Raw genomic sequence first — 57,671 nt, 5'->3', positions numbered from 1 at the left:
TCATTCAGCGAGGCACCCCCGAGCAGATTTATAAACAACCTGTAAACGAATACACCGCCGCCCTCTTCGGAAATTACAACCTGCTGCAAGGAGCAGCTGCAAAAGCAGTGGCCACTGCAACTGGCATCAGCCTGAACGGCAAAAACCTGCTGATCCGCCCCGAAAATATTCTTTTGTCAGCAGATGCTGCGGAGGGCGTGGCAGCTACTGTACAGCAGGTTAATTACTTTGGCAGCCATTACGAGGTGCAGCTACAGGTGGCAGGTACAGTTGTTACTTCCAAAACTACAGACCCGCACCACCAGCCAGGCTCCGAGGTATTTGTTTCCTTTTCGCCTGCCGATGTGTCGTATGTATAAGCGCTTATGCTATGCTGAGCACTTTTTCTGCCCCAACTGCTCCCGATAGGTAAATGGTAGGCAACTTTACCCAAAAAGACCCTTGACACTTTTTTCATGTAATTGCTTCTGGAGGCCATTTTCATTTGAATAATTGAAGTTACGCATACTGAGTATTGTCCCCCTTTGAAGGGGGTTGGGGGATGATTTACACATGTGATCAATTATTTTCAAATTGCAGAAGCATCAAGTTCATTGCCCACGTTTTTGCTAGTAAGTTTAACATCCCCCTACCCCCTTCAAAGGGGGACATTTTCTTCTGTAGTATAATAGTGCGTAACATCAGTGAATAATTGAAGTTACGCACTCAGTATATTGAATAAAATTTGTATTTCCTGCCCCTTTAATTATAGCTGCTGTTTCAGTAGCAGATGCTCGTAGCCCTTAATCCCAGTTCTTGGGTTGAGCGCCTTTGCAGGTTTCCGGTGCCGCGGGAGCGGCAGCCCGCTTGCGGGCAGGAAAGATGCAAAGGCGCTCAACCCAAGAACGAGGCCCCGCGGCCTTGAGCGCTCGGAGCAAAACAATGGAACATGCAGGGCTAAGGGCACCGAATGAAACTGTTACCATATGTATTAGAACCAACTTAAAGCTGCTACTTACCTGAAGGTGCGTAACATCATTTGAATAATTGATGTAGCCCTTCTGCTAATTAGAAGCCTCCTTCAAGATGTTCTTGAAACTTTTAGTAACAGTTGCATAAGTTACAGTTTTTGGGCTTCTAGGTAAGCAGGGTCTTGATTAGGTGATGATTAGCTTAGTAGCAAGACGCTCGCAGGTCTGTAAAACGTTGCGAGGTCTGATATTACTTGTAAAGGCGTTCGTTTTACCTGCTCTGGGAATAGTAGTATTTTGCTGGCGCATTAGTCCGAAGCTTTAGGAAATAATTTGGCACCTCCCCTAAAATTAAATTTCGAATTACGCTACCTGGCCTCCGCTGAAATTACCTGGCACCACACCTCTGTAGCGCCAGTACCTTTAACAGTATAAGCCACTAGCAACCTGTTTTCGCTGAGAGGTGAGATAACCGGGTAAACAGCGTTCAAAGTATCTGGTGTGATAGGTTTGGCGTGCAAAAAATCGCCGTTGCCATTTCGCAGCTGCAGGCCCACCTGGTGGTTAGGTGCTGTCTGCCGGGCCGCCTGTTCATCCCAAACAATGGCTAGGTTACCGCCTGAGAGTGCAGCCATTTGCGGATGTCGCGCTGCCGGTGCCTGGCTTACGACCTCCCGTTTTGTAAATGGTTTATCATTGGCTTTCCGGGCATAATAAACACCGTGGCCACCACCCATCGTAAACCAGGCAAAGTGCATACCGCCCGCTGTAGCAGCCATAGCCGGACCAGTGTGCGGGCAGCCATCAATCAGCCAGTTGTCTTCGCTGATGCGTTCCGGTTCCGAAAAGCTATTTCCTCCGTCTGCTGACACCATGTACATCATATCGCGGATTTGCCGGTTCAGAATTCCCCGGTAAGCCACGTGCAGTCTCCCCTCCTCGTCGAGGTAGAGGTCGGTGCGGCAGCATTGGCAGAGGTCTGAGTCGATCACTTTCTCCCCCACAAACCCTTCACGGCCTTTGGTGCGGGCAAAGTAAAGCGAAGAACCATGCGCCTGGTCCTCCTTCCGCGAGTCGAGCCAGATAGCGGCTACTTCACCGTCTGGCAATAACTCCATATCGAAATAGCGCTCATCTATGCTTTCCTGCGTATTGGTTGCCAGCTGCCTTGGCTCCGTCCAGGTGCGGCCCTTGTCAAACGACTGGGTATAATACACCAAACCGGCATAGCTGTTCTGTTCCCTGGGGTTGCTCACGGCAAACATAGCTATTATGTCACCATTCTGCCGGAACAGGATTTTCGACAGATTTTCATCATGAGGATAAACTCCTTTAGTAGTAGGTATGGGGCGAGGCGTTCCAAAAGTTTCATCACCGTCTTCTGACACGGCATAGGTTAGCAGGTAATTACCCAGCGAATCGCTTGCCTGTACCCAGCTCAGCACCACACGGCCTTGCTGGTCCTTCGTCAAGAAGGGGCACGATGCTGCCAGTCCAGCTTCAGAAATCCGGAATGGAGTTGGCGCAGTAACAGCATCTGTAGCTGAGGTTTGGCAGCCTGACAAAAGAAGCACCAATCCTAAAAATATGTAAGTAATACTATGAAATGAATAGGTTATGCCTTTGCTCATTTTGCTGTAACTGTTTAAAATTAATTAGCCTTTGCACTGAAGTTATAGGCAATACCGATGTGTGTGGTTCTGGGGCTACCCTGGCGGTAGCTATGGCCATAGGCATATTTATCGGCGGTAGTGGCGTAGAGTTGGTTTGTGAGGTTCAGCATGTTTATCCATACTTCAAACCCACTGATGCTGTAGCCCAGGCGGGCATTCAGCAGATCGTAGCCGCTGTAACGCTCGGTATTGGCAGGGTCCAGGAAATATTTGCCCAGGTGCTGCCATTCGAGGCTCATGCGCAGGCCGCTAACAAAGGCTGGTTTGTAAGTAAGCTCCGTATTGCTGATGAAGCGTGGCGCTGTGGCCATTTCTTTTCCACTGAAATCTATGCCGCGCTCTACAAAATCGAGGTACGTATGCCGGGCGTTGGTACCACTAAACCGAAAGGCAATCGCTTCTGCTGGCTGGTAACGCAGCGTGTATTCTACGCCACGGTGGCGGGTTTTCCCGGCATTCTGATTTTCATAGGAACCATCGTCCAGCCTCACCGATACAATTTCGTTTTGGCCATCGAGCTGGTACACACTTAGGTCGAGGTAGCCGGTTGCCTGGGCAAAACTGATCCAGCCGCCGGCTTCGTGGTTGTAGTAGCTGGCTGGCTTCAGAGTGGGCACCTGCACCCCACGGTAAAGCTCCGAGATCTGTGGCGGCGTAAACCCGGCACTGTAATTCCCATACAGGCCCATGCCTTTGCCAAGATCATAGGTCAGCCCCAGCTTGGGTGTCAGACTATTAAAGCCGTTTCGCTCATCTGGTGCACCAGAAAAAGCCCCTGGCTCCAGGTGGTTGTTAAAGTCAAAATCAAGCCGGTCGTACCGGATAGCAGCCAAAGCCTTTAGCCTGTTTACCGGGTTCAGCTCAAACTGGGCATAAGCCGCCGTGTTTAGTAGCTGCGCCTCATAATTGGTTAATAACACATCTGATTTGGCGTATTGTATATACTTCCCGGCATCATCCCGGTCTATGGCGATCTCCTCTGCCACGTAAGCTGCAGGACTATAGTCGGCGCTTAAGCCTCCAATTAATTGCGCATTCAGGAAAGAGAAGGATTTCCGGTGCTGGGCCAGCAAACCAAAACTCTGAAAGGCATCTTCGTTTATCTCGCCCTTCGCTATTAATGGGTTAGCGGCGTTGTTCCTGATGGCGTAAAAGGGATTCTGCCCAATGCTGTTATTTCTATAAAATGCCGTAACGCGTGTGCTGTTTGTTTGGTCCCAATCGTGCTCCAGGGTACTTCTGAGCCTGAAGGCATTTACTTTTCGGTAAGTAAACGTGTGCAGGCTGCTGTACTCTTTGGCATAGAAACGCTTGGAGTCGAGACCTCCGGTTTGTTCTGTCTCATAGTCGATCAGACTGGCAGTGCTTACTAGTTTGGTTCTGTCGCTGAGGGCATAGTCGGTGCGGAGGGTGAGCGCCAGTTTATCAAAATCGCTGTGCTCGATAATGCCGTTCCGCTGCGTTGCATAATAACCTGCCACGTATATTCCCAGCTTACCTATTGTATTCGATACACTGAAATCGGTCCTCCTGTAGCCTCTGTCGCTGGCTTCGGCCTGCAACCTGGCTGTAAAAACCTGCGATGGTGCCTGTGTTATAAAGTTAATGGCCCCTCCTATGGCCTCGCTACCATAAAGCGACGAAGCAGGCCCGCGTATTACCTCAATGGTTTTAAGGGAGGCCATGTTTATTTCGATGAGGGCGTTGTGGTTAAAATTACCCCCTGTTCTAATAGGAATACCATCTTCGAGGTACAGAAACAGGCTTTTGTAGCCGATAGGCTGCCGGATAGCCATGGTATGCTGCTCGTTGCCCAGGTTCACCATGTAAACCCCACTGACCTTGTTCAGCACCTGCTCCAGAGAAGTGGGCTTCGTCTCAAGTAGCACCTCCTTCGAAATGGCACTGATGGCGACAGGTGCATCGGTGCGTACCTGCGCTTCTCTGCTGGCCGACACCACCACCTGGTGCAACAGGTTTGAACTTGGTTGCAGCAACACAAGCCGCTGATGATTGGCAACGGCCACAGCCTTTTGTTTATAACCAACAAAAAAATAAACGACAGTATCTGTTGGTGTCGCCGCTGCCAGACTAAAGCTGCCATCTGGGTTTGTTTGTGTGCCGCTGAGGGCTTGTTTTACATGTATGGAAACCCCTGAAAGAGGCTCCTTTGTCTGTGCATCCAACACCTGGCCGCTGATGCCAGACTGTGCATACACCGTGGCCCCGTGCACCAGCAGGCACACGAGAAGGCAAAGCATCCGTTTCATAAAAAAGTATAGAATAAGTTAAACCAAAGCCAATAAATTACCCTGCAGCATGAGGCCGGGCAACTGTAACAGGCGCAAACACAGAGGTGTCTGCAAAGGAAAGCTTATACTATGCCTTGTGGTGGATGGAAAAAATCGAAGGATGGCCTGACAACGCTGCCAGCATCGAAAACGGCCACAGCAGGCTGAGAGGGTAAAAATATGCGGAAATCGAAGGAAAAGGTGTGCTGGCAGATCAGGTTTAGCTGAACTTCTTTTGCAACGTTCTGAGCACCACCTTGCTTTTCGGCATCATCTTGTTTTTTAAGCTGCTCTGAAAGGTGGCATTTGCCCTCGCACGCCAGTTCAGGCTTGTCGCGGTTAATGCAGAGGAACTCCATTATATACGCTTTGTTGGCCTGGTAATCCACGATGAGCAACACCTTGCTGAAGGTTTGCAGCACCATGATGGCCAGTAGCGATATAATAAAAATTCTATTCACGTATTTTACGTCAGGAATACCGAATACAAAGAATTTTTATTACTGATATCCATATTCCCAAATTGCGTCTACTCTTATAGATCAAGAATGATCAAAGGTATGGGGTAAAGTGATAATTATCAATTATGTGAGAAAATCTATTTTCCAGGGTGATAACTGGATAGATGAACCAGAAGCAGCAAAGTCTCAGGAAGGCACTTTTCATTTGAATAATTACTGGCTGCTGATTGTAAATTGTTAAATGGCTGGATGGTTGTTCTGGAGATTTGAAGATGAGTGAATGAAAACTCTTAACTCTTCACTTTTTAACTAATTAAAGGTCTAACATCTATAATCTAGCATCTAATATCTTTTTTGCCTTCGAATGGCCAATTTCATTTGAATAATTTAGCCGAAGGCGCAAGCAACCTAGCAAAACAATTCAAATAATTCATTATTAGCTGCTATCCATGACACGCTCACAGGTCTTGTAGACGCTGTGAGGTCATAAAAAAGCGGGAGCAATACCTGAACCCGGTAGTGCTCCCGCTATAAATTAAAGGTAAGCTGCTGTACTTAGTATAGCTGCCAAAACAAATCAGCAACTTCCACATGAAAAACTGATGGAAATACTTCTGTAAGGGCCATTAAAGCAGATTTTTCAATATTTCTGATTCTGAATTTGGCGAAGCTCCTTAAGCCGTAACCGATTCTTTTAGCTCGCTTACCACTTTTGCCATAGAAGATTTCGCATCACCAAATAGCATCAGGCAATTCGGGTAGCCGAATAACTCGTTCTCGATACCGGCATAACCGGCATTCATGCTTCGCTTGCACACAATTACGGTCCTGGCTTTGTCGGCGTTCAGTACCGGCATCCCGAAAATAGGACTACCCGGGTTCGTACGTGCTGCAGGGTTTACCACGTCGTTCGCGCCAATAATAAGCGCAATGTCAGTGTTGGCAAACTCATCGTTAATGTGGTCCATCTCCACCAGTTTGTCGTACGGAATATTGGCCTCGGCCAGCAGTACGTTCATGTGGCCCGGCATACGACCGGCCACCGGATGAATGGCAAACTTAACTGAAGTACCTCTCTTCTCGAGCAGGTCGGTGAGTTCGCGTACCACGTGCTGCGCCTGCGCCACGGCCATACCATAACCCGGCACAATAATTACGGACGAAGCAGAATCGAAGAGCATTGCCGTTTCTTCCACGCCTACTTCTTTCACTACTATTTCTTCGCCGCTCTCAGAGGTAGCACCGGCTTTTGTCTGCCCGAAACCACCGAGCAATACGTTAGTGAGCGAGCGGTTCATGGCCTTACACATGATCTGCGTCAGGATGATGCCGGAAGCACCTACCAATGCACCTGCAATAATCAGCACCTGGTTGTTGAGTACGAAACCTGTAGCAGCGGCCGCAATACCAGAATAGGAGTTCAGCAATGATATAACCACCGGCATATCGGCACCGCCAATCGGAATAACTGTCAGAATACCCAGCAGCAGCGCAATAACAATAACGCCGAGCATGTAAATTTCCTCGTTAGGCTCTAGTACCACCATTACCGACAACGCAATGGTCGATAGAAACAAAATAGCATTTAATGCGTGCTGGCCACCAAAGGTCACCGAGCGTCCGTTAATAATGCCTTTCAGTTTGCCGAAGGCAACCAATGAACCAGTAAGCGTTACAGCACCAATGATGATACTGATCACAACAGTTACAGACACAACCGCATCCATACTAACTCCAGCGGTATGAGCAAGAGCCCAGTAAGCCGAAGCAGCAACCAGCACAGAGGCCGCACCACCAAAGCCATTGAAAATAGCCACCATTTCCGGCATAGAGGTCATCTCTACGCGGCGTGCAATCACAGCGCCAATAGCAGAACCAATCAGAATGGTCACAAAAATCTCGGTCAGGCTAAGCACCTGGCTATCGAGGAGCGTTGCCAGAATGGCAATAAGCATGGCTACCGCAGACAGGCTGTTGCCCTGACGCGCTGTAGATGTTTTGCCAAGCATTTTAATACCTATTATAAATAGTACAGATGCTACTAGATAGGCAATTCGTATAAGTAAATCTTTCTCTAACATGCCTTATTTTTTCTTTTTCTTGAACATCTGGAGCATACGGTCGGTTACAACGTAGCCACCAACCACATTGAGCGTTGCCAGCAGCAAAGCCACAATGCCCAGGCCTTTGCTCATCGACCAGTCCTGCGGACCGGCAGCCACAATGGCACCTACAATGGTAATACCCGAAATAGCATTCGAACCCGACATAAGCGGAGTATGCAAAGTTGGAGGAACTTTAGAGATAAGTTCGAAGCCTACGAAACTGGCCAGCACCAGCACGTAGAGCAATACTAATAGCGTTTCTGCATTCATACTTTTTTAGCTAAAATTTCTTTCGTGAATTGATGTACCAGCTCTCCCTGGTGAGTGATAAGCGATCCTTTGGTCACTTCTTCTTCAAGCTCCCATTTAAAGCCATCTTTGTTGGCCAGGTGCAGCAACAGCGTGCTGGCATTTTTAGCGTATAACTCAGAGGCATTAACAGGTACCATCGCCGGCAGGTTAGACTCTCCGATAATAGTAACGCCATGTTTCACAACTGTTCTGTTGAACTCGCTGAGCTCGCAGTTACCACCCGACTCAACGGCCATATCCACAATCACAGAGCCTGGTTTCATGCTCTCCACCATCTGCGCCGTTACCAGCACCGGTGCTTTTTTACCAATTACAAGGGCGGTGGTAATAACAATATCCGCATCGGCAATGTGTTTGGTAATGAGTTGCTTCTGTTTCTGAAGATATTCTGCCGATACTTCTTTGGCGTAGCCTCCTTCTGTTTGCACACCTTCGGCCTGCACCTCCAGAAAACGGCCTCCCAGCGACTCAACCTGCTCCTTTGTTTCGGGACGAACATCGGTTACCTCTACCACAGCACCAAGGCGCTTGGCCGTGGCAATGGCCTGCAGGCCAGCCACACCAGCACCAAAAATGAGTACACGGGCAGGTGTGATGGTACCAGCGGCTGTCATCATGAGCGGGAAAATCTTGCCCAGGGCGTTTGCTCCGAGCAGCACGGCTTTATAGCCACCGAGGTTGGCCTGCGAGCTGAGGGCATCCATTTTCTGGGCACGCGAAATGCGTGGCACGGCATCCATGGCAAAGGCTGAAATTTTCTTCTGCACACAAATACTCAGTAACTCCGGCACCGTGTACGCATACAGAAAAGAAATAAAGGCGCTTCCGTCGCGCATCAGTTGCAGCTCCTCTGGTGTGGGGGCGTTTACCTTCAGCAGCACGTCTGCGTCTTGCAGCATGGGCGTTTTATCCGGAAATATAATGGCACCGGCATCTTCGTATACATTGTCGTAAAAACCAGATTCTACACCGGCTCCGCTTTCAATGCCACAGGTAAAACCAGCTTTGCTAAGCGACTTTACCACATCTGGGGTGAGAGCGACTCTCCTTTCAGGTACTTTGCTCTCTTTAAGAATGGCTAATTTCAAGGCTAAATTTTTAAAATGTCATCAGTAATTTAAATTATTCAGTTACTACCAGAGCAGTTTCTCCATTAAATTAGACAGGGTCGGGATCAAATAAAACATTAACTAAGGGTAGCTTTCATGATATTCATCATTTTTGCAATACCTTTTGAAAATTTGTAAAAAGTGGCAAAAATTAGAAAGAAATTATCAATATAAAAACCCTACCACCATATTTTTTGCAAAATATAGTAAAAACAGGCTATAATTGGGGCTAATCTGTTAAAACTGCCTTTGAACAAGTGCTAGTTTGCGACAGCAGAGGCAGTTGCGGAAGATTTTGATTGTTGGAGGAAGGCACTGTTTTTTCAGCTAATAGTTGTTATCTCCAATAGCTTGGCTTGCGTCTTACCTCTTCAGATCTCGAATTTGCATCTCTTATAGAAAAACGACACATGTGGCACGCCACACGATGCGCGACTTTTCTCACTTGTAAAAACAGTACAGTAAAGCCCGGTAAATTGGGTTGTCATCTGCAGCCGCAGTACAGAAGGCATAGCTGAAGGATGGTTGTATTTAATATATTCTGGTGATACGGATTGGTTGCCCAACCAGGCGGAAGTGTGGTGGTATCGCAAAAAGACTCGCATCGAAAACAACTTGTTTACCCTGAATAGTTAAAGTTGAAGGGAAGTCGCAAGGATAATAGCGCCTACTTTCTGTTTCGATCACATAGGTATTCCCCACTATTTCAACATGCCCTTCCACCTGACGCACCTCCTCTATTACTTCATCAGAAAAGCAGCCCATAATCGGTGCAGCATCATCTGCATCAGTGTTTTTACAGGAGAGCAACAGAAAAGGAGCTAAGGTTAGAAAAAGCTTTTTCATTGGCGAATAATAATATAACATGATGCTCTTTTCCTGTAAGACCCACAGTATAACCTGGTGGTTGCATAGTAGCTTTTGCATCTATAACCCTTGGATCAAAAACAATGAAAAACCTTCTGAAGGCCATTTTCATTTAAATAATCAGACTGGTTCTCCAGAACTAAAGTTGATAGTAGAAATTCAGGAACGCTAATAAAGAAGCCCCTGTAGGCTCTGCTCAAAAAAGTTGCTGGTTTCACAGCTAAGACAGGTAAATCTTAACGAGAAACCAGCAAGTGCAACTTCAGTGTAATTTCTAATTTCTATAATTTAGTGCTCCTCCAATTTATTTTTTGAATTATGTGCCCCTGTAAAAGAGCTTCAAAGCGGCCAGAGGCCGCGGAATAATCGTCAAGAGCAAGGACGCTCGCGCCATCATAATTTTTAATATGGCGAAGCACTAGGCTTTGGCTAAAGACCGTTCAATACCCATTTCGAGGCCGCGCAATTCTGCCAGTCCGCGCAGCCTGCCAATAGCAGAGTAGCCGGGGTTGGTCTTTTTGTGCAGGTCGTCGAGCATCTGGTGGCCATGGTCGGGGCGCATCGGTATGCTGATATTGCGCTGTTGCTGCAGTAGTACCAGCTCTTTCATTACGGCAAACATATCTACGTCGCCTTCCAGGTGGTTGGCTTCATAAAAATTACCATCTTCGTCGCGCTGGGTGCTGCGCAGGTGAATAAAGTTTATTCTGTCGCCGAACTGCCGCACAATGGCTGGCAGGTCGTTGTCGGCACGCACACCAAAGGAGCCGGTGCAGAAACAAAGGCCGTTGTTGAGCGAGGGAACCGCTTCTACCAGAGCCTCTACGTCGGCGGCAGTGCTAACCACGCGCGGCAGCCCCAGGATAGCGTACGGTGGGTCGTCGGGGTGAATGACCAGTTGCACACCTGCCTCGTCGGCTATCGGCACCACCTGCTGCAGGAAATAGATCAGGTGCTGGCGAAGCCTGGCGGCATCTATGCCTTTGTAAGTATCTAATGCCTGCTGGAACTGCTCCAGCGTAAAACTTTCTTCGCTGCCTGGCAAACCTGCGATGATGTTGCGCTGCAGCAACAGCTTTTCTTCGTCGCTCATGCTGTTAAAGCGTTGCTGGGCCTTCTCGAGTTCCTGCTGCGTATAATCCTTTTCGGCTCCCTTTCGTTGCAGCATCAGCACATCGAAGGCAACAAAAGCAGCTTTCTCGAACCGAAGCGCCTTGGATCCATCTTCTACGGTGTAGCTCAGGTCGGTGCGGGTCCAGTCGAGCACGGGCATAAAATTGTAGGTTACAATGCGGATGCCGCATGCTGCCAGGTTCCGTATAGATTGCTTGTAGTGCTCGATGTAGGTTTCAAAACCTGCTTTCTGAGTTTTAATAGACTCATGCACTGGCACACTCTCTACTACGCTCCAGATAAGGCCTTCCTGCTCAATAGCCTCTTTCCGCTTTTGTATTTCCGCTACCGTCCACACCTGTCCGTTCGGGATGTGGTGCAGGGCAGTTACAATACCAGTAGCTCCTGCCTGCTTAATATCCTGCAAAGAAACCGGGTCGTTTGGCCCGTACCATCTCCAGCTTTGTAATAACGACATATATTTTATGTTTTTGGGTTGAATCACTATTTCAGCTTCGCCTGCTCACTACATGCTCAGCTCATTGAAGTTATTAGATGCCAGATGTTGGCATATAGATATCTAAAATAGAGATAAGAGATTTATACTCTCTCATCCACTTAATCACTCATTCAGAACTTTTCCACATCAACAATTTAACAATCATCAAGCAACAACCTGCAATCGAATTATTCTAATAGAATTGGCCTTCAAAAGCATTTAGAGCAATTTAGTGTCAAGGGCAACATCTTTTTACACGCCACTGTAGGCGTTAAAGCCACCATCTACGAGTATGGTTTCGCCGGTTACAAAGCCGGAGGCATCGCTCAGGAGGTAAATGAGGGTACCGGCCAGCTCATCGGGCACGCCGAAACGCCTGAACGGGGTGTTGGCGATAAACTGCTCTGCCCTCTCGGTAAAGCTTTCGTCATCGTTCATGAGCAGGCTGTGGTTTTGTTCGGTAAGAAACACTCCGGGCGCAATAGCATTTACGCGTATGCCTCCACCATAGCGCAGCCCCATTTCTACGGCCATCCACTTGGTATAACCCTCCACAGCCGACTTAGCCAGGGTATAGCCCATTACCCGTGTCAGCGGCCGTTGCGCCGCCAACGACGATATATTAACAATAGACCCATGTCCTTTGTCGGCCATTACACGCCCGAATACATTGGTAGGAATAATGGTGCCGAACAGGTTCAGGTCAACAGCGCGCCGGGTATCATTTATATTAATGTCAAACAGGTTCTGGTTAGGTGATACTGTGGCACCCGGCATGTTACCTCCGGCCGCGTTTACCAGGCCATCTATGGTGCCCCAGGTGGTCAGGATGTGCTCACGGGCATCCAGCATCTGCTGCTCATCCAGCACATCGCCTAAAACAGCTATGGCCTCTCCTCCTGCTGCCTCTATGGCTTCTACCCGCTCCTCTGCCCGCTCCTTGTTCCGGCCCAGCACGGCCACCTTCGCACCGGCCTTGGCCACCGCCATGCAGAATGCCTCGCCGAGTACGCCTGTTGCTCCGGTTATTACAATAACTTTATCTTTTAATGAAAATAATTCTGTTCCAGCCATATAGTTATCAAAAATAAGGTGTTTAGGTAAGCATAATCAGGTTAAGGTAGCAGGCACTGGCATCGCAAACTGTAAACCAGGTATTGTCTGGTTCGCATTTATAGCTGCTCTGCTTGTTACGACAAAACAGAAAACACTATAACCTGCAAACGTTTGCATAAAGGTATAGGTTTTACCTGAATTCGCCTAATTTTTCTAACACCTGTAAGTAATTAACTAACATAAAGCTTTTGCCAAAAAGATAAAAGTGACCGAACAAGCTTAAATAGAAATAAACTATACTTTTATAATTTTAATTGATTTGATCTATATTTCAGGAAGCTATACTTTTGAATCATCAACCTGATTAAAAGCACAACCTATAGCCATGAGCGAAACAGAAAAAACTACCCGACTGACCACTGCCTCCGGCAGACCATACTTTGAGCACGAGAACAGCCTGACAGCCGGACCGCGTGGGCCGGTATTGCTGGAAGATTATATATTACACGAGAAGCTGGCGCACTTTAACCGCGAACGCATACCGGAGCGTGTGGTGCATGCCAAAGGCAGTGGCGCTTACGGCACTTTTACCGTTACACACGACATTACCCGCTACACCCGCGCCAAAGTTTTCAGCCAACCAGGCAAAGAAACCCGGGTCTTTCTGCGTTTCTCTACGGTAGGCGGCGAAAAAGGCAGTGCCGACAGCGAACGCGACCCACGTGGCTTTGCCCTGAAATTTTATACCGAAGATGGCAATTGGGACCTGGTAGGGAATAATACGCCTGTTTTCTTTATAAAAGACCCGAAAAAATTCCCGGACTTTATTCATACCCAGAAACGCAACCCGCACACCAACCGCAAAAGCGCTACTATGATGTGGGATTTCTGGTCGCTGAACCCCGAAAGCCTGCACCAGGTCCTGATTCTGATGACGGACCGGGGTACGCCACTCTCCTACCGCCACATGCACGGTTTCGGCAGCCACACGTTTTCGTTTATAAACAAGGAGAATGAGCGCCATTTTGTGAAGTTCCATTTCAAGACCATGCAAGGCATCCAGAATTTTACCGATGCCGCCGCCACCGAAATGAAAGGCCTTGACCCAGACCAGGCTCAGCGCGACCTCTACGATGCCATTGAGTGCGGTGATTTTCCGAAGTGGGCGGTAAAGGTGCAGATTATGACAGAAGCGGAGGCTGCCACCTACAAGTGGAACCCTTTCGACCTCACAAAAGTATGGTCGCAAAAAGATTTTCCGCTGCTGGATGTTGGCGTGCTGGAACTGAACGAGACACCCGATAACTATTTTGCCCATGTAGAGCAGGCGGCCTTTGCTCCGGCGCATATTGTAGATGGCATCGGGTTTTCGCCAGATAAAATGCTGCAGGGCCGCATACTCTCCTACCCCGATGCGCAACGCTACAGGCTAGGTGCCAATTACGAGCAGATTCCGGTGAACAGATGCCCCTTTGCTACCAACAACTACCAGCGCGACGGACAAATGCGTGTAGATGGCAACGGCGGCAGCCACCCAAACTATTTCCCGAACAGCTTCGACCATATAAAAGCCGATGAAGCCTACAAAGAGCCCGCGCAAAACTTAGGCAACGTAACCGCAGATTGGTTCGACCGCAACGCCGAAGGCGAAAACGACCACTACACCCAACCTGGTGACCTGTTCCGGCTGCTCTCTCCGGAAGAGAAAAAGAATACGATAAGCAACATTGTAGCCGCCATGCAGGGCATAGACGGTCCGAAACGAATGGAGATCATTAACCGCCAGCTCTGTCACTTCTTCCGTGCCGACATTGGTCTTGGACTGGGAATTGCACAGGGCCTGGGCATAGATATAAGCAGCTACTCCTCCCAGGCCATGCATGCCAACTAATGTAAGAGTCAGCTTTTTGTAATTCCGCTTTTTGCTGAAGCTGGTATAGTTATGTAGAGCCTGCTTCCTCCAGAGCAAAAGCAGAGCGGCAATACCACCGATTTTTCCTGTTTAGTTTGTTGATGGTGACCGAACAGCTGTTTCTTTTATGAGACAGCTGTTTTGGTTTTAACAACAGGCTAACAAGTAGTAGTATAAAATGTAGCTACAGGAACTTCTGAGAAACATAATTTGTAATAGTTAGTAGAAAACAACACTTGAACACATGTTCATACATAACTATTACAGATACCCCATGTATGTCTACAATAAAAGTAAGGGTTGATCAGAAGCGGCTAGAGCGAGCAGCCTACGTACTTAAGTGCGTGGCGCACCCGGTACGGATAAGCATTATAGACTTGTTAGAGCAAAAGCAGCGCCTATCGGTTAGCGAATTGCAGGAGGCCCTAAAAATTGAACAGTCTCTGCTCTCGCACCACCTCATTAACATGCGCGACAAAGGCGTTTTGCAGACCCAGCGCGAAGGAAAACACGTGTACTACTCGCTCCTCGACACCGGAATAGTTCAGATAATCAGGTACATAAGCGGAAACAAGGCTTTATAGAAACGGCTGTAGCCTGAGCTGCTCAGGCTACTTCAGCAGCCTTGCCGGCTTCTGCTCCCGGTAAAGCAAATTATTCTAATTAAAATGACCTTCAAAAGCAAAACGCGCCTTTAACCGTCTAGGGTTTATGCTGTTACAGAACCAGATGATCCGTAGATTACTTTTCAGCATATTATTCTGATTTTATTTTCATCAAGAAATTTCGTTTTATCAACTTAGTTTCTATTTTTGCACTCACTAATGCACTCGTAGTTCAACTGGATAGAATATCGGATTTCGGCTCCGAGGGTTAGGGGTTCGAATCCTCTCGAGTGCACAGAATTTAAAAGCCTTACAGCAATGTAGGGCTTTTACTTTCGATCGGGGTGTAGCGTAGCCTGGTATCGCGCCAGCATGGGGTGCTGGAGGTCGCAGGTTCAAATCCTGCCACTCCGACTATAACAACAAAGCCTGTCAATCGTGTCTGATTGGCAGGCTTTGTCGTTTTACAGCCTCCAGAAAAGCCACCTTTTTTATAGCAGCATCTGAATTAAAAAACAGGCAGATAAAGTAGAACACATCCTGCTGCTGTTACAACTTTTGTTGCACCCTATTTACTTTTTCATGGTTTAAGCAGTTGAAGAAACTAAAACTATCAGGTGCATATCTTATACTTGCTGCCGCACCATACTAATTATGCTAATAAAAAAGGCCTTCCGAAGGCAAAACTGCATCCGGAAGGCCAAGGGTTAACAGGGAGCAGCTTACTCGTAAGACAAGCCTTTCAGTGTTGATTTCTCGTACATAAACGGCTCGAATTCAGGATCGGCTGTCTCTGCCCCCACCTTTATGGAGGTGCAGGCAACATTACCAAACGTGCTGGCTACTGCGGCATCGGCTGCGTCGCGGCCGTTGGCAATTTTAATGAGGCCGTTTAAGGGTGCCAGTTTGGTTGCATCAAAAATAATCCAGCGGCCGCCAATGTAGGCCTCAAAACAGGCATGAAAATCGGGTGGAAACAGTTTATAAGAGTAACCGGTAAAATAACGCGCCGGAATAGAGAGCGCACGGCACAAGGCAATTCCCAGATGAGCAAAATCGCGGCAAACGCCGGCCAGTTCGGTTATGGTATCGAAGGCGGAAGTCTGCGAGTTTGTGCTGCCACTCAAATATTCCACGTTTTTATGAATCCATTCGGTAATGGTGAGCACCTGCTCAAAGGCATTTTCTATTTTGCCGAATTTGCTGTAGGCAAAACGCTGCAGCTTATCTGACTGGCAATAGCGGCTCGGAAACAGATACGGAATAACATCGCCATCTAACTGCACCACCGGCACAGGCGCCAGTGCAGAGTCGTGGTCGATAATGGTATAAGCCGGATCTACTACTGCTTTGTAGGCAATCTTAAACATCATCGGCTCCTTTACCTCCATCCGCACAAAGCGGTTGGTGCTGTGCACCGATGTAAACTCTTCAAATCTGATGTATGGGTCCACTTCCAGCACTTCCTCCAGCACCGTTTGGGTGGCAGTACGGAGCGCATGTATGTTAAAAATAAAGGTGCTCGGCTGGTACACCTGGTATTCCAGCTCACAATGGACCTTAAATTTCATAGGGGTTAAGAAATAATAGTTGAGTTCGTTCTTGGTTTATCATTAAAGGCTTCCTCCATCCAGTCTTCCGGTATATCCTCCAAGGCATCTGTCAGTTTCTGCGCCCACAGTTCGGCTATATGCTCTAAATCTTTTTTCTCGTAGCGGTGCTCCACCAACTGAAACGAATCTTTTTTATAAAGGATAACATCGATCGGGAATTCCACATCGTTGTTGCTCACCCTTGTCGAGTCGAACGATAGAAACCCGGCTTTCAGAGCCTGCTTCATGGTGGTAGTGTCGTTCAGCACCCGGTTTAGAATAGCTTTACCCTGCCCCGAGTTACCGATTATAACGTACGGCGAACCTTCATCCAATTCCACCCAGTTACCTTCAGAATACAGCAGAAAAAGCTTGTGCTCTTTGTCGTCTTTCAGTTGGCCTCCTACAATGCTGTTAAGGTTAAACTTTAGGCCGGCACGCTCCAGTGCGGCCCTGTCCTCTTCGGCTACACGCTTTATCTGTTCGCCAAAGGCATTTACAGCTTTGTAGAGTTTGTTATACACCACACCTTCCTCCACCAGTTCCTGAAAATAGTGCACGGCTTTGTCTCTTACAGACCGGAGCCCGCTTGTCATAATGAAGAGTGAATAATTATCTTTTTGGGCGATGTAGGTTTTCTTTTTGGTAGTAGTACTGGTGCCTGCCGTAATACGCGTATCAGCCAGTGCGATCAGGCCTTCCTTTACTTTTATTCCTAAACAGTAAGTCATAAACAGGATACAGATTAGATGAGGGCATAAATTACCTGTTTAATCTGAGATTGAGAAAAATTATGTGCAGACAAGTTTTTAATCAAATAATTTATATATTCCGGCAACTACCGGAGCAGTGCCTTTTACCCGATTTGAAATAACCGGTAGCCCCAGGCAAACCGAGGCGCACCTACTGGTGGTTTATAACCTGCTGTTACTTGAAGATCAATAAATTAAAAATAAATAGTATGAAGAAATCACTTCTAATTCTTTCTTGCTGTGCCTTTTTGGCCTCCTGCAACAATTCATCTTCAGAGTATGCTGAACACTACGACAGGCAAGATCGCGACACGACAGCCGCGGTAAGCACCAACACCTCGGCACCCGAAACCGAAGCGCCCGCAGGAGCTGCCGCAACAGCCCTGGCCGATGGCAATTATGAGAAAGGTGCCAAGCTGATCTCGCAATCGGACTGCATGGCGTGCCACCAGGAAAAGACAAAGGTAGTAGGACCTGCTTATGTAGAAGTAGCTCAGAAATATGAGTTTACCGATAAAAATGTAAACTACCTGGCGGGTAAAATAATAGAAGGCGGAGCCGGTGTTTGGGGCCAGGTACCAATGTCGCCCCACCCCAACGTGAGCAAAGCAGATGCAGCCGAAATGGCTAAGTATATACTTTCGCTAAGAAATTAAAAAAGACGCAGGACGCAGGACACAAGACACAGGATTTTTTTGGTGAATCAGCATCACGTCAGAAGTTAAAAGTCCTTCGTCCTGTGTCCTGTGTCTTAAGTCCTTTTTAAAGGGTGTTATAATTTTTAAAACTTTTCTGGTGCAGCAGCGGCATGCGTTTGGTTCTTCCTCCATCCAGCACATAACGCATGCTGTTTTTTAGGAGTTGCCCTGCCTCCAGCTGCTGCATAACGGCCGCCAAACCTGCCGCCGTGTAAATAGCACCGAAAGGCTCTGCAAACTGCCCCTGCTGGTACACATAGAAATCAAAGCCAGGCTCCTGCTCATACACCTTTACCAGTTGCTGCAGCGTAACAGTCTCCATATCGATCATGTCGCAGGCAATGAGCAACAGGTCGTGCGTAGAGTACTGCTGGTGCACGCTCAGCAGCCCTCTTAATGGCCCTTCTACCCCTTGACAACTTTTATCGACAAGTAGCTCCGGAAGGGTAAAATGATTCGAATAATTGGCTACCTGCCCTTGGTTAACCGATACCACAACCTGCAGTTCCAACTCCTGAAGCTTGTTGGCTACAACTTTGGCCCAGACATTATCGCCCGTTTTTAGCAGGCCTTTGTCGGAGCCCATACGGCTGCTTTGGCCACCACACATTACTATGCCCAGCAGGTTTTTCATACCTAAATCAGGTTTATTTTTTATCGGAGTGGCCCAGGCTTTTTTCAGGACTTACCTTGTCGCGGACCAGTTGCTTCAGCTCTTTTATTTCCGGGAAACGGCCAGCTTCTTTCCGGTCGAAAAGCTCTTCGTCGTTTACCCGGATGGTATAACGCCCGCTTACTTCGCTTGGCTGCAGCAGTACGCCCTGCAGGTCGTCGCTGAAGGTCGTTAGCAGTTCCTGGGCCATGTAGGCGGCCCGTAGCATCCAGCCGCATTTCGGGCAGTATTCTATCGTGATAACTGGTTTCATGATGGGCTTCGCCAAATTAAAAATTAGAAATTAAAAATTATGCTGGCGCGAGCGTCCTCGCTCGTAACGATTATTCCGCGGCCTCTGGCTGGTTTGAAGCTCTAATAAATTTGAAGCTCTTTTAAAGAGGAATATTATTCTAAAAATAAAATTGGTAGAGCACCAGTCACATTTACTTCGAAGTAATTAAGGCTGCCAATTTTGCTGATAGTTAGCTTTACAAGCTCAATTTCTACTATTGAATTTCTAATTTTTAGTTTGACCGCGTCTAAACGGCTTATTTTTGAAGTTCATCGAACTCGTATACGTGCTTGTTGGCATTGCCTGTTACGTCGTGGCAGTTGCAGTTACCGCCCCACTTTTTGGTGCCATCGGTAAAGTACTCGCACTTCCAGATCGGTACCTCATGCTTTACCCGGTCTATAATATAACGGTTGGCTGCATAGGCCTCGCTACGGTGCGGAGAAGCCGTTATCACCACCACCGCCGATTCTCCTACAGCAACCTTACCGGTACGATGCTGCGCCACAGCAATATTCAGCGGCCACTTCTGCTTCGCCTCCTCTATAATTGCTGCCATCATCTTCGCCGCCATCGACTCATGCGCCTCATAATCGAGGTAGGCTACTTCTCTGCCGAGGTTGTTATCGCGCACTTCGCCACTAAACAGCACAATTGCCCCTGCTTTGGGATGGTGCGCAGCGGCCAAAAGGCCAACTACATCAAGGGGAGTATCGGAGAGGTGGGTCATAAGATTTGGAGAGGTTAGATCAGAGGGAATAAATGATGAACGATATTTTGATTTATTTACTGATGTTACGCACCTTCTGGTATTTGAAACCTTTAATTTGGTTCTAATACATTTGGTAACAGTTTCATCCGGTGCCCTTAGGCTTTCATTTTTCATTGTAGAAGTCTTAGCGCTCAAGGCCGCGAGGCCCCGTTCTCGGGCATCGCGCTGCTGCATCTTTCCTGCCTTCGCTCGCGCTCAGGCTGCCTGCGGCACCGGAAACCTGCAAAGGCGCTCAACCCAAGAACTGGAAATTTATGCTCTTAGTTGAGGCTAAAGCGCCAGCGACTGCAATTTGTTGGGATTATAAAATTTAACTAAATATCCTTAGTGCGAAACATCAGTTATTTACAAGGTTAACTAAACTCTCATCCCCCACTGCTCGGTGGAATTACACAAACAGTATCATTCTCTTTCAACTGAAAACTTGGATCTACAAATTCATCACCAACGGCAAAACGGCAAATCTTCAGCATGTTTCCGGCCGCACCGTTCAGCTCCAATAAGTGCTGTTTCAGCGCCTTCACATCCTGCACGTTTCCTGCCACCTCAAACTCTTTATCGAAATAATCTTTCAGCGCTGCAAATACCTGTACTTTCATGTTCTACTGTTTTGTGTGATAATCTTTAGAGGAATACAAATTTCAAAAGACCTGTTATTCGTGTTTTTGTCATTCTGAGCTTATTGAAGAATCTAATTTGTAACGTCATGTACTTCATAGTTCCCTCGGTAGTCTCGGGCAAACTACCCATTTCAAAATCTAAAATCTAGCATCTAATATCGAACATCTAAACTTTAGCCTCCTATCTGAAGCATGCTCAGGTCGCTGCCGGTAAACTTCAGGTCCTGTTTTTGCCACATGGCTTGTTGCAGTTTGCTTTGCAGCACCTGCTCTTCCTGCACATCGCTTATCGAAACCGGGTGGTTGCTGCTCAGGCAGCCGTAGATGTTGCCCTGGGCATCAAGGCGAAGGCGGTTGCAGTCCTGGCAGAAGGGGTCGCTCTCGTTCGCAACAATGCCGAATGTTTTTCCCTCCAGCGTCTGCCAGTAATTGGCAGTAGCACCGGGCTTACGGAGCAGTTTAAAGAACTCATATTCTGTATCGATGGCCGCCAGTATATCGTTTTGCGAGTACAGGTACTCCGCAGCGTGCTGGTGCAGGTGCCCCATGGCCATTACTTCCAGAAACCGTATCGCAATATCTTTATCGAACGCATAGCGCAACAGTGGCAGCACCTGGCAGTCGTTCATACCTTTCAGGATTACGGCGTTCAGCTTCACCTCCAGCCCGCAGGCAAGGGCCGTTTCAATGCCTTTGAGCACACGATGTACCTGCTGGCGCTTCGTCATTTTAAAGAACACCTCCTCCTCCACCGCATCCAGCGACACGTTAACCGACTGTAGCCCTGCTTCTTTCAGCAAAGGCGCCACACGGTCTAGCAGAAAAGCATTGGTCGTTATTTTAATGTTCGGAATGCCGATTTGTTTTGCACCGGCAATTACTTCTGCCAGTTCCCGGTACAGCAAAGGCTCCCCGCCGGTAAAGCGGATGGTATCGAGGTTTAGCTGCTTGTGGAGCTGCTCTATTTGCTGCAGAAAAACAGAAGCCGGTGTCTGAGGTTTTTTATCTACATTAATGGTGGGGTCGCCCATGGTACAGTACACGCACCCTAAATTACAGGTGCTCAGTAAGCTCACCCGCAAGGTTTTAAAGGTCCGGTTGTATCTGTCGTTCAACTCCATTATTGCATAAAAAATATAAGTTTAACCGAGGCAATGCCTAAAACAGCCGTTAGCAGGTAACGCACCGTGGTCTGTGCAAACCGCTGGCTGCCAAAATAAGCGCCTGCCGTGCCTCCCACCAAAGCTGCAGCAAACCAAATATACGCAGAATTGCTGATAGTATAGGTTGTAAAGGAGCTCCCTAACAGCCCCGCCAGCGAGTTAAAGAAAATAAACAGACTCGATACAGCAGCGGCTTGTTTGGCATTTGCCCATGCCAATAGAACCAATAAAGGACTCAAAAAGATTCCACCGCCAATGTTCAGCAAGCCCGATAAAAACCCGATAACGATACCCCACAGCAGGGCAGTTGTCAGGTTCAGTTCCCGCTGCTCCTGCTTCTCTTTAGGGCCAAAACCTAATAACCTGATAACAGGTAGCAGTAGCGCCAGGCCAAGCAGCAGGTTAAAGTTACCCTCGGGCAAGCTTACACGTGAGCCTATAAAAGCAAGCGGAATGGAGGTAATGAGAAAGGGCCAGAGCAACTTCCATTTAAAATAGCCAGCTCTGTAGAATTGATAAAAACCGATGCCTGCCACTAACATATTCAGCACCAAGATCATAGGTTTATAGACTACTACAGGCACCGCAAAAATAGATAGAACTGCCAGGTAACCACTTGCACCACCATGCCCTACCGAGGCATACAGGAAACCAACAATAAGTAACGAAGTGGCAATCAGCAGGTCATAATTCATTCAGTAGGCACAGGTTGTGGTGTTTCTATTGCTTTAAAATCTTCTTTAGGCGCATCGCAGGTCGGGCAAGTATATGTACTCAGGGCTTCGAACGGAGTTCCTGCGGCTATATCATTTACGGCATCGCCATACATTTCGTCATAAATGGTATAGCAGTTACGGCATTGGTAAACCTTAGGTTTTACAGGTTCTGCTGCTTCTGTAGTCACTTCATTTTCCAGGTAAACCGCGTTTGCCATTAAATCTGGCTCGCTTTGCAGCTCATAGTAATAGTTACACAACTCAATAATGTAAGTACTAAGTTCATGCCTCTGCACATCTTTCCTGAAACAGATAAAATCCTTTGAGTTCGGGTTGAAATCGCGGGTATAAAGAATCTCAAACCGCTCATCGGCCAGCACAACTCCCTCGGTAATATCCTGTTGCGTCCGGATGATGATAGAGCCAAACAAGCCTGTTTTTGGTTGGGTTTTAATGGCAAAGCAAAGCTTAAAGGTACGCACATCCTCCTCGTTCAGCTTGCGCACCAGCTCGTTTTTCAGCTCCAGGCCATAGGCACACTGGTCCTCTACCTGCCAGTTCAGCTCGTTGGAGGCGTGGCGCACGTTTATGCGGTATTTACAGAGCACGGCATCCCACAGGTTTCGGTCGGCAGCATCTATTCCTTTCACAATCACCGATTTCCAGGGGGTGGTGTACAGCTGCCCTACCCGCGTTTTCATGCACACTTTGCAGAGGTCTTTCAGGAAGGCAACTTTAAACAGCTCATCGCGGCGGTAAATGCCGAGCCACAGTTTGTTGCTCCCGTAGCGGTTAAAGCCTTCGTAGTAAGAGAGCGTAAACTCCGGAAGTTTAAGCGCCTTGGTAATGGGCTGAATTACAAAATCACCTACAGCATTTACCATGCTGTGCAACAGGTTTCCATCTATGGCCGGCTGGTCATAAAATAGCTCCGGGCTGGCAAAAATGGTGCGCTCTATAGCACTGCTCAGGTCGGCAATGTCTTCGGAATAAACGAGCGTTGGCCACTGGTAAATAACATTCGTTTTCGGAAAACGGATGTATAGGTACCAGTAGTTGCTGGTGTCGGAGGCGATAAAGTTGAGGTTGCCGGTAAAAAACGGGAAAAAGGTTTGGTCGTTATCCACCAGGTTTATCTTGAGCTGTGGCCGGTAATCGAACAGGTCCAGAATGTCTTTATACACGCCTTCGCGCAGCCAGTCGGGGTGGTAAATAACTTCTTCTATGGCGTAGGAACTTATAATATTCGGGTGCGCATCTGCATTCAGCTCAAACATGATGTCTGCCAGAAACAAGTCCTGCTTCAGCACTGGTAGCCTGTCATCGGCCACATGAAAAAACAACTGCTGCCTGTTCCCAAACCGCACATCCTCCACTCCCGCCTTTTCAGCAGCTGACAGCACTTCATAAAGATCTCCGGCAGAAACTATTCCGCCTGGGAGGTTTATTTTGATGGTATGTAATTTCATTTTAAGAATGAGTTTTTAGCCTGAATCATGGATTACTTTGATTATAGGATTTTACAGATAAAAATAAATCCAATCAATAATTCGTGAAATCAGGGTAATCCTGTTGATCCGTTATTCAGACAATTTCAGTTTCTTCTACACCAGCACCTGGCTTTCTAGTACCTCCAGTTTCAGTTGCTCGTCCAGTATGGCTTTTACTTCGGGTCGGCAGGAGCCGCAGCCTGTGCCGGCACCGGTGGTAGCGCAGAGTTCTTTAAAATCGGTACAGCCTGCTGCTATCTTGTTCCGGATGTTGTCGGAACCCACGTTGTTGCAGCTGCACACCAGCTTGCCCAGCACTGGTTCGGCTTTGCTACCGCTGCGGAGCAATTGAAGACGCTTATCGCTCAGCTCTATCTTGTTCGAGATCAGCTCCCGGAACTCCTGGAATTCGCTCTTGTCACCAATCAGAATAGTTCCTACCAAACGGTCCTGGTGAATGATGCATTTCTTGTAGTAGCGCTTCGCCTTGTCGATGAACACAATTTCCTCATAATCATCGCTGGGGCACTCCGGTAAGCCGATGCTGCAGAGGTCGAAACCGTGGATTTTGATGATGTTCATGAAGGTGCTACCAGTGTAGTGGCTGGCAATATCGCCGTTCAGGTAATGGGCCACTACCTCTGCCTGCTGCTCAGCTGCTGCCGTAATGCCGTAAAGTACTCCTTCGAACTCAGCAATTTCACCGATGGCAAAAATGTCCGGGTCGTTGGTCTGCAGGCGCTCGTTTACCAGCACACCGCGCTTGCAGTCGAGGCCGCAGTCGCGGGCAAGCTCCAGGTTTGGCACCGTACCGATGGCAATGATCATGGCATCGCAGTCTATGCGGCGACCACTTTTCAGGCCGACGCCGGTCAGTTTGGAGCGGCCGTAGTAAAGCTGCACCTCATCGTTGTAGTAAATATCGCAGCCCTGGTCCTCCATCTCCTCGTGCAGCAGCTGGCTACCAAGTGGGTCCAGCTGGCGGTCGAGGAAGCGGGAAACGCGCTGAATAATGGTAATCTTAACGCCAATCTCCCGCATCGATGCCGCCATCTCCAGCCCCAGCAAACCGCCGCCAACGATCACCACATGGCCATCTTTTGGCACATGATTTTTGAAATTATCGGCATCAGTGCGGCTGCGCATGGTAAAAATGCCCGGCAAAGTTGGCACCTGCTTCGGTACGGCAGCACGACTACCTGTGGCCATCAGCAACACGTCGTAATCTTTGCGGTTGCCCCTGGAGTCGATCACGTATTTTTCTTCGCGGTTCACTTTCTCCACACTCACCCCACGCAGCAGTTTTATGTTGTAAGCTGGCTCTTCGGCGTCTTTCATTTTCACGAGCTGCTCCCACTGCTGTTGGCCGCTAATGTAGTCGGGCAGCATCACGCGGTTGTAGAACGGAAAATCTTCTTTGCTGAAAATCGTAATCTCGTCGTCCGGGTTTATTTCGCGGTATGATTTTACAAAACCAAAGGCTCCTGCCCCGGCACCTACCACCACAATGCGCTGGAAAGGTTTTTTGTATTTCTCCACCCGCACGGCGCAGAACTTAAAGTCCGGCTCTTTAGAAATCGGGTCGAGTGCATCGTTCGTCACATTGTTGGCACGGTTCAGATCGTTACCCAGAATCTTGCCCCAGTGCATCGGCAGAAACACAACACCACGTTTTATGTTAGCTGATAGTTTAGCCTTAACCCGTACGTCTCCTCTTCTGGAGGCTACCACCACCACATCACCTTCTCCTATTTTGAGCAGGTCAGCATCGGTGGGGTGAATTTCGAGGTAAGCCTGAGAAATGTGCTTTTTGAGCTTGTTCACTTTCCCAGTTTTGCTCATGGTGTGCCATTGGTCGCGGATGCGGCCAGTGGTTAATATGAGCGGAAAATCATTATCCGGCATTTCACTTCTGAAAGCAACCGGAACCGGGTGAATAACAGCTTTGGTAGAAGGCGTGTAAAATGTCTTATCGGTAAAAAGGCGGGCAGTGCCCTCTCCTGTCTCACCTGTGGTGTATGGCCACTGCACGCTCCGCTTTTGCTGCAGCACTTCGTAGTTCAGGCCTGTAATATCGATGTTTGTTCCGGCTGTTAGCTGCGCGTGCTCCTGGTAAATTTCAGAAGCGTTTTTAAAATCGAAACCACGGAAACCCATTTTTTGCGCAAAGCGACAGATGATCTCTGCATCTGGCAAGGCCTCTCCGGGAGCATCCACCACCTTGGCTAAATGGCTGATGCGGCGCTCGGAGTTGGTCATGGTGCCTTCTTTTTCGGCCCAGGCAGCAGCTGGTAGTACCACATCGGCATATCGAATGGTTTCAGGCTTATCGCTGATATCCTGCACCACCACGAACTTCGCTTTTTTCATGCCTTCCTCTGCCAGCCGCACGTTCGGTAAGCTGGTGAGCGGATTGGTACAGATTACCCAGATGGCTTTGAGGCTACCGTTGTTTAAGGCTTCAAACATTTCGGTGGCTGTCAGGCCGGGTTTTTCTGAGATCGTGGTGCCGCCCCAGAACTTCTGCACCTCCTCGCGGTGCAGCGGGTTGTTCAGGTTGCGGTGCGCTGCCAGCAGGTTCGACAGGCCTCCTACCTCACGGCCGCCCATAGCATTAGGCTGCCCGGTAAGCGAAAACGGTCCGGCACCTGGTTTGCCGATCTGGCCTGTAATCAGGTTCAGGTTGAGCAGGCTCAGGTTCTTGTCTACGCCCACAGCACTTTGGTTCAGGCCCATTGTCCACATCGAAATAAAGCCTTTTGCGCCACCTATATAGGTTGCAGCCAACCTGATATCTTCTTCGCGCACGCCACAAAGTTCTGCTGCTTCTGCCACGGTGCGTTCAAATACCACCTCTTTATATGCCTCAAAACCTTCGGCATGGTTCTGAATAAAGTCGAGGTCAATGTCTCCGTTCTCGATGAGCACGCGGCCAATGGCATGATTCAGGATAACGTCGGTGCCCGGGTTCAGCTGCAGGTGCAGGTCTGCAATGGCAGCGCTATCGGTAACGCGCGGGTCCACGACAATAATCTTTACGCCCGGGTTTGCTGCTTTATGCGCCTCTACTCTACGCCACAGAATAGGGTGGCACCAGGCGGGGTTGGCTCCGGTCACATAAAAGCAATCGGCCAGTTCAATGTCGTCGTAACTAACCGGAACGCTGTCTTCGCCTAAAGCCATTTTGTAGCCTGCCACGGCACTGCTCATGCAAAGCCTGGAGTTAGTGTCGATGTTGTTGCTGCCGATAAAGCCTTTTATCAGCTTGTTCACTACGTAATACTCTTCCGTCAGGCACTGCCCGGAGACATAGAACGCAACCGATTCAGGACCATATTTCTGGATGAACGTTTTGAATACGGCTGCGGTACGCTGCAAAGCCTCGTCCCAACTGACGCGCTGCATGGGCATACTCTTGCTGTAGCGCATTTGTGGGTAAAACAGGCGGTCGCTTTTATCGTTAACGGTGTACTGAAGGTTCAGGCCTTTGCTGCACAACATGCCTTTGTTCACCGGATAGGCTGCATCTCCTTCTACGGTAACTGTTCCGTTTTTCTCTTTCGAAACCGTTACGCCACAACCAACACCACAGTAGCAGCAGGTACTGGCAAATTTATCCTTATGTTGTTCGGTCGTCATTTTGTCTGAACCTTGGTTTTAGCTAATCTATAGTTGGGTTGAAATAACACGCGCCTTGTTTTCAGGAAGGGCACACGCTGCTAGGTTTTACAGTTGCTTCCTTTAATACCCTTGGCAGAAATCGGGTAAAAAAGCTTTGGAAGGCCATTATCATTAGAAAAATTCTCCTTCGCTGGTGTGAGCTTTACAGTTGCTTCTCTTAACACCCTTGGCAGAAAACTGGCAAAAAAGCTTTGGAAGGCCATTTTCATTAATAAAATTACTGTATATGGCCGATACTTCAGACGCTGAGAGATCTATGCATACTGCTTATCTTGCTTCTTCGAGTTCGTAGGCTGCGGCTGGAATGGCCTGGCCATTTTTCTCTGCCAGCAGCTGGTGAATTTCCTGTTTGGCTTCTTTTTCCATGGCGGGTGAGAACCGAATCAGCAGGGCAAGTACCGAAGTGCCAGCCACTACCAGACCAATAATGTACAGCGCTTCGGGGTACGACATGTTATCTACTTTAAACAGGAAACCTGCTGCCACCGCACCGGCATTACCACCGGCACCTACTATACCCGACACAGCACCCATGGCGTTTTTGTTGATGAACGGAACCACCGAGAACGTAGCGCCTTCTGCCATCTGCACAAAAAGGCTGAACACGATCATCACGATAATAGAAATTGGCAATATCGTCATGCTCGAAAATGCTACCAGTGCCAGGCCTTCAAGCAAAATAACTGCTCCCAGAAACCAAACCCTGCCAGAAAGGCCATAGCGGATCCCGGCTTTATCGCCGAAGAAACCACCCAGCGTACGGGCAAATATGTTCATCAATCCAAACAAACCTGCAATTAATCCGGCTGTTCCTAAATCCAGTTCAAAGAAATCGTGGTAGTAGATGGCGGCGATGTTGTTGATGGTCAGCTCTATGCCGAAGCAGGCACCGTAGAGTACAAACAGCACCCACACACGGTAATCGGCAGCGGCTTTCCAGAACGAAACGGTATCTTTTTTCTTTTTGGCTGCAGCTACATCCGAGAGTTCAGAAATGTTGCCGGCCGGAGAGTCTTTGGTGAAGTGGTAGTACAGAATGCCGCAAATGATCATGGCTACTCCAGGCACGACCATGGCATAACGCCAGGCTTGCGAATCTAAAAAGCCAAGCCCTACAAAACCTGCAAAAATAAGCGGCATCACCATTTGGGTAACGCCCCCACCCAGGTTACCCCAACCGGCAGTTGTGGCATTGGCAGTACCGACTACATTGGGCGCAAACATAACCGTGGTGTGGTATTGTGTAATCACGAAAGAAGCTCCAATTACGCCAATCGCTAATCTAAAGATCAGGAATGATTCGTAGCTATTACTGAACCCGATCAACATAACCGGAAAAGCTCCCAAAATAAGTAGTGCCGTGTAGCTGATGCGCGGCCCGATTTTATCGCACAGCCAACCAATAACCAAACGGGCAACAATAGTAATGGCCACTGAAGAAATGATGATGTTGCCAATCTGATCTTTGGTCAGATCGAGCTCTTCGCGGACTACTGCCATAAGTGGGGCAATACCAAACCAGCCAAAAAAACAGAGAAAAAACGCCAGCCACGACAAGTGGAAGGTACGCATCTGAATGGACTTCAGGCTTAATAACTTAATGGAGGTTGCTTTTCCGTTTGATGCCTTCATGTTAAAGATGTTAGATATTAGATGGTAGATATTAGATATTGGGATATGTATGCTAGTGAGAATTTGCAGCTCGCACTACCGTTTTCTTTTTTTCTTTATCTTTTATCCTTGGCCACAAGCAGCACTGAAGGCGCGGGCTGCTTGTGGCAACCTCTGCTTACATCAGGCTATTGCTGAAGGATATAAATTCTATTGTTTGCCCTTGCTCGAGTACCTGCTGCTCTGCCGGATGAACACCCAGGCCATGTGCCATAAGCCCGGCCCGGATGTCGCCGGAGCCGTTGACCTGGAGCGGCTGCAGGGTAGTGGTGTCTTTATTTATTTTAACCGTGAAAAACTCCGCCAGCTGGTGCTTTTTAGTGCGTTGCTGCTGCAGTTTGTAGTTGTATACTGGCCCGCCCTCAAAGCCGAAACAGTGGTAGAGGTAGTGCTCAATTAGCAGGGTAAAGGTTACGAGACAGGAAAACGGGTTTCCGGGCAGCGCGAACACAATACCTCCGTTCGGAAGCTTTCCGCAGAAAACCGGCTTACCGGGCCTGATCGCTAGTTTATGAAACAGTTTTTCTATGCCTAGTTCCTGCAGCACCTGTGGCACATAATCGGCGTCTCCGGCTGATACTCCGCCACTCATAATAATCATATCATGTTGCAGTGCTTCCTGTATTGCCTGGTGCAGGGCCTCCTTCGTATCCGGAATATGCTGGTATACATCCGGCTTCAGCTTCCATTTCCGGAGCAGCGCCTCCAGCAGGTGCCTGTTACTGTTCCTGATCTGAATAGGTGAGACAGCTGCATCAACTGGTTTTACCTCATCTCCTGTTGTAAAAAGGGCGATGCGTGGCAGCTTTTCTACCAGCACCTGTGCCTGCCCCACGGCTGCAAGCGAATTGATGACAGAAGGGTTTACCAGTATTGGCGCTGGCACCAGTACTTCCTCCTGTTGCACATCTTCTCCCTGCCGGGCTATGTTTTGAAAGGCGGTAACCGTATCGACTTTAATTTCTACAGCACCTTTTCCTTCGGTGGTATCTTCTCGCCGGAAAACTGCGTTGGCCGAGGTCGGCACGGCAGCTCCTGTCATTATTTTGTAGGCGAAACCGGGCTGCAACTCCTGCTGGTGGGCCTGCCCCGCAAAAATAGTTTCCTGCACCGGGTAGTTTCGCTGACCTTGCTCCCAATCTGCCGTTCGAATGGCATAACCGTCTACAGCCGAGCGGTTAAAAGGCGGGTAATCACGATCGGCTCGTATAGCTGCTGCCAATACTCTTCCGTCTGCCTCATCGAGTGCCACCTGCTCCTGCCCAAACGATTTTGCATAGGTCTTTACCAGTTGCTGCGCCTCGGCTATGGCCATAAGCGCAGGTGCTTTGCCTGTCTGCTGCGCCATTAGTGTCCGCCCCCTTTCATCATTTTGCGGGCATGGAACACGGCTGGCAAAATGGCTTCTAAAGACTCTCTGGCGCCGTTGGAGCTGCCTGGCAGCGTTACGATCAGCGTTTCTCCTATGGCTCCGGCTACGCCTCTGCTCATCATGGCGAGCGGTGTACGGAGCTGCCCGTGAGCCCGCATGGCTTCTGCGATGCCTGCTGCTTCGCGTTCCAATATTTCTTCCACGGCTGCCACGGTGTTATCTCGCGGGCCGAGGCCGGTGCCACCAGTGGTAAAGATGAAATGTACATCTTCAGCCACCCAGGCTTTTATTTGCTGCTGTATCTGCTCCCGGTCGTCGGGCAGAATCGTGTAGTGCTTCACATTGGCTTTTACCTCTTCCAGCATCTGCTTTATCAGCTTGCCACTTCCGTCTTCGCGGGTGCCGGCGGCGGTAGAGTCGGAGCAGACAAGCACAGCACAGGTTGGTGGCGTAGAAAAGAACTTTTTGCGATCGCTTTTGCCGCCTTTCTTTTCCAGTAGTTTAATGTGACCGATTTCCAGCTGCGTGTCTACCGGCTTCAGCATGTCATAAATCTCCAAAGCTGCCACCGATACCGCTGTAAGCATTTCCATCTCTATGCCGGTGCGCCCAATCGACTTGGCCTCACCGGTTATAACGATGCCGGAACGCTGGAAAACAGCTTCCGGAAATTGTCCTTCGTGCTGTTCCTGCTCCAGAAACTCAAACTCTATCTGCAAACCATCTATGCCAACGGGGTGGCAATGCGGCAGGAGTTGCGGAGTAGCTTTGGCACCTAAAAAGCCAGCGGCTCTGGCTACATCGAACAGGTTCCCTTTGGGGAGCTGGTCGCATTTAATGGTTTCAATGGTTTCGGGGGTGCAAAAAATAACGGCTACAGCCCGGGCTGTGCGTAGGGTAATTTGTTTGTGAGTGATATCGCGCATGCAGATTTATTTAAATGTTGAAAGCTCAAATAATCTGCTTTTTCCGGATAAAACAACAAAAAGTTATTCTATTCCGAGGTACACCATGCCTGCCTCAACTTTTACCGGGTAAGTTTTGAGCTGATACTCTTCACCGGAAAGGCATTCTCCTGAGATAAGTGAAAAGGCTTTTTTATGGAACGGGCAGGCTACTTTTGGCTCGCAGGTATCGCCGGTGCTCCCGATCATGCCACGCGACAGCACCATTTGCTGCTTGTGCGGGCACAGGTTCTGCGTAGCATACCACTCGCCACGGCGGGCAAAGTTATAAATCGCAATTTGCTCGTCTTTGTATTTCACACAGGCACCACCGTTTTGCGGCACATCTTCTGTTTTACAAACCATTACCCATTTTACGGCTTCTGCAACTTGAATTTCCATGATTTCTGAGTTTTGAATTTTTGAATGAATGTTTGAATGAATGGTATTTAACCAGCGGATGGAGCAGCAGCTGTTCGCTGATTTGTTTTACCCTCATCTATTTTTACATTTTGAATGATTGATTGAGTGAATAAAAAATAAATGAGAGCCGTAGCAACTGTTGGCGGGTATCACCGCTGGTGCGAGCTTGTAGCTCGTACTGCAATTTCTCTTCAGGTGGTATGAAAGTACAAGCTACAAGCTCGCAACAGCGAAGGCATGTTTGGCAGCTTTCAAATTAACCATGCAGCCATTTAACAATCAACAACAAACAATCACCAACTAAATTCTTCTAATTAAAATGGCCTTCCGAGGGCTTTTTAAAGGATTTAAGTCAAGGGTAGAGAAGGCCTTACCACTCCTTGGCTTTTACCTGCTCGCGCATAGTGTCGAACTGCACATAAGGGTCTTTCTCTTCCGGCGCGTTTACAAAATGGTTGAACTGCTTTCTCAGGTCCGGGTTCTCCACCACTTCTTTCCATTCGCAGTGGTAATTGTTGATAAGTGCCTGCATTTCCTCTTCCAGCTGCTCGTTTATGCCGAGACTGTCGTTGATGATCACGTTTTTGAGGTAGCTGATGCCGCCTTCCATTTTGTTGAGCCAGGTGGCGGTTCGGGTAAGCGGATCGGCTGTTTTAATGTAGAACATCAGGAACCGGTCGAGGTACTTGACACAGGTTTCTTTGTCTACATCGGTGGCCAGCAGCAGGGCGTGCTGTGGCTTGGAGCCACCGTTTCCGCACACAAACAGGTTCCAGCCTTTCTCGGTGGCTATAATGCCAAAGTCTTTCGATTGTGCCTCAGCACATTCTCTTATACAGCCACTTACGCCGCCTTTAAGCTTGTGCGGAGCGCGTATGCCCTTGTAGCGATCTTCTACCTCGATGGCAAACGACACGCTGTCGTGCAAGCCGAAGCGGCACCAGGTGCTGCCTACGCAGCTTTTTACTGTTCTGAGGGCTTTGCCATAGGCGTGTCCGCTCTCGAAACCTGCCTCTATCAGCTTCTCCCATATCTCTGGCAGGTCGCTTACGTGCGCCCCGAAAAGGTCGATGCGCTGGCCTCCGGTTATCTTGGTATAGAGCCCGTAATCTTTGGCAACCTGCCCGATCACGATTAGTTTATCTGGTGTTATTTCGCCTCCCGGTATGCGTGGAACAACCGAGTAAGTACCGCCTTTCTGGATGTTGGCGAGGTAGCGGTCGTTGCTATCCTGGATGGTGTGCTGCTTCACGATCACATCGTTCCAGAGGCTGGCAAGTACGCTGGCCACTACCGGTTTGCACACTTCGCAACCATCGCCTTTGCCAAAGGTATCTAAGGCTTCGTCGTAGGTGCGGATGTTGTTAATCTTCATGAGGTCGAACAGCTCCTGGCGCGAATGATCGAAATGCTCGCACACCACATTTTTGATGTACTGGCCGTTTTCCTTCATCGTACCGGTGATCAGGTCCTTTACGAGCGGCACGCAACCACCGCAACCAGTGCCGGCTTTGTTGCATTTCTTCATACCATCCACGGAGGTAATTCCCTGCTCGTTTACAGCAGAACAGATATCTCCTTTGGTTACGGCTTCACAAGAGCAGATCAGGGCATCGTCTGGCAGGCTCATCACACCAGCTCCTGTGCTTGCTTCTCCTCCCCTGGCTCCCAAAATCAGGTCTTCGGGGTTTGGAGGCAGCACCAGTTTGTTGTTAACCGTCTGCAGGAGCATGTTGTAGGCATCAGCGTCGCCAACGAGCACTCCGCCCAGCAGGTACTTGCCGTCGTTGCTGATGTTGATGCGCTTGTAAACGCCTTTGTTCGCATCTTCAAACACAATAGAGCGGCCATCTGGCTCTGCCACAAACGGATCGCCGAAGCTGGCTACGTCTATGCCAATCAGTTTCAGTTTGGTGCTCATGTCGAAACCATAGAAGCCTTTGTCGCCGCCACTAATCTGGGTTGCCACTACTTCTGCCATTTCGTAACCAGGCGCTACCAAACCGTAGATCATGCCTTCGTGCAGCGCGCACTCACCAATGGCGAAGATGCTGCTGTCGCTGGTCTGCATTTTCTCATTTACTACAATACCGCCACGCAACCCTACTTCGAGGCCAGCCAGTTTGGCCAGTTCATCGCGCGGACGAATACCTGCTGAGATCACCAGCATATCTACTTCCAGCACCGTTTCGTCAGCAAATTCGAGTGCAGTAATTTTTCCGTTGCCGGCTATGTTGGTGGTGCTTTTGCTCAGGTGCATCTGCAGCCCCAGTGCTTCCAGTTTCGTCTGCAAAGTTTTGCTTCCTGCCGAATCTACCTGGCGGGGCATCAGGCGCGGGGCAAATTCTATGACATGTGTTTCTTCTATTCCTAAATCGATCAGTGCCTTGGCAGCTTCCAGACCCAAAAGCCCGCCACCCATTACAGCACCTTTGCGGCAGGTGTGCGCATACTGCTGAATCAGCTCCAGGTCCTCAATTGTTCGGTACACAAACACACCATCTTTCTCCACTCCGGGTATGTTCGGCACAAAAGCACCTGATCCAGTAGCCAGCACCAGGTAATCGTATGGCTGCACAAGACCTCTGGAAGAATGAATCGTCTTTTCGAGGCGGTTGATCTCTGTAACCGGGTCGCCCAGGTGCAGCGTGATGTCGTGGTTCCGGTACCAATCTTCCGGCGACATAGACAGGTCTTCGGCTGACATACCATTAAAGAATTCACTCAGGTGCACTCTGTCGTATGCGCGGCGGGGTTCTTCACCAAAAACAACGACATGAAAGGCTTTTGACTTGGCCATAAGTTTTTCGCAAAACTTATAACCGACCATGCCATTTCCGATGACTACTACCGTGGGGAAAGAATGCTGTGACATATGATGTAATGTTAAGAGTTATGGCTTCGTTGAAGTAGTTGCTTTTAAATTATTGAGCAAGACACTGACACTATTTAAGTCAATTCAATTTTTTAAAGCATCAATGGGTTTAAATATATTTTTTTCAACACTTAAAGCTTATAATTAACAAGATTATAAACCTTAAAACTATTACTTGTTATTATCTTAAATTCATCCAAAAAAGCTCTATTCATCCTTTTAACAAGCATAATATTAAACAATTCTAAGCTAACAGGAGTAAGTAAAACAATTACAATACTTAATTATTTACATCCCCCTTTCTGGAATATGTGTTAAAATTAATCATTATACCTTGAAAAACAATAGGGGGTTCAATAAATTTTTAGGTATTTTAAGTAATTATACTCAATTTAAACAGGGGGTAATGGCAATTTTTCAAATTACATATTTTTATAACTAATAATATATACCTCTTTTTTCAGGCCTTGGCTTTAAAATATGGGTGCAATTCAAGAAAAAGGAGTTATTATTTTATGGCTATTGCTAAAAACATAGCCTGTTATTGCCAGTACCTCAAATTTTGAAGAACAACAGACTCAAGAGTAATGAAGAATTTCTTAGGAGTTAAGACCAAAAAATATTTTACGCTGGGACATGGCATTTTTAGGGGGGGGGTTAGATCAATACACTTTATTTCTTTGGGAATAAGGTATAGTATGGGGAGACATAAATAGAAATCTCTTATCTATAAAATAAGTATCCTAAAAATTTTGATTGTTAAAGTCAACCATACCAACAGGACAAGTGATGATGGGAGCAAAAACGGAAATGAATGGAGCTTTCTTAACTGGAAAACACATAAACACACGATACTATAATAGGAAGCGTAGCAGCTTCAGCTAAAAAACTATTTCAGTATTTGCAGAAAAACCGGCTAAAGGTTATAATATTGAAACTTGATAACCCTTTTTTAAAACCATATTCGTTATATAGAACATGTCTGGCAGCACAAAAACACCTGAGCTTTATGTAGTGGGGGCAGGCCCCGGAGATCCTGAGTTGATAACCGTGAAAGCATACAAGGTCCTGCAACGGGCAGATGTGGTGCTATACGACAACCTGGCTAACAAAGAATTGCTGGACATTACACGCGACGAATGCGAAAAGATTTATGTGGGTAAGCACCCCTATGGCTCCTACACCCCGCAAGAGAAGATTCATGAACTGATTCAAGAGAAGGCGCTTAGCAAAGGTACAGTCGTGCGGCTGAAAGGTGGAGACCCTTACATTTTTGGGAGAGGCTTTGAAGAGGTACTATTCGCCAGGCAGCATGGTATAGCCACTTATTATATACCTGGCGTTACCAGCATGCAGGCCAGCGGCCTGGAAGACATTCCTCTTACGCACCGGGCGGTGAGCGAAGGCATCTGGGCCATTACCGGCACAAAAAAAGACGGTTCTCTCTCTAACGACCTGCGCCTTGCCATGCAGAGCAATGCTACAGTGGTTATTTATATGGGTATGAAAAAAGCCGTTGAGATAGCAGAAACTTATAGAGACGCAGGAAACGGGAACATTCCGGTGGCTGTGGTGCAGCATGCTTCGTTGCCACATAAAAAGTCGGTTACCGGGCAGGTGCAGGACTTGCCGCAATTAATTCAGGAGCATCACCTCACCCACCCCGCTCTCATTATTATAGGTTGGGTTGTGGGCCTGGAGAAAAACGAATAAAAGCAGCTACTTCAAAACTCAATTATTCAAATGAAATAAGCCTTCCGAAGCATTTTTGGGCAAAACAGCTCAAGGGTAACCTATACTTAACCTAACTTCAGGGTATCCTTTTTACCAGTTTCTGAACACCTTTCGTAATGCGTTCGCGGAGAGTGGCTGCATTTTTTGGCACTACAGCCTCGGCTATTCCTTGCCAAACCAGTTCGTTTCTACTGTTGTTTACCAGGTCTACCGAAAGAGTACCTTCATTATATCTTCCTACTTCCACTTCTTCGCTGCGCCAGGTGTAGCGGCGTTGCCCGAAGTAAGTTGGCGGATCGGTCAGGAGGTTCGTTTCGCGGGTCTGCACTTCTTCCTGCACCACCACACCCAGGTTAATACGCAGGTCGGGGTCCTGATCTACCTGTCGCAGCCCGCGTTGTTCGAGTGCACGTGTCATCTCCTCCTGTATAAAGGTCATCTGCTGCCTGTAAGCTGCCAGGGCATTACCAGAAGCTTCCATCTCGTAAAAATTAAACGTTTGATACTGGGCTAACCTGAAATTGTCGGCTGCCTCTGTTTTTACCACCCTCACAGGCGAGCAACCTGCCGCTACCAGCATAAGGCCAATGGCTAGCAGCGTCCAAACAAAAGACCTGATTTTTATCATACTCAAACTTTATTAAGAGCAATGCCCGGTAAAATTACGATCCTTTGGGTATACGCCTGTTTTAGCTATCTGTTTGGGTAATTCACCTGTTGCCGGTGTGTGGCTCTAAACCATAAGCAGGCACAGCCCGTAAACCAACGCTTAGTTTCAGATTAAGCTCATTTAACGCGTAAACCGGAAAAAACAGACTTTAAACCATCAAGAAAGGGGAATCTATAGGTAGTAAATGATTATTAGCCTATCTTTGATTACCGAAAAATTTCAACTTTCCAGGCCACTATATGGACACCAACACAACTGCAAGACTGCTACTCAGAAAAAAACAAGACATCCTGGTTAACTGGATGGAAAATCAGTTAGCGGACGATACATTAAGAGATGATCTTATATCGAACGAAGAACTTAACAAGCAATCTGAAGAGTTACTCGATGGCTTACTCAAAGCTGTTTCGCATGGTAATTTCGAAAACATCTACAGCCCGGAGTATGAGCAAACGCTCGATACACTTGGCGATATATCTATAACCCGCGCACGACAGGGCTTTTCTCCTCGCGAGACAAACCTGTATGTACTTAGTCTGAAACAAGCACTGACAGATGTGCTGGAGCAAGAGCACTTAAACGATCCGGCACTACTCTACAAAGAGGTTATTTTAATTAACAAGCTGCTCGATAACCTGAGCATTGCAACTTTCGAAACGTACCTGAAAGGCCGGGAAGAAGTTATTTTAAGACAGACCGATGAGCTTAATGAGATCTCAACACCTGTTATCAGGGTGTGGGACGGCATTCTGGCTTTGCCCATTATAGGCACCCTCGACAGTTCCCGCACCCAGATCGTAATGGAGAACCTGCTGCAGGAAATCGTGAACACGGGCAGCAGCATTGCCATTCTGGATATTTCAGGTGTTCCGGCCGTAGACTCACTCGTAGCGCAGCACCTGATTAAAACTGTTAGCGCCACCCGTCTGATGGGAGCCGAATGTATTATTAGCGGCATACGCGCTGAAATTGCCCAGACCATTGTGCACCTGGGAATCGATTTATCCAACATTCGCACTAAGTCTACGCTGGCAAGCGCTCTGCAAATTGCGTTCGAAATGCTGAACCTGCAGGTAAGAAAAACAGGGCAGACAAGTGTGACTAAACTGCTAAGGTAACACAATGGAGAGAATCCCGATATTAAAAATGGGGCCTTTCCTGTTAGTGACCATACAGGTAGACCTCTACGACAGACTTGCGCTTAACCTCGAAAACGACCTCATTACCATGGTCAGTAAAACCGGGGCCAGAGGCGTATTAATTGATATTTCAGCCGTTACCATCGTAGACTCATTTATGGGGCGCATTTTAGGCAATATTGCTTCTATGTCGCGCATCATGGATGCTGAAACAGTAGTGGTGGGCATGCAGCCTGCCGTTGCCATTACGCTTGTAGAACTTGGCCTTACCTTACAAGGTGTGCACACGGCACTTAACGTAGAGCGAGGCATGGACCTGCTCTACAAAAAGACCGATGTTCTACTCGACCAAAACCAAGAGGAAGAAGAGGAGGCCGCTGAACAGGATCCGGAATGATTACGATGACCAAAGACACGATGGAAATCGTGCGGGAACAGGACGTTGTCCCCTTCCGGAATCGTGTAAAGGAACTTGCCACTAAAATAGGCATGAGCCTGGTAAACCAAACCAAACTGATTACAGCTGCGAGCGAACTGGTGCGTAACATGCTCAAGTACGCCAACGGTGGTAAAGTAACCCTCGAACTCATTAGCAAGGCCGGTCAGTCCGGAGTTCGGTTAACCTTTACAGATAAAGGGCCGGGTATAGCCGATATTCAGCAGGCGATGCAAGATGGGTTCTCTACCGGCCGAAGCCTGGGTCTGGGGCTGCCTGGTACGCGCCGGCTGGTAAACGAATTTGCCATTAGTAGTGTAGTAGGCGAAGGCACCACTGTTACAGTTACACACTGGAAAAATGGACGTTAAACACCACCAAAGTTTTCTGTTGCCCGACAGAACCTATGCCAACATTGTTAAACGCGACATAACCCGTATAGCCGAAAGTTATGGATTCTCTCCTGCCGAGGTAGGCAGAGTAAATATTGTTGTTTCCGAAATGGTATCTAACCTGCAGAAGCATACCACCCAGGGAGGCGAGATTTTAATTAAGCAACTAGACAAGACAGGGATTGAGATCATTTGCCTCGACAATGGCCCCGGCATGGCAGATGCCATTCGTACCATGGAAGACGGCTACTCCTCTGTTGGCACTGCTGGCGAAGGACTTGGCGCCATAAAACGGCAGTCTCATGAGTTCGACATTTTTTCACAACTGGGGGCAGGTACCATTCTGCTCTCGAGGATGTTTAAAGGACATTACAAGCCTTCTCCTATGCCTAAAAGCCGGTATGAGGTAGCAGCAGTTATGGTACCGAAACCCGGAGAGTTTGCCTGTGGCGACAATTACGCCATGTTGGAGCGAGGCAACGACTGCTACCTGATTGCTTTAGATGGTTTGGGGCACGGGCCAAATGCACAGGAGGCAAGCACAGAGGCTGCAAACGCTTTTTTGAGTCAGCCCAGCCAGGATCCTGCTGCAGTACTGCGTCACATACACGGTAGCATCCGCAGAACACGTGGTTCGGTTGGTACTGTCGCGCACATCAGCCTCGGCAAAAAGCAAATTTCTTTCTGCGGAGTAGGTAACATAGCAGGCAAAATATTTTCGGTTGAAGGACCTTACTTAACAAATGCTTTGAGCCGGAATATTATGGCCTATAACGGTATATTAGGGCACAATGTACCATCTAGCTTTAGCACACAAATTGACACCTGGAATAACTCGAAGTTGCTGGTACTGCACTCCGATGGGCTTAAATCGCGCTGGGACATTAGCAAATACACAAATCTGCACCGGCGCGACGCAAGCATTATAGCTGCTTTGTTATACCGGGATTTTTGTCGTCAGACCGACGATACACTGGTGCTGGTGGCTCGTTCTAAAGCATAAATTCTATGACCAGGAACATCATCAAAATAAATATAAATAACGAGCTCGACGTGGTGCTCGCCTATAACAGAGCACGACAGCTTTCTGAGCGCCTGGGCATTTCGATGGGCAGCCGCACCAAATTCTCTACAGCTGTTTCAGAAATTTGCCGTAATGTAATTGAGCATGTTGGCAACGGCCAAATCAAATTCGGGCTTGCAGAGGAAACCGGCCATAAATACCTGGAAGCTGTTATTTCGGATAGAGGCCGTGGCATTGGCAACGTGGAGAGTTTGCTCAAAAACACCGAAACCACTGTAGCCGGCAAGGGAACCGGCCTCCAGAACTCACGCAAGCTGGTAGACTATTTTCATATAGAAAGCCAATTCGAGAGAGGTACGCAGGTAACGCTGCGCCAACGCCTGCCTCACAATACGCAGCACGTTTCTAAAGCCACCGCAGAGACCTGGATTTTTGAACTGAACCAGGAACAGGTGTCGCCTTATGCCGAAATAAAGAAACAGAACATGCAACTGCTCGATGTGCTGGACAACCTGCGCGAGCGCAACGAGGTAAGCCAACACCAGCTAAAAGAAATCAGGCACCTGAACGAGCAGCTGCAACAATACAACAACGACATACAGGAGCTGCTGCAGGAGCGCGAAAACCAGAACAAACTGCTACACAAAATAAACGACGAGCTCGATGCTTTTGCCCACACTGTATCGCATGACCTGCGGGCACCGCTCCAGAACATTAAGGGCCTGGCTAGTGCGCTCGAAGATTGCCTGCACTCACAAAAGCTGGACGATGCACAAGAAATGTTTAAAATGCTACATTTCCAGACTAGCAAGATGGATAACTTTATTACCAGTATTCTGTCTTACTCGCTGGCCGGCCGGCAAAACATGGTAAAAGCAACCACCGATGTTAGCGAGCTGCTGCACGATGTGGTAAATCTGTTAGGCATCAGCAATAGTTCTGTTGTGCAGATTCCGGGGGAGCTTCCTGTTTTAGTAACCGAAAGAATTTTTTTGCACCAGGTCTTCAGTAACCTCATCAGCAATGCCCTTAAATACCACGACCACCTGGAGCAGCCACGTGTACTGATTCAATATGTACTGAAAGGAAGTTTAATCGAATTTGCTGTTGAAGACAACGGACCAGGCATAGCCCCAGAATCGCAAAACAAAATATTTGAGATGTACGAAACTGCAAACGCACATCATATAAGCACTGGCATTGGGCTTGCCATTGTGCGCAAAATAGTAAAAGGCAAAGGAGGCGATGTGTGGGTAGAATCTGCAGGGCGAGGGGCACGATTCGTATTTACCTGGCCTGCCAATGAACTGGTTAGGATAACAAAAGCACAGTAATATAGCCTATCGGAACCAGGCTACATGGAACTATGAAGCCTGGTGGCAGAAATAACTTCTATTTACTTTTTTAGAAAGAACTCCGACATAATTTCCTTCACATCGTGCTTAGTAAGCGCCTTGGAATAATGCTTCTTTACCCGCTTGTAATTTTTTATCCGCTCCAGATCATAAAAGCTGGCAGAAGAAGTTAGCATCATGATAATGACATGGTTACTTGTGTCCAGGCCTCTACGCTGGTATTCTTCCAGAAAGGTAAAGCCGTCCATAACCGGCATTTTAATATCCAGAAAAATAAGGTCAGGGCAGCGCTTGCCTTCTACTACATTTCCGTCACAAGCTTCGCTCAGGTACTCAATGGCCTCTTTACCATTTTTTAAAACCATTACTTCCTTGGCTACCTGCATTTCAGTTATCAGGCGTTTGTTCAGGTAATTTGTAGTATCGTCGTCATCAACTAATAAAACCAGATCGAGAGTAGGTTGTGAAGCAGTCATCCAAAAATGTGTGTTCGAAAATTATGAAAACAATCAAAATTCAATTTCTCTCTTTCCTAGAACCACTACTCCTCCTGAGAGCAGTTAATAAGAATATGTTGAGTACGTAAGAAATAGGATTGCTTAAGTGGCAAAGTTCGCATTTAAAAACGGGTTTATCAACAGCAAACTTTAATCATCCAAAATAAGAATTTTACAGTAAACACCCGAAATTAACGAATGTTTCTATTACTACTAAAAACTAGATTAAGTTATTATTTATTAACTGATGTTACGCATACTGAGTATTGCCCCTTTGAAGGGGGTTGGGGGATGACTTACACATGTGATCAATTATTTTCAAATTGCAGAAGCATCAAGTTCATTGCCCACGTTTTTGCTAGTAAGCTTAACATCCCCCTACCCCCTTCAAAGGGGGACTTTTTTCTTCTGTAGTATACTAGTGCGTAACATCAGTTATTAAATTAAAGCTACCAACTTATTATAGACTGCGACAAAACCTTTCGGATTTCAGAGCTTTGTTTTTTCAATTTTAATAATATGATTAAGAAAAGTCCTGCATCCTGCGTCTCGAAGTTTTGCAATTTCGAATTCCGGAAAGTTATGACGCCATCTATACCAGGCCACAACTTATTTAAATTTAAATCACCTTGCAAAAAGCCGTAGTCTTGAGTAGCTTATATAAGCTGCTGCAACAGCTTATTCAGGAAGTTTAATACAGAGTCTATTAGCTACATTTTATTTGTTGTCTTTTTCTGAAAAACAGTTGTTTACCGTTTGTTACCTGCTTCTATTGGCTTTTTATAAATCCTTTTCCGGAAATTCAGAGTATTTAGAAAACAAATGCATTTATCTGGAACAGTTAATCAACGAATATGGATACTTATAATATGAAACCTGAGAACATGCGTGCACCAGCTAACCTGAGCAAGGAAGATATCCAGAAAAGTTTAGAAGAACTTGATGGAAAAATTAAAGTACTGCGAGGGCGGGCTCATGCTACCACTGCCGATTCTAACCATACGTACCACGAGCATATTGCTGCCCTGGAAGCAAAGCGGGAGCTAATGAAACAGAAGCTCGACGACACCTCGACCGACCACCTCGACAAGTGGCAGGATTTGCGTGCGGGTATAGATAAACTCAGGAACGACATCGAAGGCTTTATGAAATAAACACAAACACAAAGGCCCGGTTACTGCCGGGCCTTTGTGTTTGTGTTAGCACACGCTACTTCAATTAAGGCATCCGCCCTTGTTTTTGTTTTTACCAAAAGGTATTTCTGCGACTATAGGCAACAGAGCTGTTTGCTTCCATAATTCTGTGACCTCAGGACCTATGCTGCCTACTCTGGTGCTCCTTTTCTGTCCGGGTGGCAAGTACCTTTAGAACAAATCGGCAGGTGTACCCTTGGCGATTTATTAACTAAAAACCTTTTGGAGGCCCTTTTCATTAGCATAATTTGCTTTTGGCTGCAGCTAACTTTAGGCAGGCTCAGATTTTGGCAACCTGAAATAGTTTCTGGTACCTCTCCCCCACAAGCTCCTGTCAGCGTATTAAATAGGCAAAAAGTACAGCAGAACTTTTTATTTTATGGCCTTTCGAACCTTCAGAAATTCCTGACAATCTATTTAAGCACTTACCGGCTCCCTGAAACCAACCCAGGTAAACCGCTTGATTACGAATTCGGGGTTTGTAAAGGAGGCATTACCTGCCGGGTTACCACCTGTAACATGAAAATCGGAGAAGCTTGCGTTCTGATTCAGGTAAATACCGCCCGTTAAGTTAAAGCTTACTGGAGTTCCGGCCAGACTCATGGCATCTTTTATCTGTTCCTTCACTTGCGGGTTGGTGGTGTAGGCACCGCAGGAGATCGCACCATGCGACAGCGCCAGTTCCTGAGCCAGCTCTACAGATTGGGCAGTGTCTTTTGTTTTGATGACCAACATAATCGGGCCGAAAAGTTCGCGGCTGTAACTCTCCTTGTCGGTGGCATCGGCTTCTAAAATGACCGGTGAGCAGGTGCGGGCATTGGCAAACTGCGTATTACTGAAGTCGCAGGTATTGAGCACCACTTTGCCTTTGGCCGCCTTCACACGATCGGTGGTAGCCTGATTCTGGATGGCTCCTAACACATGCGGTGCAGCCTTCGGGTTGTTGACGAGACCCGAAACAGCTTCGGAGAGTTTTTGCACCACCTCCTCGTAAGGTATTTGTTCGTCGCCAGCTGTTATGCCAGCTTCCGGTATAAAAAAGTTCTGTGGGGCGGTGCACATTTGCCCTGAATAAAGGCTTACTGAAAAAGCCAGGTTCTGCACAACCTTTCCCAGATCCTCTACCGAATCCAGAATAACTGAATTTACACCGGCTTTCTCCGTAAACGTGGTCTTGCCGGGAAGTTGCTCCAGGTAATTCCCAAACTCTGTACTGCCTGTATAGTCTATTAGTTTAATTTTTCGATGCTCGGCCAGTTCTTTGGTAATCAGTCTGTTTTCTGCATCAACAGCAAGCTGGCAAATTGCCGGATCAAGACCGTTTTCTTGCAGCACTTTCTGAATCTGGGCTACCACCAGCGCAATCGGGAGCACGGCTTTGGGGTGTGGCTTTACAAGAACGGGGTTACCTGTTACCAGGCTGGCATATAATCCGGGCACAGTGTTCCAGGTCGGAAAGGTGGAGCAGCCAATTACCAGGGCTATACCTTTTGGCACCGCTACCCACGATTTCTGTAGCTTCAGGTTGTACTTACCCATCGGCTTCTCCCACTCCGCAGACTCCGGAAACCTGGTAAGCTCCTCGTACCCAGCCGCCACTGCTTCCAGGGCTCTGTCGGCGGCATGCGGCCCTGAAGCCTGAAACGACATTAAAAAGGCCTGGCCAGTGGTATGCATAGTGGCGTAGGCAATTTCGAAAAACCGCTCCCGCAAGCGCTCCAGCGACTCAATCAGAATAAAAGCACGCATGGCTGGTTCAACCTTGCGCCAAACATGAAAAGCGTTTTCAGCTTGCGCAACAAGTGTTTCGGGTTCGAAAAACGGGTAAGTAATACCAAGTGGCTGCTGCTCGTACGGCGACTCCTCCTGCCCTACCCAATCATCTGCCTCCGGTTGCAGCAACTCCTCAAATCGCGTATGCAGCCGCTCTTTAAAGCTGGTTTGTGCCTCTTTATCTACTGTGTCTCCATACGTATCGGGAGACGGATTTTCGGGGAAATGAGCGAAAAATGTTCTTTTGTGCAGTGCCTGCACCGCTGCCTGAAGTGTTTCCTGATGTTTATCTACTAAGTCCAGAACCATGGTGTTTGTATTTATTGGATGAGGATATGACAGTGGCGTCAAGGAAATATACGAATTAAACTAATGCGCGTTAGCATGAAAGAGGAACAATAAAGGTTCCAAGGCCCAAACTTCAGAATTATTATCCTTCACTATCGCATCACACTGTTTAAGGTTTACAGGTAACAATTGGCAACAGGATTTCTATAAACCTGATTTTTTCCTGCTGTTACTCCTGTCGCTCCAATATGTGCTCAAGTTCAGTGAGCAGCTGCTACTGCTTTCTCCGAAGCAGTGAGGTTTTAGTTGCTCTATTCTTAAATAAATAATTTAACAATGAAGCCATTTAACCTTTCAACAATCAGCAATCAAATTCTGCTAATGAAAATGGCCTCCAGAAGGATTTTCGCCAAAAATGATTCAAGGGTATGCGGAATAAAATACCTCTGCAGGAGCCTTTGAAAGTGTAGTTATAGGTAATATTATCCTGAGATTTAGCTCAAGTAAAGGTTCTATTTCAGGGGAAGTAATGTTCGGATCTTTATAAAACCGTAGCTTTGCATTTTTAAAACCAGCTACTATGCAAGAACTCGACAACAACTTTAGCCATCTACCTTTAGAAGTACAACGAAAAATATCCTTTTCCCAGACCAGCGTTTTCAAGGCAGTTTTCCCAAACGACACCAACCATTATGATACCCTGTTCGGAGGTGTAGCCATGCAGCTGATGGATGAGGTAGCCTTTATTGCAGCCACGCGTTTCTGCCGTAAACGTCTTGTTACCGTTTCTACAAGCCAGATAGATTTTAAAATACCGATTCCGGCTGGTACCATTATCGAGGTATCTGGCACCATTATTAAAATAGGGACAACCAGTATTGATGTAAAGGCGGATATCTATGTAGAGGAAATGTACCGCGAGGAGCGGCATTTAGCTGTGTCCGGCAAATTCACTTTTGTGGCAATTGACGAAGCCCGGGTACCTATTTCGGTTCTTTAGCCACCGTTTAAAAACAAAGAAGGCCTTGCTTTGCAGCAAGGCCTTCTTTTATAACTAGCAACTAAGCAATTAAGCCTGTGCTTCCTGCTTTTGTTGCAGGCGAATCAGGTTCAGGGCAGAACCGGCTCTAAACCAGGCAATCTGTCCTTCGTTATACGTATGGTTAACCTGGAAAGAATCCATTGAACCATCGGCATGGTGCAGCACCACTTTCAGCGGCTCACCTGGCGTAAAGTTCTCCAGACCCAGGATATCGATCGTGTCGTTCTCTTCAATCAGATCGTAATCTTCTTTGTTAGCGAACGTTAAGGCCAGCATGCCTTGTTTCTTCAGGTTGGTTTCGTGAATACGGGCAAACGATTTTACCAGAACAGCTCTAACACCCAAGTGGCGTGGCTCCATGGCCGCGTGCTCACGCGAAGATCCTTCTCCGTAGTTCTCATCGCCTACTACCACGGTACCAATACCAGCTGCTTTGTAGTTACGGGCAGTAGCAGGAACAGTATCGTAGCCACGGGTCATGTCGCTGAGTACGTTGTTGGCATCTCCGTTAAACGCGTTGATGGCACCGATCAGCATGTTATTAGAAATGTTGTCGAGGTGACCACGGTATTTTAACCAAGGACCAGCCATTGAAATATGGTCGGTGGTACACTTACCCTGTGCTTTAATGAGCAGCTTCAGGCCTTTCAGGTCTGTGCCTTCCCATGGCTTAAAGCCTTCGAGCAGTTGCAGACGATCAGACTTAGGATCTACTGCCACCTGCACAGTGCTACCGTCTTCAGCAGGAGCTATGTAGCCGGCATCTTCTACTGCAAAACCGTTTACAGGCATGTCAATACCTTGTGGCTCATCTAGTCTCACAGCTACACCATCTTCGTTGATGAGTGTATCAGTAAGCGGGTTGAACGTAAGGTCGCCGGCAATAGCAAAAGCAGTTACAATTTCTGGTGACGCCACAAACGCGTGTGTGTTCGGGTTACCATCGTTACGCTTGGCAAAGTTACGGTTAAACGACGTAATGATAGAGTTTTTACGGGTAGGATCGTCGGTATGACGTGCCCACTGCCCGATGCACGGACCACAGGCATTGGCCAGTACCACACCACCCATTTGCGCGAATGTATCTAATAAACCATCGCGGGCAGTGGTGTAACGTACCAGTTCTGAACCTGGCGTGATGGTGAACTCTGCTTTAGCAACAAGTTTTTTCTCAATAGCCTGTGATGCGATAGATGCAGAACGGGTCATGTCTTCGTAAGAAGAGTTGGTGCACGATCCGATCAGACCTACTTCGAGTTTAGTTGGCCAGTTGTGCTCTTTTACAACAGCAGCAAACTGCGATATTGGCCAGGCAGCATCCGGCGTAAACGGACCATTTACGTGCGGCTCCAGCTTAGACAGGTCGATTTCGATCAGTTGATCGTAGAAAGAAGCAGGGTCAGCGTAAACTTCGTCGTCGGCACGCAGGTGCTCTGCAACCTCGTCAGCCAGCTCTACTACTTCTTCGCGCTTCGTTCCGTTCAGGTAAGCACGCATGCTGTTGTCGTACGCAAAAACAGAGGTGGTAGCACCAATTTCTGCACCCATGTTACAGATAGTGCCTTTACCAGTACAAGACATAGACTCGGCACCTTCGCCGAAATATTCAACTATAGCACCAGTACCGCCTTTTACGGTCAGGATGCCGGCTACTTTAAGTATAACGTCTTTCGGAGAAGTCCAGCCGCTCAGTTTGCCGGTCAGTTTTACACCGATTACTTTCGGAAACTTCAGCTCCCAGGCCATACCGGCCATTACGTCTACGGCATCAGCACCACCAACACCAATCGCTACCATACCCAAACCACCGGCATTTGGCGTGTGAGAGTCGGTACCGATCATCATACCACCCGGAAAGGCATAGTTCTCCAACACTACCTGGTGAATAATACCAGCACCTGGTTTCCAGAAGCCGATGCCGTATTTGTTCGATACAGAGGCCAGGAAATCGTAAACTTCTTTGTTTTCATCATAGGCATCCTGTAAGTCCTGGTCTGCGCCTACTCTTGCCTGAATTAAGTGGTCGCAGTGTACAGTAGACGGAACTGCTACCGTTGGCTTTCCTGCTTGCATGAACTGAAGCAAGGCCATTTGTGCCGTAGCATCCTGCATTGCCACTCTGTCCGGAGCGAAATCAACGTAAGACTTGCCACGCTCAAAACCCTGCGATGCATTGCCCTGGAAAAGGTGTGCATACAAGATTTTTTCAGTCAGGGTAAGCGGACGGCCTACTGCGTTACGGGCAGCAGTAATCCGCTCGGCCATGCCGGCATAAACTGCCTTGATCATTTCTAAATCAAATGCCATAGTTTTGCTATTATTGTTATTGTTTTAAATGCTTTACTGATAATTCCACAAAGGTACAAAATACCTTACATTTTGAGCAACATTAGTACTTACTAATATACACTTTAGCGATAGCATTACTGCTATTTAGAACCATTATAGCTTTTAAGAAATCTGCATTGTACTTTTGCCTCATGAAATTCTTGTATAATAATACCCCTATCAGGCTCTTTTTGTTTTTAGGAGTAGCCCTGGCGCAGGTTTTAACATCCTGTTCTTCATCCACTTCAGATGCCACAACCATAGCGGCAGGTACCTGGCGCGCTGTTTTAGTAACACAAGGGCAGCAAATTCCTTTCCTGCTGGAGGCCTCTGAAATGGAAGGGAAACCTGTGTTGTACCTGATAAACGGGGAAGAACGCATTCTGCTGGATGACATAGCGCAGCAAGGCGACTCGATCAGAATAGGGCTGCACATTTTTGATGCCGATCTTATTGCCAAAGTAGAAGGCGACAAAATGGCTGGGCGGCTGGTAAAACACGATACTCCCTCCTACTATGGTATTCCGTTTACGGCTAGCCGTGGTCAAAACTACCGATTCTCCGAAAACCCCGCTCCTGCCACCTACAACTATGCGGGCAAATGGGAAGTAACTTTTGCCGACACTACCGGCAAAACCACCAATGCTGTAGGTGTTTTTGAGCAGGACCAGAACAGCTTAACCGGCACATTTTTAACCGAAACCGGCGATTACCGCTACCTGGCAGGCGAAGTGGCAGGCGACAAACTGGCGCTATCTGCTTTCGATGGCAACCATGTGTATTTGTTTACAGCTGTTCCCGCTGATGCCAACAGCGTGAAAGGCGAGTTCTTTTCGGGCATAACCGGCTACAGAACCTGGACCGCCACCCGCAACGAGAACGCCGCCCTTACCCATGCCGACTCCCTCACCTTCCTGAAACCCGGATACGACCAGCTGGCTTTCTCCTTCCCGAACCTCGAGGGAAAAAACGTGTCGCTCTCTGACCCGAAGTACAAAAACAAGGTAGTGGTGGTGCAGCTACTGGGAACCTGGTGCCCTAACTGTATGGACGAAACCCAATATTTGGCACCCTTCCATAAAGAAAACCAGAAAAGAGGCTTTGAGGTGATCGGTTTAGGTTTTGAACGCAGCCCTGAGTTTGAGAAAGCAGCTGCCAGGCTTCTCAAAATGAAAGAGCGCCTTAATATTGGTTACGAACTTTTAGTGGCTGGCCCAGCCGATAACAAGGCCGCAGCAGAAGCATTGCCAGCACTAAACCATGTTATGTCGTTCCCGACCACCATTATTGTAGATAGAAAAGGAAAGGTCCGTAAGATCCATACCGGATTCTCAGGCCCCGGCACCGGTGCGTACTACGAAGAATGGGTGACGGATTTTAACAATACCATTGATAAGCTGCTGGCGGAGGGGTAGAACACCTCATGCGCTTTCAGTATTTTTATATACATTAAGCAGAAGCCGCAGCCTCAAGGTTGCGGCTTCTGCTGTTATAGAGGTTTCCGAAATTAAATAAAGCGGAAAGTGCCACCTAAAGCGGTCGCTCCAAAGACCTCGCAGCGTCTTTCAGACCTGCGAGCGTCTCTTCCGGAATAGCTACTGCCATTAAAGGCACTTATAATGTAACAATCAACAACTAACAATCAGCAATTATTCTAATGAAAAAGGCCTTCCAAAGCTTTTAACGGCGAAATTAGCCAAGGGCAAAACAATTGACTATACAATAGCCATGGCTACTCTTACCTTTCTAACTTTAAACTTTGTGCCTTAAAACCCTAAAAATCTTACTTTTCTCTGGCAATGGTGAAGGCCATGAGCTGCTCCAGAGAAGTGCGTGACGGAGATGGTGGAAAAGTGTGGAGAATAGCGAGAGCCTCCAGATGGTACTTGTTCATTTGTTCGATAGTATAATTAATACCACCCGATTCTTTTACAAAACTGATGACCTGCTGTACCCGCTTGCTGTCGCCGTTGTTGTTTTTTACGTTGTAGATAACCTTGCGTTTGGTCAGCCAATCGGCCTCACGCAGGGCGTGTATAAGCGGCAGAGTCATTTTCTTTTCCTTGATATCGATACCAACCGGCTTACCGATTTCTGCGGTACCATAATCGAAAAGGTCGTCTTTAATCTGGAAGGCGATGCCTACTTTTTCGCCGAACAAACGCGCTTTTTCTATCTCCTCTACCGTAGCACCGGCCGAGGCAGCCCCTACGGCGCAGCAGGAGGCAATAAGTGAAGCCGTTTTTTGGCGGATGATGTCAAAATAAACTTCTTCGTTAATATCGAGGCGGCGGGCTTTCTCTATCTGCAGCAGCTCTCCTTCGCTCATCTCGCGCACCGCATTCGACACTATTTTCAGCAGCTCAAAGTCGTTGTTGTGCAGCGAAAGTAGCAGGCCCTTCGAGAGCAGGTAATCGCCTACGAGCACGGCTATTTTGTTTTTCCAGAGAGCATTTACTGAGAAAAAGCCGCGGCGGTAGTTGGCATCGTCCACCACATCGTCGTGAACGAGGGTAGCTGTGTGCAACAGTTCTATTAGCGCAGCGCCACGGTAAGTAGCTTCTGTTATGCCCTGGGTAAAGAGGTTGGCCGAAAAGAAAACGAACATCGGGCGCATCTGCTTGCCTTTGCGCTTTACGATATAGCTCATGATCTTATCTAAAAGAAGGACGTTAGACTTCATGGAAGTCCTGAACTTCTTTTCGAAAAGCTGCATTTCCTGCGCTATGGGCGCTTGTATTTCGTCTAGGCTGATGCTCATTTTGGCTGCACAATATTACTATGCTTAACTATGGTTTCCAAACGATGCCTTTGCAAATGGGGTAATAAATGAATAATATTAACCCAACAATAGCAAAGCAGATGCCTGACATAAAAAAAATAGATTTCGTGCTGCAGCCGCCACACCAGCGGCCCTTTACCGCCGATGCCCGCTACCAACCTACGCAACAGCCAAAGCCTGTGGTTGTTTTTGTGCACGGCTTCAAAGGGTTTAAAGACTGGGGCCATTTTAACCTGCTTGCCGATTACTTTGCCTGTCACGGATTTTTCTTCATTAAGTTAAACCTCTCGCACAATGGCACCAGCGTAGCCAACTGCTCCGATGTACACGACCTGGAGGCTTTCGGCAAGAACAATTTCTGCATCGAGCTCGACGATTTAGATACGCTGCTAAACGAGCTAACAGCACCTGCAGCCGGTGTGCTTCCAGAGCAGGAGCTAAACCCCGATAATATTTTCCTGATAGGCCATAGCAGAGGTGGCGGTGCCGTACTGGCAAAAGCTGCCGAAGACGCTCGTGTGAAAGGGTTGGCTACCTGGTCGGCAGTAAGCGATTTTAACATGCGCTGGTCGCCGGAGGTAATGGCGCAATGGCAACAGGAGGGTGTGCAATGGATAGCCAATGCCCGCACCGGTGTTCAGATGCCGCTCTACTACCAGCTCGTAGAAAACTACCAGGCTAACCTGCACCGCCTGCATTTGCCTAAACTGGTGCAGCAGTTGCAGCAGCCACTGCTGATCTTACATGGCGAAGAAGACGAAACGCTGCCCGTACAAATGGCCCACGACCTGAAAACCTGGAAACCGGATGCCACCCTGCACCTGCTCCCCGACACCGACCACTCATATGGTGGCCGGCACCCTTACCCTGAGCCGCAGCTGCCCGTAGCTGCCCAAAAAGCCGCTGACCTTACTATCCAATTTTTCAGGAACCATGCCTAAGTTATACCTCTTGCTGGGAGGAAACCTGGGGAACCGTGCTATCTATCTGGAACAGGCGCGGGAACGTCTGGCGAAGAGAATCGGGGAGATTACCAGCAGCTCCAGCCTTTATGAAACGGCCGCCTGGGGCAAAACCGACCAACCTGCTTTTCTGAACCAGGTGCTGGTGCTCCAGACCATGTTACAGCCAGAGCAGGTGCTACAGGTTATTCATGCCATAGAACGGGAGCTTGGCCGGGAGCGCATCGAACATTGGGGAGCCCGTGTGATCGACATCGACATTCTGTTTTACGAGGATCTGGTGCTACAAACGCAGCGCCTTACCATACCGCACCCACAGTTGCACATGCGCCGGTTCACGTTGCTGCCCCTGGCTGAAATTGCTCCCGACCTGGTTCATCCGGTACTGGATCAGACCTCGCAATCGCTACTGGCTTCCTGCAAAGATGAGTTGGAGGTTAATCTGTATGAAGCGTAACCCTTGGCACAATTCAGGCAAAAAACCTTCTGAAGGCCATTTTTATTAGAATAATTAGTTGTTAGTTGTTGATTACTGATTGTTGCTTTGGAATTTTGGAGAGCTGAAAATGCGGCTGAGGAAATTAGCATGAAATCATCTGAAACCCTATCCATATATTCGTCCTGAAAATTCTTGAGAAGGGGCCGTTAAACCAAAGTCTGAAATCTAGCATCTGGTATCTAAGATGCTACCCAAAGCCTCTGGAAGGCAATTTTCATTAGAATAATTTACCCACTAAAAGGAGTGCACCGTTGGTTTTGCTCCTGATATAAAAAATATGAGTCACACTTTTACAGCCATCGATTTTGAAACGGCGCAAGGCAAGCGCTACAGTATCTGCCAGGTAGGCCTTGTGCGCGTAGAGAATGGGAAAGTAACGGCCCAGGTAAACCAGTTGGTTTGCCCTCCCAACAATTTTTATTTTTACAGGAATACCGAAATCCATGGTATCTCCGCTTCCCATACCTGCCACTCTCCCACTTTTGCTTCCGTTTGGCAGCAGATGAAGCCTTACATCCAAAACCAGACGGTGGTGGCCCATAACGGCGCTTTCGATTTCAGCTGCCTCCGCCACACCCTCGATTATTACAAGGTTGAGCAGCCGGAGTACGAACCTCAATGCACCTACAAACTCTACAAAAAAAGCCTCGCCGATTTGTGCCGGCAGCACAACATCCAGCTAAACCACCACGATGCCCTCAGCGATGCCATGGCCTGCGCCCGGCTGTATATGATGCACTTAAGGAGTAAGGGGTAGTTTATAGTGAAAAGCAATGCAGATATAGTGGATATTGGGTACTCTACCCAACTAAAAAATGATGTTTGAGATTGCGGGGTTTAAAAAAAGTACAGGAAAGCCGAACTTTGTGGTGACCAAACCTAAAAATTCGCTTTCCTGTGATGAAGAAATTCTTCAGTACCAAAATTAAAGAAATATTTGATAAAGTAGAGTTAGTCAGCAACCTTGCCCGTAAGAAATTCATCTTCAGCTTTGTGCTGGGACTCATTAAAAGCCGGAAGGTACAGTTTTGCGAGGTGGCGGAGCATCTTAACGATAAAGCCAAAAAGGAGTGCAATGAGGTGCGCATCCAGGACTTTTTCCGCCAGGCCAAGCTCAATTATGAGCAGGTGGCTATGCTGCTATGCCTGTTCCTACCCCGCAAAGGCAAAGTACGCCTGAGCATTGACCGCACCGAATGGGACTTCGGCAAGTGCCAAGTCAACATCCTGATGGTGCTGGCCAGCCAGGGCAAGATACAGGTGCCGCTTTACTGGTCCCTGTTGGATAACAAAAGTGGCAACTCCTGCACCCAAGACCGCATTGATGTGGTGGACAAGTGCCTTAGGTTGCTGGGCAAGCGAATTGGGCTGCTGGTGGCTGACCGGGAGTTTATAGGCCATAAATGGCTCAAGCACCTCAAAGAGAGCGGGATTGGATTCTGTGTCAGAATGCCAAGGCATCATGTGATGGAACGGCTCGACGGGCGCCTGCAGAAGGCAGAGGAGTTGGCAAAAAGTACAGCTCTGTGCCTGCCCGACTGCCTGGTGGATGGAGTGTGGGGGAATGTGTCTCTCAAGCGCACAGCTGATGGCGATTTGCTTTACCTCTTTGGCACGATGGAGGCAAAGCATCTGGGCACTGTCTATCGCCGCCGCTGGACGATAGAGGCTTGTTTTCAGGCTTTTAAGAGCAGGGGCTTTGACCTGGAGAGCACTCATCTCAAGGACCTGGAAAAACTAAAGAAGCTGATGGCGATGGTTTCTATTGCGTATGGATTATGTGTGAGTATGGGCATCTATCAGGATGCCAGGGTAAAGAAGATAAAGGTGAAAAACCATGGCTACAAAGCCAACAGCTTTTTCCGCAAAGGACTTGATAAAGTAAGAGAAATGCTCAAAATGAAAGCGCGAAAATGGCACAAGACGATTGAAATATTTATCCGATGGATTAATCGCCAAATCCACCACTACCAAAACACCCAAATTTTGGTTGGGTAGAGTAGATATTGGGCTTATTCGGTAGTTGTGAGGTATTCTAAAATGAGTTTATGAAACACTTAATTAAAATATTTTTATTGATTTTATCTGTTGGATGTAATTCACTGAATCAAAAAGAAACCGTCACAACTGGAAAAAATAAATTTAGACTACCTTCTCAAAATCAAGGAGAACGAGAAGATTATTGGGCGCAAGAGTTTTTTAAAAAAGAATATAAAAAGCAATCACATAAGATTTATACTGCCGAAGTAATAAAAATTGGTGAAAACACTTTAGCGTATGATGATAAAACCTTTGATATTTATGGGGTTAATGATACCTTAAAATTGATTTTTGAGAGTGGCATTATTTACCCTCAGCTAATAAGTGGTTATTCAAAAGAACCAAGAAAATCACAACAAGAATTGAATTTATTGAGTGTTTCCGAGAGGTATTTTTATGAGGTAAGTAGAGGAGATAATGCGACAATTACGAATTTAGAAGAACTTTTGTTTTTAAGTAGCACACCAAAAGTAAAACGGTTTAGGTTTTGGTTAAGCCTACCTAAATCAGCCAATCCTAATGTTTATCTTTTTGAATTGACTAATAACAACGCAACAAAACAAACTGATTTGATAACCTTTATTCAGAATGCAAAGCTTACATTCCTTAAAGAAGGTTGGTTAATAATCTGAAAGAAAAAAACTCATAATCACACCTATAAGCACGCAAACAGAAAACAAAAAAGGTCCGCCTTATAAACTGAAGCAGACCTTTTTTCATGAAACCTGTTATTTTATTCCACAGAACTAACTTCTGCGGCACGATCGATTTTCTTTACGAGCCCCTGCAGCACTTTGCCGGGGCCACACTCTACAAAATGGGTGGCGCCATCGGCCAGCATCTGCTGCACCGACTGGGTCCAGCGAACAGGTGCGGTTAATTGCTTAATCAGGTTTTGTTTAATTTCGGCCGGGTCGGTATGCGGTTTTGCATCTACGTTTTGGTAAATAGGACAAATCCCCTGGCTGAAGGTAGTTTCCTCAATGGCTTTGGCAAGTTCTTCTTCGGCAGGTTTCATGAGCGGAGAATGAAAGGCACCACCTACCGGTAACGGCAAAGCACGCTTGGCGCCGGCTTCTTTCATTTTTTCGCAGGCAATCTCGATGCCTTTGTTTGAACCGGAAATAACCAGCTGGCCGGGGCAATTATAATTTGCCGCTACTACCACTTCGCCCTCTATGGCGGCACAAACCTCTTCAACTTTGGCATCGTCGAGGCCCAGAATGGCTGCCATAGTAGATGGGTTTGCCTCGCAGGCTGCCTGCATAGCCTGTGCTCTTTTCGAAACAAGACGCAAACCATCTTCAAAGCTCAGCACCCTGCTGGCAACCAATGCAGAGAACTCGCCTAAAGAGTGGCCAGCTACCATATCAGGGGCAAAATTTTTGGCTACGGCTGCCTGTGCTACCGAGTGCAGAAAAATTGCCGGTTGGGTTACGTTGGTTTGCTTCAGTTCCTCGTCTGTACCGCTGAACATGATTGCTGTAATGTTAAAGCCCAGAATTTCATTGGCCTTATCAAACAATGCTTTTGCCTCCGGGTGCTGCTCGTACAGGTCTTTGCCCATACCCACAAACTGAGAACCCTGCCCCGGGAATACGTATGCCTTCATGTAATATATGCTTATCGTTGATGATATATTTTACAGATATTGTTCATTTCAATTGTGTACAAAGCTGAAGCTGTTCTTAATTAGGTATCCATCCACTCCTGCCATTGCAACAATGCAGAAGTAAACTTAAAGCAACATATTTTAATTACCAATTTAAGCTGCTATAAATAGTTTTGTAATGAGAATGGATAAGAATCTCATGGAGCAGGAAATTAGAAATACCAGCCACACCCTTGAGCGTTTTTTGTTGGAAAATCTTCTGAAGGTCAATTTCATTCAAATAATTACTTTTTGCCAGTAGCGTTAGCCCTTAAGCTCTTATAAATAATAGGTATTACCTAAAGCTGATACACGACTCCAGCACTTGATTTTCTGTCTGATGGAATAGGTCTATATAGGTTTCAGTTAACATAACAGATAGTCGAATTTTGCTAATAAAAATGCCCTTCAGAAGGATTTTCAAGAAAAACCTGCCAAGGGTCGATTAATGTATATAGCAGCGATTATTTTTCTTTTTGAACAATTGGCGTGAACGTTGTTAAACTTATCAAAATAAGTAACTGCTGTTACGCGCTAATACCCTAGCCGTTTAATTGTATCTCTAGCGCAACAATTTATTTTGCTGGCGGTGTAGCTGAGGCTCATAACACTTAACACCGGTTCTTGGGTTGAGCGCCTTTGCAGGTTTCCGGTGCCGCGGGAGCGGCAGCCCGCTTGCGGGCTGGAAAGATGCAGCAGCGCGATGCCCAAGAACGAGGCCCCACTAATATAGGGCCCCTTCCCCAGCCTTGAGGTACTGGAGCAAAACAATGGAACATGCAGACTTAAAGGCACCGGATATAGCTGTTACCAAATGTATTAGAACTAACTTAAAGGTGCCAAATTCTTGAATGTGTGTAACATCAGTAAGAAATAAAAACCTCTGCAGGGTTGGAGACTAATTTTATACTATCAAAAAGCTTCAGGATCTTTTAACGTAAACTCACTTTGCATACAGCAAAACCTGCTTCAATTAGCACATTACTTTACAAGCTAAAGTATAAAAGCCTTCCGGCGACTTCTCTGCAACTTTAAATGGTTGCAGAGAAGTCGCCGGAAGGCTTTGCCTTATTTATTATTTCTATTACCTGACGATTTCAACCCACCCTTTGTAGCGGACTCTCTCGCGGGCGGGGTCCAGGGTGAAGAACTCCACCTCGGCCTCGTAGAAGTACACCCCGTCGCTCACCCGGCCCC

48 protein-coding genes and 2 tRNA genes (1 of these 50 running past the window's edge) are annotated in these 57,671 nt (G+C 47.5%); 20 read left to right on the top strand and 30 right to left on the bottom strand.

All coding sequences use genetic code 11. The features are described from left to right. Window positions 1-359, top strand: the final stretch of a protein-coding gene (locus FVR03_RS07765) for an ABC transporter ATP-binding protein (RefSeq protein ID WP_147921175.1). Its footprint begins 625 nt before the window's first position; the window shows 359 of its 984 coding nt (coding positions 626-984); the start codon falls outside the window, past its left edge; the stop codon is at window positions 357-359. A 959-nt stretch (window positions 360-1,318) separates the two neighbouring features. Here FVR03_RS07765 and FVR03_RS07760 read toward each other — a convergent pair. From FVR03_RS07760 to FVR03_RS07720, 9 genes are all read right to left on the bottom strand, one after another. After that, window positions 1,319-2,581, bottom strand: coding sequence for a sialidase family protein (locus FVR03_RS07760; protein WP_147921174.1), 1,263 nt, complete (start codon window positions 2,579-2,581; stop codon window positions 1,319-1,321). Window positions 2,582-2,601: 20 nt separating this feature from the next. Beyond that, a complete protein-coding gene (locus FVR03_RS07755; protein ID WP_147921173.1) occupies window positions 2,602-4,893 on the bottom strand; it encodes a TonB-dependent receptor in 2,292 nt (763 codons plus the stop codon). Window positions 4,894-4,997: 104 nt separating this feature from the next. After that, entirely contained in the window at window positions 4,998-5,375 is a 378-nt protein-coding gene (locus tag FVR03_RS07750; RefSeq protein WP_147921172.1) for a hypothetical protein, read from the bottom strand. A gap of 674 nt (window positions 5,376-6,049) precedes the next feature. Continuing rightward, a complete protein-coding gene (locus tag FVR03_RS07745) occupies window positions 6,050-7,456 on the bottom strand; it encodes an NAD(P)(+) transhydrogenase (Re/Si-specific) subunit beta (protein WP_147921171.1) in 1,407 nt (468 codons plus the stop codon). Between the two features lie 3 nt (window positions 7,457-7,459). Next, on the bottom strand, window positions 7,460-7,750 hold the full coding sequence (locus tag FVR03_RS07740) for an NAD(P) transhydrogenase subunit alpha part 2 (protein WP_147921170.1): 291 nt from the start codon (window positions 7,748-7,750) through the stop codon (window positions 7,460-7,462). After that, window positions 7,747-8,880: a Re/Si-specific NAD(P)(+) transhydrogenase subunit alpha gene (locus FVR03_RS07735; protein WP_147921169.1), complete on the bottom strand. Its 1,134-nt coding sequence runs from the start codon at window positions 8,878-8,880 to the stop codon at window positions 7,747-7,749. The genes FVR03_RS07740 and FVR03_RS07735 overlap by 4 nt, the downstream gene beginning before the upstream one ends. Before the next feature lie 552 nt (window positions 8,881-9,432). After that, the gene (locus tag FVR03_RS07730) at window positions 9,433-9,747 is read right to left on the bottom strand and encodes a hypothetical protein (RefSeq protein WP_147921168.1); all 315 of its coding nucleotides are present in this window, start codon (window positions 9,745-9,747) and stop codon (window positions 9,433-9,435) included. 439 nt (window positions 9,748-10,186) lie between these two features. Then, a complete protein-coding gene (gene uxuA, locus FVR03_RS07725) occupies window positions 10,187-11,359 on the bottom strand; it encodes a mannonate dehydratase (protein WP_147921167.1) in 1,173 nt (390 codons plus the stop codon). A gap of 273 nt (window positions 11,360-11,632) precedes the next feature. Continuing rightward, a complete protein-coding gene (locus tag FVR03_RS07720) occupies window positions 11,633-12,454 on the bottom strand; it encodes an SDR family oxidoreductase (RefSeq protein WP_147921166.1) in 822 nt (273 codons plus the stop codon). A 367-nt stretch (window positions 12,455-12,821) separates the two neighbouring features. On the opposite strand from FVR03_RS07720, the gene FVR03_RS07715 reads away from it, so the two are divergent. The 4 genes from FVR03_RS07715 (at window position 12,822) to FVR03_RS07700 (ending at window position 15,367) form a co-directional block, all read left to right on the top strand. Beyond that, complete coding sequence (locus FVR03_RS07715; protein ID WP_147921165.1) at window positions 12,822-14,327, top strand: catalase; 1,506 nt, start codon at window positions 12,822-12,824, stop codon at window positions 14,325-14,327. Window positions 14,328-14,626: 299 nt separating this feature from the next. Beyond that, window positions 14,627-14,932: an ArsR/SmtB family transcription factor gene (locus FVR03_RS07710; protein ID WP_147921164.1), complete on the top strand. Its 306-nt coding sequence runs from the start codon at window positions 14,627-14,629 to the stop codon at window positions 14,930-14,932. 242 nt (window positions 14,933-15,174) lie between these two features. Then, a tRNA-Arg gene (locus FVR03_RS07705) sits at window positions 15,175-15,248 on the top strand. A 45-nt stretch (window positions 15,249-15,293) separates the two neighbouring features. Beyond that, window positions 15,294-15,367 (top strand) — tRNA-Pro (locus tag FVR03_RS07700). Window positions 15,368-15,675: 308 nt separating this feature from the next. Here FVR03_RS07700 and FVR03_RS07695 read toward each other — a convergent pair. Continuing rightward, complete coding sequence (locus FVR03_RS07695; protein ID WP_147921163.1) at window positions 15,676-16,524, bottom strand: transglutaminase-like domain-containing protein; 849 nt, start codon at window positions 16,522-16,524, stop codon at window positions 15,676-15,678. A 5-nt stretch (window positions 16,525-16,529) separates the two neighbouring features. After that, window positions 16,530-17,276, bottom strand: coding sequence for a proteasome-type protease (locus FVR03_RS07690; RefSeq protein WP_147921162.1), 747 nt, complete (start codon window positions 17,274-17,276; stop codon window positions 16,530-16,532). A 230-nt stretch (window positions 17,277-17,506) separates the two neighbouring features. Here FVR03_RS07690 and FVR03_RS07685 point away from each other — a divergent pair, with 230 nt between their 5' ends. Continuing rightward, window positions 17,507-17,953, top strand: coding sequence for a c-type cytochrome (locus FVR03_RS07685; protein WP_147921161.1), 447 nt, complete (start codon window positions 17,507-17,509; stop codon window positions 17,951-17,953). 106 nt (window positions 17,954-18,059) lie between these two features. On the opposite strand, the gene mobA is transcribed toward FVR03_RS07685, so the two are convergent. The 13 genes from mobA to nirB form a co-directional block, all read right to left on the bottom strand. Next, the gene (mobA, locus tag FVR03_RS07680; RefSeq protein WP_147921160.1) at window positions 18,060-18,629 is read right to left on the bottom strand and encodes a molybdenum cofactor guanylyltransferase; all 570 of its coding nucleotides are present in this window, start codon (window positions 18,627-18,629) and stop codon (window positions 18,060-18,062) included. A 13-nt stretch (window positions 18,630-18,642) separates the two neighbouring features. Beyond that, window positions 18,643-18,921 carry an Rdx family protein gene (locus tag FVR03_RS07675; protein WP_147921159.1) on the bottom strand — a complete coding sequence of 93 codons (279 nt, stop codon included), beginning with the start codon at window positions 18,919-18,921 and terminating at the stop codon, window positions 18,643-18,645. A gap of 277 nt (window positions 18,922-19,198) precedes the next feature. Then, window positions 19,199-19,672, bottom strand: a complete 474-nt coding sequence (locus tag FVR03_RS07670; RefSeq protein WP_147921158.1) for a molybdenum cofactor biosynthesis protein MoaE — start codon at window positions 19,670-19,672, stop codon at window positions 19,199-19,201. 407 nt (window positions 19,673-20,079) lie between these two features. After that, window positions 20,080-20,313 (bottom strand): MoaD/ThiS family protein, encoded by a 234-nt coding sequence (locus FVR03_RS07665; protein ID WP_147921157.1) that lies wholly within the window; start codon window positions 20,311-20,313, stop codon window positions 20,080-20,082. 194 nt (window positions 20,314-20,507) lie between these two features. After that, on the bottom strand, window positions 20,508-21,449 hold the full coding sequence (locus FVR03_RS07660) for a GTP 3',8-cyclase MoaA (protein WP_222707192.1): 942 nt from the start codon (window positions 21,447-21,449) through the stop codon (window positions 20,508-20,510). 5 nt (window positions 21,450-21,454) lie between these two features. Then, window positions 21,455-22,192 carry a sulfite exporter TauE/SafE family protein gene (locus tag FVR03_RS07655; protein ID WP_147921155.1) on the bottom strand — a complete coding sequence of 246 codons (738 nt, stop codon included), beginning with the start codon at window positions 22,190-22,192 and terminating at the stop codon, window positions 21,455-21,457. Continuing rightward, window positions 22,189-23,682, bottom strand: a complete 1,494-nt coding sequence (locus FVR03_RS07650) for a rubredoxin domain-containing protein (protein WP_147921154.1) — start codon at window positions 23,680-23,682, stop codon at window positions 22,189-22,191. Before FVR03_RS07650 ends, FVR03_RS07655 begins: the two co-directional genes overlap by 4 nt. A gap of 135 nt (window positions 23,683-23,817) precedes the next feature. Beyond that, window positions 23,818-27,342, bottom strand: a complete 3,525-nt coding sequence (locus tag FVR03_RS07645; RefSeq protein WP_147921153.1) for a nitrate reductase — start codon at window positions 27,340-27,342, stop codon at window positions 23,818-23,820. A gap of 309 nt (window positions 27,343-27,651) precedes the next feature. Next, entirely contained in the window at window positions 27,652-29,016 is a 1,365-nt protein-coding gene (locus tag FVR03_RS07640) for an MFS transporter (RefSeq protein ID WP_187270084.1), read from the bottom strand. Window positions 29,017-29,173: 157 nt separating this feature from the next. Further along, the gene (locus FVR03_RS07635; protein ID WP_147921152.1) at window positions 29,174-30,403 is read right to left on the bottom strand and encodes a molybdopterin molybdotransferase MoeA; all 1,230 of its coding nucleotides are present in this window, start codon (window positions 30,401-30,403) and stop codon (window positions 29,174-29,176) included. Then, window positions 30,403-31,353 (bottom strand): bifunctional molybdenum cofactor biosynthesis protein MoaC/MoaB, encoded by a 951-nt coding sequence (gene moaCB, locus FVR03_RS07630; RefSeq protein WP_147921151.1) that lies wholly within the window; start codon window positions 31,351-31,353, stop codon window positions 30,403-30,405. Before moaCB ends, FVR03_RS07635 begins: the two co-directional genes overlap by 1 nt. Before the next feature lie 63 nt (window positions 31,354-31,416). Then, the gene (gene nirD / locus FVR03_RS07625) at window positions 31,417-31,773 is read right to left on the bottom strand and encodes a nitrite reductase small subunit NirD (RefSeq protein WP_147921150.1); all 357 of its coding nucleotides are present in this window, start codon (window positions 31,771-31,773) and stop codon (window positions 31,417-31,419) included. 391 nt (window positions 31,774-32,164) lie between these two features. Next, entirely contained in the window at window positions 32,165-34,669 is a 2,505-nt protein-coding gene (nirB, locus tag FVR03_RS07620; protein WP_147921149.1) for a nitrite reductase large subunit NirB, read from the bottom strand. Between the two features lie 978 nt (window positions 34,670-35,647). Between nirB and cobA the strand changes: the two genes are divergently transcribed. Further along, the gene (gene cobA / locus FVR03_RS07615) at window positions 35,648-36,382 is read left to right on the top strand and encodes a uroporphyrinogen-III C-methyltransferase (protein ID WP_147921148.1); all 735 of its coding nucleotides are present in this window, start codon (window positions 35,648-35,650) and stop codon (window positions 36,380-36,382) included. Between the two features lie 97 nt (window positions 36,383-36,479). On the opposite strand, the gene FVR03_RS07610 is transcribed toward cobA, so the two are convergent. Next, window positions 36,480-37,031 (bottom strand): DUF4136 domain-containing protein, encoded by a 552-nt coding sequence (locus FVR03_RS07610; protein ID WP_147921147.1) that lies wholly within the window; start codon window positions 37,029-37,031, stop codon window positions 36,480-36,482. Between the two features lie 281 nt (window positions 37,032-37,312). Here FVR03_RS07610 and FVR03_RS07605 point away from each other — a divergent pair, with 281 nt between their 5' ends. Genes FVR03_RS07605 through FVR03_RS07585 form a run of 5 tightly spaced genes read left to right on the top strand, consistent with a single transcriptional unit; the run spans window position 37,313 to window position 41,398 of the window. Next, window positions 37,313-38,191, top strand: a complete 879-nt coding sequence (locus FVR03_RS07605; protein ID WP_147921146.1) for an STAS domain-containing protein — start codon at window positions 37,313-37,315, stop codon at window positions 38,189-38,191. 4 nt (window positions 38,192-38,195) lie between these two features. Beyond that, on the top strand, window positions 38,196-38,609 hold the full coding sequence (locus tag FVR03_RS07600) for an STAS domain-containing protein (RefSeq protein WP_147921145.1): 414 nt from the start codon (window positions 38,196-38,198) through the stop codon (window positions 38,607-38,609). A 5-nt stretch (window positions 38,610-38,614) separates the two neighbouring features. Next, the gene (locus FVR03_RS07595; RefSeq protein WP_147921185.1) at window positions 38,615-39,019 is read left to right on the top strand and encodes an anti-sigma regulatory factor; all 405 of its coding nucleotides are present in this window, start codon (window positions 38,615-38,617) and stop codon (window positions 39,017-39,019) included. Then, the gene (locus FVR03_RS07590; RefSeq protein ID WP_147921144.1) at window positions 39,009-40,043 is read left to right on the top strand and encodes an ATP-binding protein; all 1,035 of its coding nucleotides are present in this window, start codon (window positions 39,009-39,011) and stop codon (window positions 40,041-40,043) included. The genes FVR03_RS07595 and FVR03_RS07590 overlap by 11 nt, the downstream gene beginning before the upstream one ends. Before the next feature lie 5 nt (window positions 40,044-40,048). Next, complete coding sequence (locus tag FVR03_RS07585) at window positions 40,049-41,398, top strand: ATP-binding protein (RefSeq protein ID WP_147921143.1); 1,350 nt, start codon at window positions 40,049-40,051, stop codon at window positions 41,396-41,398. Window positions 41,399-41,460: 62 nt separating this feature from the next. Here FVR03_RS07585 and FVR03_RS07580 read toward each other — a convergent pair whose 3' ends face one another. Continuing rightward, window positions 41,461-41,895, bottom strand: a complete 435-nt coding sequence (locus FVR03_RS07580; RefSeq protein ID WP_147921142.1) for a response regulator — start codon at window positions 41,893-41,895, stop codon at window positions 41,461-41,463. An 875-nt stretch (window positions 41,896-42,770) separates the two neighbouring features. Here FVR03_RS07580 and FVR03_RS07575 point away from each other — a divergent pair. Continuing rightward, window positions 42,771-43,070, top strand: coding sequence for a sll1863 family stress response protein (locus FVR03_RS07575; RefSeq protein ID WP_147921141.1), 300 nt, complete (start codon window positions 42,771-42,773; stop codon window positions 43,068-43,070). 456 nt (window positions 43,071-43,526) lie between these two features. Here FVR03_RS07575 and paaN read toward each other — a convergent pair whose 3' ends face one another. Continuing rightward, the gene (paaN, locus tag FVR03_RS07570) at window positions 43,527-45,191 is read right to left on the bottom strand and encodes a phenylacetic acid degradation protein PaaN (protein ID WP_147921140.1); all 1,665 of its coding nucleotides are present in this window, start codon (window positions 45,189-45,191) and stop codon (window positions 43,527-43,529) included. 559 nt (window positions 45,192-45,750) lie between these two features. Here paaN and FVR03_RS07565 point away from each other — a divergent pair. Then, the gene (locus FVR03_RS07565) at window positions 45,751-46,170 is read left to right on the top strand and encodes an acyl-CoA thioesterase (RefSeq protein WP_147921139.1); all 420 of its coding nucleotides are present in this window, start codon (window positions 45,751-45,753) and stop codon (window positions 46,168-46,170) included. Window positions 46,171-46,239: 69 nt separating this feature from the next. Here FVR03_RS07565 and FVR03_RS07560 read toward each other — a convergent pair whose 3' ends face one another. After that, complete coding sequence (locus FVR03_RS07560; RefSeq protein ID WP_147921138.1) at window positions 46,240-48,519, bottom strand: aconitate hydratase; 2,280 nt, start codon at window positions 48,517-48,519, stop codon at window positions 46,240-46,242. A 173-nt stretch (window positions 48,520-48,692) separates the two neighbouring features. Between FVR03_RS07560 and FVR03_RS07555 the strand changes: the two genes are divergently transcribed. After that, window positions 48,693-49,955, top strand: a complete 1,263-nt coding sequence (locus FVR03_RS07555; RefSeq protein ID WP_147921137.1) for a peroxiredoxin family protein — start codon at window positions 48,693-48,695, stop codon at window positions 49,953-49,955. Window positions 49,956-50,323: 368 nt separating this feature from the next. Here the strand turns inward: FVR03_RS07555 and FVR03_RS07550 are convergent, their stop codons facing one another. After that, on the bottom strand, window positions 50,324-51,301 hold the full coding sequence (locus FVR03_RS07550; RefSeq protein ID WP_147921136.1) for a polyprenyl synthetase family protein: 978 nt from the start codon (window positions 51,299-51,301) through the stop codon (window positions 50,324-50,326). A 101-nt stretch (window positions 51,302-51,402) separates the two neighbouring features. On the opposite strand from FVR03_RS07550, the gene FVR03_RS07545 reads away from it, so the two are divergent. The 5 genes from FVR03_RS07545 (at window position 51,403) to FVR03_RS07525 (ending at window position 55,455) form a co-directional block, all read left to right on the top strand. After that, on the top strand, window positions 51,403-52,263 hold the full coding sequence (locus FVR03_RS07545) for an alpha/beta hydrolase family protein (RefSeq protein WP_147921135.1): 861 nt from the start codon (window positions 51,403-51,405) through the stop codon (window positions 52,261-52,263). Then, window positions 52,256-52,741, top strand: a complete 486-nt coding sequence (folK, locus tag FVR03_RS07540) for a 2-amino-4-hydroxy-6-hydroxymethyldihydropteridine diphosphokinase (protein WP_147921134.1) — start codon at window positions 52,256-52,258, stop codon at window positions 52,739-52,741. Before FVR03_RS07545 ends, folK begins: the two co-directional genes overlap by 8 nt. Window positions 52,742-53,060: 319 nt before the next feature. Continuing rightward, entirely contained in the window at window positions 53,061-53,540 is a 480-nt protein-coding gene (locus FVR03_RS07535) for a 3'-5' exonuclease (protein ID WP_147921133.1), read from the top strand. 143 nt (window positions 53,541-53,683) lie between these two features. Beyond that, window positions 53,684-54,781, top strand: a complete 1,098-nt coding sequence (locus FVR03_RS07530; RefSeq protein WP_147921132.1) for an IS4 family transposase — start codon at window positions 53,684-53,686, stop codon at window positions 54,779-54,781. Window positions 54,782-54,831: 50 nt separating this feature from the next. Continuing rightward, complete coding sequence (locus tag FVR03_RS07525) at window positions 54,832-55,455, top strand: hypothetical protein (protein ID WP_147921131.1); 624 nt, start codon at window positions 54,832-54,834, stop codon at window positions 55,453-55,455. 101 nt (window positions 55,456-55,556) lie between these two features. Here FVR03_RS07525 and fabD read toward each other — a convergent pair whose 3' ends face one another. Further along, window positions 55,557-56,435 (bottom strand): ACP S-malonyltransferase, encoded by an 879-nt coding sequence (fabD, locus tag FVR03_RS07520; RefSeq protein ID WP_147921130.1) that lies wholly within the window; start codon window positions 56,433-56,435, stop codon window positions 55,557-55,559. Between the last annotated feature and the right edge of the window lie 1,236 nt (window positions 56,436-57,671).

The sequence above is a fragment of the Pontibacter qinzhouensis genome (assembly GCF_008017455.1).
GTDB classification, from domain to species: Bacteria; Bacteroidota; Bacteroidia; order Cytophagales; family Hymenobacteraceae; genus Pontibacter; species Pontibacter qinzhouensis.
The sequence above is the reverse complement of the archived record's forward strand: the minus strand, read 5'-3'. Positions and strand labels throughout refer to the sequence as shown.

Bases quoted from the DNA above. Each gene is read 5' to 3' on its own strand.
- FVR03_RS07730 (WP_147921168.1), bottom strand. From the start codon at position 9,747: ATGAAAAAGCTTTTTCTAACCTTAGCTCCTTTTCTGTTGCTCTCCTGT.
- FVR03_RS07560 (WP_147921138.1), bottom strand. From the start codon at position 48,519: ATGGCATTTGATTTAGAAATGATCAAGGCAGTTTATGCCGGCATGGCC.
- FVR03_RS07610 (WP_147921147.1), bottom strand. From the start codon at position 37,031: ATGATAAAAATCAGGTCTTTTGTTTGGACGCTGCTAGCCATTGGCCTT.
- FVR03_RS07675 (WP_147921159.1), bottom strand. From the start codon at position 18,921: ATGAAACCAGTTATCACGATAGAATACTGCCCGAAATGCGGCTGGATG.
- FVR03_RS07645 (WP_147921153.1), bottom strand. From the start codon at position 27,342: ATGACGACCGAACAACATAAGGATAAATTTGCCAGTACCTGCTGCTAC.
- fabD (WP_147921130.1), bottom strand. From the start codon at position 56,435: ATGAAGGCATACGTATTCCCGGGGCAGGGTTCTCAGTTTGTGGGTATG.
- FVR03_RS07695 (WP_147921163.1), bottom strand. From the start codon at position 16,524: ATGAAATTTAAGGTCCATTGTGAGCTGGAATACCAGGTGTACCAGCCG.
- folK (WP_147921134.1), top strand. From the start codon at position 52,256: ATGCCTAAGTTATACCTCTTGCTGGGAGGAAACCTGGGGAACCGTGCT.
- FVR03_RS07640 (WP_187270084.1), bottom strand. From the start codon at position 29,016: ATGAAGGCATCAAACGGAAAAGCAACCTCCATTAAGTTATTAAGCCTG.
- FVR03_RS07595 (WP_147921185.1), top strand. From the start codon at position 38,615: ATGACCAAAGACACGATGGAAATCGTGCGGGAACAGGACGTTGTCCCC.
- FVR03_RS07550 (WP_147921136.1), bottom strand. From the start codon at position 51,301: ATGAGCATCAGCCTAGACGAAATACAAGCGCCCATAGCGCAGGAAATG.
- uxuA (WP_147921167.1), bottom strand. From the start codon at position 11,359: ATGTCGTTATTACAAAGCTGGAGATGGTACGGGCCAAACGACCCGGTT.
- FVR03_RS07690 (WP_147921162.1), bottom strand. From the start codon at position 17,276: ATGACTTACTGTTTAGGAATAAAAGTAAAGGAAGGCCTGATCGCACTG.
- FVR03_RS07565 (WP_147921139.1), top strand. From the start codon at position 45,751: ATGCAAGAACTCGACAACAACTTTAGCCATCTACCTTTAGAAGTACAA.
- FVR03_RS07670 (WP_147921158.1), bottom strand. From the start codon at position 19,672: ATGACCCACCTCTCCGATACTCCCCTTGATGTAGTTGGCCTTTTGGCC.
- FVR03_RS07525 (WP_147921131.1), top strand. From the start codon at position 54,832: ATGAAACACTTAATTAAAATATTTTTATTGATTTTATCTGTTGGATGT.
- FVR03_RS07590 (WP_147921144.1), top strand. From the start codon at position 39,009: ATGGACGTTAAACACCACCAAAGTTTTCTGTTGCCCGACAGAACCTAT.
- moaCB (WP_147921151.1), bottom strand. From the start codon at position 31,353: ATGCGCGATATCACTCACAAACAAATTACCCTACGCACAGCCCGGGCT.
- nirD (WP_147921150.1), bottom strand. From the start codon at position 31,773: ATGGAAATTCAAGTTGCAGAAGCCGTAAAATGGGTAATGGTTTGTAAA.
- FVR03_RS07755 (WP_147921173.1), bottom strand. From the start codon at position 4,893: ATGAAACGGATGCTTTGCCTTCTCGTGTGCCTGCTGGTGCACGGGGCC.
- FVR03_RS07720 (WP_147921166.1), bottom strand. From the start codon at position 12,454: ATGGCTGGAACAGAATTATTTTCATTAAAAGATAAAGTTATTGTAATA.
- FVR03_RS07585 (WP_147921143.1), top strand. From the start codon at position 40,049: ATGACCAGGAACATCATCAAAATAAATATAAATAACGAGCTCGACGTG.
- FVR03_RS07760 (WP_147921174.1), bottom strand. From the start codon at position 2,581: ATGAGCAAAGGCATAACCTATTCATTTCATAGTATTACTTACATATTT.
- FVR03_RS07605 (WP_147921146.1), top strand. From the start codon at position 37,313: ATGGACACCAACACAACTGCAAGACTGCTACTCAGAAAAAAACAAGAC.
- FVR03_RS07530 (WP_147921132.1), top strand. From the start codon at position 53,684: ATGAAGAAATTCTTCAGTACCAAAATTAAAGAAATATTTGATAAAGTA.
- FVR03_RS07650 (WP_147921154.1), bottom strand. From the start codon at position 23,682: ATGAAATTACATACCATCAAAATAAACCTCCCAGGCGGAATAGTTTCT.
- FVR03_RS07740 (WP_147921170.1), bottom strand. From the start codon at position 7,750: ATGAATGCAGAAACGCTATTAGTATTGCTCTACGTGCTGGTGCTGGCC.
- mobA (WP_147921160.1), bottom strand. From the start codon at position 18,629: ATGAAAAACCTGCTGGGCATAGTAATGTGTGGTGGCCAAAGCAGCCGT.
- FVR03_RS07710 (WP_147921164.1), top strand. From the start codon at position 14,627: ATGTCTACAATAAAAGTAAGGGTTGATCAGAAGCGGCTAGAGCGAGCA.
- FVR03_RS07575 (WP_147921141.1), top strand. From the start codon at position 42,771: ATGGATACTTATAATATGAAACCTGAGAACATGCGTGCACCAGCTAAC.
- FVR03_RS07535 (WP_147921133.1), top strand. From the start codon at position 53,061: ATGAGTCACACTTTTACAGCCATCGATTTTGAAACGGCGCAAGGCAAG.
- nirB (WP_147921149.1), bottom strand. From the start codon at position 34,669: ATGTCACAGCATTCTTTCCCCACGGTAGTAGTCATCGGAAATGGCATG.
- FVR03_RS07600 (WP_147921145.1), top strand. From the start codon at position 38,196: ATGGAGAGAATCCCGATATTAAAAATGGGGCCTTTCCTGTTAGTGACC.
- paaN (WP_147921140.1), bottom strand. From the start codon at position 45,191: ATGGTTCTGGACTTAGTAGATAAACATCAGGAAACACTTCAGGCAGCG.
- FVR03_RS07685 (WP_147921161.1), top strand. From the start codon at position 17,507: ATGAAGAAATCACTTCTAATTCTTTCTTGCTGTGCCTTTTTGGCCTCC.
- FVR03_RS07555 (WP_147921137.1), top strand. From the start codon at position 48,693: ATGAAATTCTTGTATAATAATACCCCTATCAGGCTCTTTTTGTTTTTA.
- FVR03_RS07665 (WP_147921157.1), bottom strand. From the start codon at position 20,313: ATGAAAGTACAGGTATTTGCAGCGCTGAAAGATTATTTCGATAAAGAG.
- FVR03_RS07580 (WP_147921142.1), bottom strand. From the start codon at position 41,895: ATGACTGCTTCACAACCTACTCTCGATCTGGTTTTATTAGTTGATGAC.
- FVR03_RS07545 (WP_147921135.1), top strand. From the start codon at position 51,403: ATGCCTGACATAAAAAAAATAGATTTCGTGCTGCAGCCGCCACACCAG.
- FVR03_RS07635 (WP_147921152.1), bottom strand. From the start codon at position 30,403: ATGGCGCAGCAGACAGGCAAAGCACCTGCGCTTATGGCCATAGCCGAG.
- FVR03_RS07745 (WP_147921171.1), bottom strand. From the start codon at position 7,456: ATGTTAGAGAAAGATTTACTTATACGAATTGCCTATCTAGTAGCATCT.
- FVR03_RS07715 (WP_147921165.1), top strand. From the start codon at position 12,822: ATGAGCGAAACAGAAAAAACTACCCGACTGACCACTGCCTCCGGCAGA.
- cobA (WP_147921148.1), top strand. From the start codon at position 35,648: ATGTCTGGCAGCACAAAAACACCTGAGCTTTATGTAGTGGGGGCAGGC.
- FVR03_RS07655 (WP_147921155.1), bottom strand. From the start codon at position 22,192: ATGAATTATGACCTGCTGATTGCCACTTCGTTACTTATTGTTGGTTTC.